Source organism: Pseudomonas sp. PIC25 (genome assembly GCF_002286785.1).
GTDB lineage: Bacteria > Pseudomonadota > Gammaproteobacteria > Pseudomonadales > Pseudomonadaceae > Pseudomonas_M.
On the sequence record NZ_MUJY01000179.1, the window covers coordinates 1 to 54565 of the forward strand.

The window sequence follows — 54565 nt, forward strand, 5'->3', positions numbered from 1 at the left end:
ATCGGTGAGGAAGCGGAGTTTACGAGTTGTAAATGAGCATTCCGAACCGATTTTTAACGACGCATCACCGAGCGCAGGCACTTTTCGTACAGAGCCTAATGCTGTCCATTACGGCGCACTGCGCCATGGGGGAGTCACCATGCTGGAAAAGCTGTTCCAACTCAAGGCGCACCACACCACCGTGCGTACCGAGGTCCTGGCCGGTATCACCACCTTCCTGACCATGGCCTACATTCTCTTCGTCAACCCCAACATGCTCGCCGAAACCGGCATGGACAAGGGCGCGGTATTCGTCGCCACCTGCCTGGCGGCGGCCATCGGTTCGGCGATCATGGGCCTGCTGGCCAACTACCCGATCGCCCTGGCGCCCGGCATGGGACTCAACGCCTTCTTCACCTACACAGTAGTCCTGACCATGGGCTATAGCTGGCAGACCGCCCTGGGCGCAGTGTTCCTCTCCGGCGCGATCTTCTTCCTGCTGTCGATCTTCAAGATCCGCGAGTGGATCATCAACAGCATCCCGCTGGCCCTGCGCTCCGGCATCGCCGCCGGCATCGGCCTGTTCCTGGCGATCATCGCCTTGAAGAACGCCGGCATCGTGGTCGATCACCCGGCCACCCTGGTCAGCCTCGGCAACCTCGCCGCCGGCGGCCCGCTGCTGGCCTGCCTGGGCTTCTTCCTGATCGCCGCACTGGCCTACCGCCGCATCACCGGCGCGGTGATGATCGGCATTCTGGTAGTCACCGGGTTGTCCATCGTGCTCGGCCTGTCCGGGCTCGACGGCGTGGTGTCGATGCCGCCGTCGCTGATGCCGACCCTGCTCCAGCTGGACCTGAAAGGCGCGCTGGACATCGGCCTGGTCAGCGTGATCTTCGCCTTCCTCTTCGTCGACCTGTTCGACACCTCCGGCACCCTGGTGGGCGTGGCGCAGAAAGCCGACCTGCTGGACAAGGACGGCAAGATGCCCAAGCTCGGCCGCGCCCTGCTCGCCGACAGCACCGCCACCATGGCTGGCGCCGCCCTGGGCACCTCGACCACCACCAGCTACATCGAATCCGCCGCCGGCATCAGCGCCGGGGGCCGCACCGGCCTGACCGCCTGCGTGGTGGCCCTGCTGTTCCTCCTCAGTCTGTTCTTCTCGCCGCTGGCCGGCGCCGTGCCGGCCTATGCCACCGCGCCGGCGCTGCTGTTCGTCGCCGTGCTGATGACGAGCAGCCTGGCGCAGATCGACTGGGACGACCTCACCGTGGCCGCGCCCGTGGTAGTCGCCGCCCTGGCCATGCCGCTGACCTTCTCCATCGCCAACGGCATCGCCTTCGGCTTCATCGCCTGGACCGGCATCAAGCTGCTCGCCGGGCGCTGGAAAGACCTGAACCCGGCGCTGGTGATCCTGTCCATCCTGTTCGTGATCAAGCTGGGCTTCTTCAGCGCCTGATCCCTTCCGCGCGCGGGCCACGTTGCCCGCGCGCCGTTTCGATGAGTGTTCCATGAGCCGTCCGCATTTCGACCCCGCCGCCTACCCCGCCCAGCTCGCCGACAAGACCACCCGCTTGCGCGACCTGTTGGCTCCCTTCGACGCCCCCGAGCCGGAAGTTTTCGACTCGCCGCGCGAGCATTACCGCCTGCGTGCCGAATTCCGTCTTTGGCGCGAAAGCGGCAGCGAGAAGCGCGACTACGCCATGTTCGAGCCGGGCGACAAGTTCACCCCGGTGCTGATCGATGACTTTCCCATCGCCAGCCGTCGCATCAACGAGCTGATGCCGCGTCTGAAGGCCGGCTGGCAGGCCAGCGCCGCGCTGTCGTTCAAGCTGTTCCAGGTGGAATTCCTCACCACCCTGGCCGGCGACGCGCTGATCACCCTCGCCTACCACCGCCCGCTGGACGCCGCCTGGCAAGCCGATGCCGAACGGCTGGCGGCCGAACTGGGCGTCAGCCTGGTCGGCCGCTCGCGCGGCCAGCGCATCGTGATCGGACGGGATTACGTGGAAGAGGAGCTGGATGTGGCCGGGCGTCGCTTCCGCTATCGCCAGCCCGAGGGCGCCTTCACCCAACCCAACGGCGCGGTGTGCCAGAAAATGCTCGGCTGGGCCTACGAGGTACTGGGCGAACGTAGCGACGATCTGCTGGAACTCTATTGCGGCAACGGTAACTTCACCCTGCCGCTAGCGACCCGAGTGCGCAAGGTACTGGCCACCGAGATCAGCAAGACCTCGGTGAACGCGGCCCTGGCCAACCTGGCCGACAATGCCGTGGATAACGTGACCCTGGTGCGCCTCTCCGCCGAGGAACTCACCGAGGCCCTGAACGAAGTGCGCCCGTTCCGCCGCCTCGCCGGCATCGACCTGAAGAGTTACGCCTTCGGCAGCGTCTTCGTCGATCCGCCGCGCGCCGGCATGGACCCGGACACCTGCGAGCTGACCCGCCGCTTCGAGCGCATCCTGTACATCTCCTGCAACCCGGAGACCCTGGCGCAGAACATCGCCCAACTGCACGACACCCACCGCGTCGTGCGCTGCGCGCTGTTCGACCAGTTCCCCTACACCCACCACATGGAAAGCGGCGTCCTGTTGGAACGCCGCTGAGCGGAGCGTTTTCTTCGCCGCACTAGCTGCGCGGCTCGCTCCAGTTATCCGTCAGACCGGGCCTGAGCTCGACTTCCGAGGTCTCGGCCAGGTCCGTCCGTGTCACGCGCTCCAACGGCAGCTCACGCACGTTGAACTGCGGCGTGGGCGGCTCGTCGAAGTCGCTGTCGAAGGCCGCGCCATCCAGCGTGTCGGCCGCCTCCCGCTCCGCCTCCGCGCGCCGCTGGCGGGCGAGCAGGTAGAGCGCCAGCAGCGCCAGGCCGGCCGCGGCCAGCTTGTAGACCAGCGAGGTCAGGTCGAAGCTCTGCAGGGCACCGCCATCCAGCCACAACGCCCCGAGGCGCGCCAGCGACAGCGAGAGCTGGATCAGCACCAGCAACACCAGCGCCGGGCTGGCCCGCTCCGGCCGACGCATGCTCCACAGCAGGAAGATCGCCAGGCCCAGTTGCAGGCCGCCGTAATACACACGCATGTTGCTCACCGAAACGGTTTCCATCAGCAACATGCCGTTCAGGTTGGCCATTTCGTAGGGCCAGAGCCAGTAGGCCAAACCGAAACCGCCCATGACCAGTGCCTGGATGGCCAGGACGATGCGGGCAAAGAACATTTCCATACTCTCCATGCGAACAGGCTTCGCTCGAGTGCAGGCCAAGAGCGCGAGCCCCGCGACGCGGCGGGGACGATCTAGCAGTGACCGCCAAAGTGCCATTTCGTTCGCTCGCCGGGGTGCGACGATGCGACCTTGGGTGGCCGCTCACATGGCGCTATGCTGGGCCCTCGTTTGACCGGAGGAATGCCCATGCGCCGTCTCGTTCTGCTCGCCGCCCTCTTCGCCGGCACCGCCCAGGCCGCCGAGCCCATCGCCATCGAAGTCTACCGTGCCGCTGGTTGCAGCTGCTGCGAGAAGTGGATCGATCATCTGGAAGCCAACGGCTTCAGCGTCACCGACCATGCCGACCAGGACATGAGCGCAGTGAAATCCCGCCTCGGCGTGCCGCACCGCCTGGCGTCGTGCCACACCGCCGTGATCGATGGCAAATTCGTCGAAGGCCACGTACCGGCCGCCGATATCCTCAAGCTGCGTCAGCGGCCGGACCTACTTGGCGCCGCCGTACCGGGCATGCCCACCGGCTCACCCGGCATGGAAATGGACGGTCGCCAGGATACCTACCAGGTGATCGGCGTCGCCCGGGATGGCAGTGAACCGGTTCTCGCCGAATACCCCTGAGAATCTGGCGTCCCCTACCACATCCGAACCCGAGCGAAACGCTCATTTACCGCTTCGAATACCTTTAGGATCGTCATGCACTACTGGCAAATGGATGTTTTCGCCGAGCGCCCGCTGACCGGCAACGGCCTCGCCGTGTTCGACGATGCCCGTGGCCTCTCCACCGCGACCATGCAGGCGCTGACCCAGGAGCTGCGCCAGTTCGAATCGCTGTTCCTGCTGCCCGGCGAAGTAGCCGGCGAGTACGCCGCACGCATCTTCACCGTCGAGGAGGAGCTGCCTTTCGCCGGCCACCCGATCCTCGGCGCCGCCGCCTTGCTGCACTACCTGCATGAGCCCGGTGACAACGGCCACTGGCGCCTGCGCCTCAGCATGAAGACCGTCGAGTTACGGACCCGCCGCCAGGGCCAGGGCTTCTACGCCGAGATGGACCAGGGCGAAGCCGAGTGGGGCGTGCGCCTGAGCGGGGAAGACGCGCGACTCTATGCCGAAGCCTTTTCCCTCGCAGCCGGCGATCTCGACGCCCGCTACCCCGTCTGTGTCGTCAGCACCGGATTGCCCTACCTGCTGCTGCCGGTGAACGGCGCCGCGCTGATCCGCGCCCGGCAGAATCGTGCTGACCTCGACCGCCTGCTCGCCGACATCGGCGCCGCCTTCGTCTACCTGCTCGATGTCGATGCCCTCGAAGGCCGGACCTGGGACCCGCTCGGCGTGGTCGAAGACGTCGCCACCGGCAGCGCGGCCGGGCCGGTGGCTGCCTATCTGGTGGAGCACAGGCGCTGCGTGCGCGACGAGCCTTTCGTGCTCAACCAGGGCCGGTTCGTCGGGCGACCGAGCCGGATCGACCTGCGTGTCGGCACGGACAATCGCGTCCGCGTCGGCGGCACCGTGCAACTGCTTTCCCGGGCCGAGCTGCTGGTGAATCCCAGCCTGCTCGCCTGACCCGTCACTTTTTCGAGGAATCCCCATGCGCTGGCAAAAAGCACGTCGCAGCGACAATCTGGTGGATGCCCGCGGCAGCGGCCGCGGCATGCGCGTCGGCGGCGGTCTGAGCCTCGGCGGCATCGCCGCGGTGGTGGTGATCAGCCTGCTGCTGGGCGAAAACCCGCTGGAGATTCTTGGCCAACTGGCCGGTCAGCAAGGCGCGACCGTCAGCAGCCAGAGCACCCGGCCAGCCGGCGACGACCCGCAGGTGGATTTCGTCCGCGCCATCCTCGGCGACACCGAAGACACCTGGGGCCAATTGTTCGCCACCAACGGCGGCCAATACCAGCAGCCCCGCCTGGTGCTGTTCGACGGCGGCGTGCAATCGGCCTGCGGCTTCGCCTCGTCGGCAGTCGGCCCGTTCTATTGTCCCGGCGACCGCCAGGTCTACCTGGACCTGGGGTTCTTCCGCGAACTGGAACAACGCTTCGCCGCCGCTGGCGATTTCGCCCAAGCCTACGTGATCGCCCATGAAGTAGGGCACCACGTGCAGACGCTGCTCGGCGTCTCCGCCAAGGTCAACGCGGCCCGCCAGCGCGGCGAAAACGTCGAGGGCGCCAACGGCCTGCTGGTCCGCCAGGAACTCCAGGCCGACTGTCTGGCCGGCGTCTGGGCCCACCATGCCCAGCGGCGCCTGGACTGGATGGAGCCTGGCGACCTGGAAGAAGCTCTCAACGCCGCCACCGCCATCGGCGACGACCGCCTGCAACAACAGGCGCGCGGCCGCGTGGTGCCCGACTCTTTTACCCACGGCACCTCGGAACAGCGCGTGCGCTGGTTCCGGACCGGCTTCGACAGCGGCGCGCCAGGGCGGTGCGATACCTTCAAGGCGGCGCGGCTTTAGGGCCAGCGTCATAGCGATCTTTCGACCAGGCAGCGACAATCCCTGTTCTTTCACGAAGCAGGGATCGCTCGATGACACTCACCCACGCCAAAGACCTCCGCAGCCGGATGACCGATGCGGAGCAGCGCCTCTGGCATTACCTGCGCGCCCACCGTTTCCTCGGGCTCAAGCTCCGACGGCAGAAACCGATGGGCCATTACATCGTCGACTTCGTTTGCCTGGGGCGGTTTCTCATCATCGAACTGGATGGTAGGCAGCACCAGTTGCAGGCGAGCGCGGATGCGGTTCGGGATCGGTATTTCCAGGAACGCGGCTTTCGCGTACTGCGCTTTGGGAACCATGAGGTGTTGGGCGATACCGAGGCGGTACTGGAACGGATTCGCCTGTGTGTGGAGGGTGGTTGGCAGCCCTGAAAGCCCCTCTCCCCAACCCTCTCCCATGAATGGGAGAGGGTTGGGGAGAGGGCCAAGTGGCCAAGCACCAACCCAAGGTTCAAAGCCCAACCAACATCCCCCTCAACACCCCACAATCCCGCGCAAACCCATCGCTCAGCTCCGGCCAGGGATTCTCCGGCAGATTCACCAGCACGCTGAAGGCCCCAGCCGCGCGGGCGCATTCGAGGTCGAAGCGGTAGTCGCCGACCATCACCAGCTCGCCGGGTGACACGCCCCAGCATTCGGCCAGATGCAGCAGGCCACCCGGATGCGGCTTCGGCGGGGCCTCGTCGCGGCCGAGGATGTCGGCGCTGGCGAAGCAGTCGCCGAGGCCGATGGCCTCCAGCGTCACCAGCGCCAGCTCATGGGCATTACGGGTCAGCACGCCGAGGCGGCAGCCCCGTTCGCACAGGGCACGCACCAGCTCAACGGCGCCCGGAGCCGGCTGGGCGGCGTAGGCCAGCTCGCGTTCGTGCTCCAGCAGCCAGGCGCGTTTCGCCGCTGCCTCCGCGGCCGGCAGGCCGGCGAGGTGGTGGAGGATGTCGTCCTCCGGCGGGATGTCCAGTGCCCGGCGGATGGCCGGGAAATCGTGCACGGCGATGGTCAGGGTGCCATCCATGTCGAAGACCCAGTGGCGGGCCTCGCTCAGCCTCATTTCCAGTCCTCGCGCAGACGGACCAGCCCCTCCTGGGCCACCGAAGCGACCAGTTGCCCGGCGCGGTTGTAAATGCTGCCGCGCGAGAAGCCACGGGCATTGCCGGCCCAGGGGCTGTCCATGGCGTAGAGCAGCCAATCGTCCATGCGCAGGTTGGCGTGGAACCACAGCGCATGGTCGAGACTGGCGACCTGCATGAACTTCTGCCACACGGAGACGCCGTGGGGCAGCATCGAGGTGGTCAGCAGGTTGAAGTCGGAAGCATAGGCGAGCAGATACTTGTGCAACTGCGGCTCGTCCGGCAGCGTGCCGTCGGCACGGAACCAGACGTACTTCACCGGCTCGCCCGGCTCCGGGGCGAAGGGATTGGCGACCGTCACCGGGCGGATCTCGATGGGCTTGTCGCTGATCGCCCGCTCACGCATGCGCTCCGGCAACTGGTCGGCAATCAAGCGCGCCAGCTCGGTTTCCGATTTCAGGTTCTCCGGCCCCGGAACGTCGGGCATGGCGGCCTGCTGGTGATGGAAGCCCTCTTCGTCGTACTGGAAGGAGGCGCTGCAGGTGAAGATCGGCTTGCCCTTCTGGATGGCCGTGACCCTGCGGGTGCTGAAGCTGCCGCCATCGCGCACCCGGTCGACCTGGTAGACCACCGGCAGGGTCGCGTCGCCGGGGCGCAGGAAGTAGCCGTGCAGGGAGTGTACGTGGCGCGCCTCCTCCACCGTCTGGCTGGCGGCGGAAACGCACTGGCCGAGCACCTGGCCGCCGAAGAGCTGGCGGAAGCCCAGGTCCTGGCTGACCCCGCGGAACAGGTTTTCCTCGATGGGTTCCAGGCTCAGCAGGGCGACCAGATCGTCCAGAACTTGACTCATTGACTTCTCCTCAGGCGGGCGGCAGGCGTAATTCAGGATAGGCCGGCGAGGTGCTCAGGCGCTCATCCCATACCGCTCGGCCTACTGTGAAATGGTAAAGGCTTTGCCAGCGGCTGTCGGCAAGCCCGAGCAGTTCGTGCACCGCTTCGTCGAAAAAGCAGCCGATACCGGTGCCGGAAAGCTCCGCTGCCTCGGCCTCCAGATACAAAAGCTGGCCAATCTGCCCACACTCCCAATACAGCTGCGGATAACGCCAGGCGCCAGCCTCCAGCGCCTCATCGAAGCGCGCCAGCATGGCCACGGCGAGACAGCCGTCGCTGGCGATGTCCTGGCCGCAGGAAAGGAACTCGGCCAGCCCACGGGCATCGCCTTCCAGCAGGCGGTAGAGTGGCAACGCATCGTCCGCCTGTTCCCAGAGGAAATCCTCGCGCAGCCCCTCGGCCAGTGTCTCCGGGCCCAGGCCGCTGCGGCTCAGCCAATAGAGACCGGGCACCAGGCCTTGAACGCGGTGGACGAACAACAGCAGGTCAACCTGCGCGGGTTCGCCGGTCACCGCGAACGGCACCGGCGAATGGTCCGGCAATAGCCGAGCCAGCCAGGCACGCAGCAGCGAGACGTCGATCCCGCCGCGCCCATCCATGGCTTGCGCGCTGCGGCGCCGGTGCAACAAGGGACGCAGCGGCAGGCCGGGATTGTCCGCCGAAGCGCAGCCGGGAGCCGTCCCCCAGCTCAACGGCGGCAAGGCTGGCGCGCGGCACAGTTGGTGGACACGGGCCAACTCGGGCCACTCACGATACTGGCGGGAAAGCCGGTTCGGACGGCCATCCAGCTCCAGCGTCGCCAACCCGGCCAGCAATGCCTGGGACAAGACGGGCTCGGTCGTCTGAGCCGGGCCGACCCAAAGCAGGCAGTCGATGTACTCGGCCTCGGCGAAGCCCTCGCGATCGAGGCCGAACGGTGCATCCAGCCCGGCCTCGGCCAGGCCGCGCAACAAGCGCACCTGCCAGCCCAGCGCGCTGGCGGCGATGGCCAAGGCCGCCAGGGCATGGCCAAGATCGTGCTGGCAGTAACGATAGGCACGCTCGCCGTACTTCCAGGCCTCGCGCCAGGGGATGCTGGCCAGCGCCAGCAGGCAGCCACCGGCCGGCAGCGCCGTATGCAACGTATCACTCAGGATAGAAGGCAACTCGGCACGCACTTCCAGGACATGTGCGTCGGCGGCGTAGTGCACCAGCAGGCCCTGCTCCTCCAGCGTACCCGGTGGCAGCATGAGATAGGCCTCGGTGGGATGCAGGTTGCCGGACGAGGGATTGACCCGCAGCGCCCAGCGGCTACCGCCCGCCTCCTTCCAGGCCGACAGCGCCAGGCTGTCGTAGAGCAATTGGGACAGACTGGCGTGGTTCAACGGCATCGGACTGCCCAAAGGGCCGGCGAACACCGCGTCGTAGGCCGGCGACTCCTCCAGCGGACGGTGCCACAGCTCGATCAGGCGCGCCCCGGCATAACGGCGAAACGGCGCCGGCTGGGTTGCCCAATCGAGACGGCCCGGCCCCGGCGCGAAACGCTCGGGCTGGTGCTTGCTCAGCGCATGGTAGGCGCGTACGGCATCGAGGTCGGTCATAGGTGACGCTCCTGCCATTCGTCCAGGCGCAGGCGGTACAACAAGTGACGGCGCAACGGATGGCCCTCCGCCAGTTTCGGGTGATCGAAGTCATCGGCCGGATCGCGGCGCATGCCGATGGCCTGCATGACCCGCTGCGAACGCCGGTTGCTCAATGCGGTGAAGGAAACGATCTCGGCGAATCCGAGCCGCTCGAACCCCGCCGCCAGCGCAGCAAGCGCCGCTTCGCGAGCAAAACCCTGCCTCCACTGGTCGCGGGCCAGTCGCCAACCGATCTCGACGGCCGGGGTGAAGTGCGCGTCGAAACCGGTCCAGCCGAGCCCGGTGAATCCGATCAGTCGGCCATCGTCCTTGCGCTCCAGTGCCCAGAGCCCGAAGCCATGGGCCGCGAAGTGATCGCGGATACGCCGCAGCATGGCCGCCGTTTCGTCACGGTCGAGGGGCGCCGGGAAATGGCGCATCACCTCCGGGTCGGCGCTGATCGCCGCCAGCGCGTCGAGGTCCTCGTCGCACCAGGTACGAAACCACAAGCGCGGTGTTTCCAAAGTCAGGATGTCAGCCATGGATGCCTCATGAACAGGGGCCTGGGTTACTCTTGCCTGCGCATCGTCCCCAGCCGGATCGCATTATGCCGCTACCCCTCGTCTATCACGACGACTACAGCCCGCCGTTCCCGGCCGGGCATCGTTTTCCGATGGAGAAGTTCCGCCTGCTGCGCGACCACTTGGTGGATACGGCTTTGACCCGCGACGAGGCGCTGTTGCGTCCGGAACTTTGCCCGGTGGAGATCCTCGCCCTGGCCCACGACCCGGTCTACATCGAGCGCTATTGCAGCGGCGCCCTCGGCCGCGAGGAATTACGCCGCCTCGGCCTGCCGTGGTCACCGGAACTGGCGCGGCGCACCGTGCGTGCGGTGGGCGGCTCGTTGCTGGCAGCCGAACAGGCCCTGCAACACGGACTGGCCTGCCATCTGGCCGGCGGCACCCACCATGCCCATTACGATCACCCGGCCGGCTTCTGCATTTTCAACGATCTGGCGGTGATCGCCCGCTATCTGCTGGAAAGCGGCCGGGCCGGACGCGTGTTGATCTTCGATTGCGACGTGCACCAGGGCGACGGCACCGCCCGCATCCTTGCCGACATACCGGATGCCGTCACCGTATCGCTGCACTGCGAGCAGAACTTCCCGGCGCGCAAGGCCGACAGCGACTGGGATATTGGCCTGCCGCGCGGTATGGGCGATGCGGACTACCTGAAGGTGGTCGACGAGGCGCTGAACTACCTGCTGCCGCTCTACCAGCCGGATATCGTGCTCTATGACGCCGGTGTCGACGTGCACCGGGACGATGCCCTGGGCTACCTCGCCCTCACCGACACCGGCCTTGCGGCACGCGACCGCGCCGTGCTCGATCATTGCCTCGGACGGGACATTCCGGTGGTGGGGGTGATCGGCGGCGGCTACGACACCGACCGTGCCGCCCTGGCCCGACGCCACGGCATTCTTCATCACTGCGCCGATCAGGTCTGGCGGGCCCGGGGGCTCTAGCCTACCCGGCCGCTCGTCGGCCAGCAGGCGACGCTAGCAGCGAACGGAAGTCAAAAACCGCCAACATCGTCGAATACGCAGCGACCTACCCCTCATCGGCAAACAGGAACCGTTCGAAGCGGCTCCGAGTCAGAGTCAATGAAGGCGCTCGAATGGTCGGCTTGGCCGACACGCCCTTAACCTGACTGAGCAGCATGGCTGCGGTGGGAGGAAGAGATGACATTCCGCTGTCTTGTTTCCGACTGCCTGTGGAGTGACGGAACACCATGCAGGCTGGGCAATGAAGATGTTCTCGAGCAGCACTGTCTGCGCTGCGGGGCCTTGCGCTACGTACAACTGGCCTGCCCCCTGGCCTGACGCTCACGCAGTACGCGTGCCTCTTCGCCGAAGAAGAGGCACGCGCGGCGATCACTGAATCTTGCCGGCCCCGGCATTCGCCAGCACATCGGAAATCACCGCCGACGCCTGCAGCTTGTTGACCGTGTAAGGCGGCGTCCAGCCGATGGCAGTGTTCCAGCTGCAGCTCAGCGGCGCGCCGTTCAGCAGGGAACCGTTGTCGCGGAAGACCTTACCCTTGAAATCCTTGGCGATATCGATGCAGCTCTTCACGCCCTGGATATCGAAGACGTTCGCCTCGGACAGGATCTTCGACTCGTAACCCACGCCCTGCGCATAGCTGAAGCGGTAGTACTGATAGCTGCGGCTGGCCGTATGGTAGTTGTTGTAGGTGTGAACCTGGCCGAAACGCACGCGGGGACCGCGCTCGCTGTAGTCCTGGAACAGGGTGTTGTGGATGGTGACCTTCAGCTTGCCAGCGTCGGTACTCGACGCGCTGTCGCTGGAACCGATCAGGATGTTCTTCTCGTGCTGCTTGAACACTGAATAGGAAACAGTGATGTAATTCGCCCCCTTGTTGATATCCAGCGCACCATCATGATGCTGGATCAGTTGGCCGTTGGCGGAGCCCGCCTGATCGTCGGTGCGCCGACCGTCGGTGAAGGTCATGTGGTCGAGCCAGACATTGCTGGCGCCGCTGATGGTGACGCCATCGATTTCCGAGTTCCACTTGCCGGACGAACCGTCGTTCGGGTCCCACACGGGAACCGGGTCCCAGGGGTTTTCGATGGTCAGGTTGCGCATGATCACGTTGTTGGCGCGGATCATGAAAAAGCCGTCGCGGATCTCCGCGTTGGTTCCCACGCCAACGATGGTCGTCTTGGCCGGGACATCCAGGCGAGCACGGGTCTTCATCTCGGCGGTGGTCGTGTAGGGCTTGCCTTCGCTGACATCGATGACCCCGGAAATCCGGATGATGCGACCGCCGCTACCTGCCGAGGCCTTCAAAGCCGTGCGCAATTGCGCAGCGGTGCTGACGGTGTAGACATCCGCCGTCGCAGCAGCGGAGCCACCCTGGGTACCACCGTTCTGAGTGGCCCAACCGGTCTTGGCAGCTTCGCGGGCTATATCCGCCGCCTGGGCTCCCATGGCCCCACAAGCCAGCATCACCCCCACCGCAATCGCATGCATTCTGTTCATTGACTACTCCCTGATCGACATGAAATCAGACCCAGCGGCCTGGTCGAGCGAGGTTTCTCCCTAGGGGCGGTATTTTTCAATGGCTGTACGGAACCTTGTTCAACTCTGCGGCACATCGCACATCAACTATTCATACGGCTGCTCATCTTCCCTGCGAAGCGCTACCGAAACGTCGATAGCGCCCGGCCGACGCCGGAGCGGCTGCCGGTACGGACCGAAATCACCATGGGAAACCGGGACCCGCATCCATTGTCCGACAACGGCGCCAAGAGCACGGCCCAGGCAGAGCGGAGCAGCCCAGTGGCCGCCCCGCCCTCGCTCAGACGAACGTGGCGCCGCGCGTGTTGACGTACAACGCATAGAGCGAGTGGCTGCTCGCCATGAACAGCCGGTTGCCCTGGCGGCCACCGAAACACAAGTTGGCGCAACGCTCGGGCAAGCGGATATGGCCGATCGCCTTGCCTTGCGGGCTGAACACCTTCACGCCATCGAGATCGTCCGGTTTGGCTGCCTTCGCGTCGCTGGTACCCCAGCCGCACCAGAGATTGCCGTCCTCGTCGCACTTGATTCCGTCCAGCGCCCCGTGATCGTCGGCCTCGATATGCTTGCGCCGGTCGCCCAAGGTGCCGTCGTCCTTCACTTCATAGGCCCAGACCAGACGGTTCGGCTTGGCTCGCCCCTCGACCACGTAGAGCACTTTCTCGTCGGGTGAAAAGCACAGGCCGTTCGGGCCGGAGATGCCTTCGATGACGCGGGTCACCGTGCCGCGCTCGCCGTCGATCCGGTACACCGCGTCCGGCATCTCCGGCGTGATCTTGTGGCCTTCATAGAAGTTGGCGGTCTGAAACGGCGGGTCGCTGAACCAGATCGACCCGTCACGCTTCACCGCGAGGTCATTGGGCGAGTTGAAGCGTTTTCCCTCGAAGTTGTCGGCGAGCACCGTGACGCTGCCGTCATGCTCGGTGCGCGTAACCCGCCGCCCCTGGTCGTTGGTGGTCGAGCCTTCGCAGACGATCAGCCGTCCCTGGCGGTCCCGGGCCAGACCGTTCGAATGATTCGCCGGCGCGCGATAGACGTCGAACGTCCCACTGATCTCGTCCCAGCGCATGATGCGATTCTCCGGGATGTCGCTCACCAACAGGTAGCGCCCGTCGCCCACCCAGACCGGCCCCTCGGCCCAGCGCATGCCGGTGGCTAGGCGCTCCACGCTGGCGTTGAACAGGCGGTACTGGGCGAAGCTGTCGTCGAGCACTTCGACCAGGCTGTCCGGATAGCGTTGGGTCAGGGGCTCGGCATCGGCCAATCGCGGCAGGCCCAACGCGGCGCCTGCGCTAAGGAGCAGGGAATGGCGCAGGAAGCGCCTGCGGCCGGTTTCCGGTTGGTTGTCATCGAGCGTTTCCAATTGAGTCATAGGATGACCCCTTTTTTGAGTGAGAAGGCGAACGCTCTGCACGGCCATGCAACATCGCGAGCTTTCGCCAATGCCACATAGCGGGACGAGCGCTTCAGGGGAGTGTCAGAAATCGGCTTGACCCATGATGGAATCAGCCATCCACCGGGAATCCGCTGATGTGAGAGAAATGGGAAGAATGGCAAGCATCCCTTCGCAAAAAGGCATGTAGGCACAGCGGCATGGCGAGAATCCTATTGTTATTGTTGCCAATGTCATATGACGACTGATGAGTATCGACAAGATCCGAGGCTTGTCAATTCATAGGACACACCACCCTGCCCAGGCACTGGCGTGCCGCGACCGTCGCGACCACAGCCCCTATAATGCGCGTCACGTTCACCACACCAGGCTGCGCCAATGACCGATACCTCCGCTCTGCAGATCGCCATCATCGGTGGAGGCCCGGCCGGGCTGATGGCGGCGGAAGTGCTCAGCCAGGCGGGCCTGCCGGTGGCCCTCTACGACGCCATGCCGTCGGTGGGCCGCAAGTTCCTCCTTGCCGGTGTCGGCGGCATGAACATCACCCACTCGGAAGCCGCCGAGACATTCCTCTCCCGCTACGGGGAGCGTCGCGACGCCATCGCCCCGCTGCTCACCGACTTCGACGCCGGCGCGTTGCGCGAATGGATTCATTGCCTGGGCATCGAGACCTTCGTCGGCAGTTCCGGACGCGTCTTTCCTCGCGACATGAAGGCCGCGCCGTTGCTGCGCGCCTGGCTCAAGCGCTTGCGCGAGGCCGGTGTCGTCCTTCACACGCGCCACCGCTGGCTGGGCTGGGACGACAACGGCGACCTGCGCCTGGCCACGCCAAACGGCGAGCGGAGCGTGCGGGCCGACGCCGTGCTGCTCGCTCTCGGCGGCGGCAGCTGGGCGCGACTGGGTTCGGATGGCGCCTGGGTGCCACTGCTGGAAGAGCGAGGCGTCGCCATCGCCCCGCTGCAACCGTCCAACTGCGGCTTCGAGGTCGCCGGTTGGAGCCCACTGTTCCGCGACAAGTTCGCCGGGGCGCCGCTCAAGCACGTGGCAATACGCCTGGATGACGAGGAGCCGCGGCAAGGCGAATTCGTAATCACCGCCGCCGGCGTCGAAGGCAGCCTGATCTATGCGCTGTCGGCACGGATTCGCCAGAGAATCGCCGAGACGGGCAGCACAACCCTTCATCTCGATCTGCTGCCCCGGCACAGCCCGGACAAGATCGCAGCCGCCCTCGCCCGACCACGCGGATCGCGCTCCATGGCCAAGCACCTGCACAGCCAGCTCGGCATCGATGGTGTGAAGGCCGGGCTGTTGCGCGAACTGACGCCCGCCGAGACCTTCACCGACAACACCCGCCTCGCCGCCGCTATCAAGGCGCTACCCTTACGCTTGGTGCGCCCGCGCCCGCTGGACGAGGCCATCAGCAGCGCCGGCGGCGTACCCTTCGAGGCACTTGACTCGAATTTGATGCTGAGAGCCCTGCCCGGTGTGTTCTGCGCCGGCGAAATGCTGGACTGGGAAGCCCCCACCGGCGGCTACCTGCTCACCGCCTGCTTCGCCAGCGGCCGCGCAGCCGGCCTGGGCATGCTCGACTGGCTGCGCGAAAGGCGGTGACCGGCCTGTGAGGCGAATTCATTCGCGAATGTCTGGCAGCCCACTTTGCGGATGAGTCCGCTCCCACAATGACACCCACGCCGGCCCCGCTTTCGTAGGAGCCAACTCTGCTGGCGAAGCTCGGAATAGCCCCACTCGCTCGGCCTACGGCCTTCGCCATACGTGTTCGGAACGGCCCTTCCAGGCCGACGGTCTATGCTTTCACAGAGCCGGCACGCGTCGGCGCCTTCTGTCCAGCCACGGGATGCCCTCGATCGTGATTCCCCTCCTGGTCTGCGATGACTCCGCAATGGCGCGCAAGCAGTTGATTCGCGCCCTACCGGCGGATTGGCCGGTGTCCATCACCCAGGCCACCCAGGGCGAGGAAGCGTTGCAGGCGATCCGCCAGGGACTCGGCCAGGTGGTGTTGCTCGACCTGACCATGCCGGTGATGGATGGCTACGAAGTGCTCGCCCACCTGCGCGACGAAGGGCTGGAGGCCAAGGTCGTGGTGGTCTCCGGCGACGTGCAGGAGGAGGCCGTTCGCCGGGTACGTGATCTCGGCGCCCTGGCCTTCCTGAAAAAGCCAGCAGACCCGGATGACCTGCGCCGCACCCTGACCGGCCTCGGTCTGCTCGTCCCTTCCACCGCAAAGAGCCCGCAGACACCGCCCCGAGCGGAACCGGTACTGACGGTGAACTTCCGCGACGCCCTGCGCGAGGTCAGCAACATCGCCATGGGCCGCGCCGCTGCCCTGTTGGCGCGGGTGCTCGGGGTATTCGTGCAACTGCCGATCCCCAACGTGAACATCTTCGAGGTCAGCGAACTGCACATGGCCCTGACCGATGCCCAGCGCGGCGAACGGCTCAGCGCGGTGTGCCAGGGCTTCATCGGCGATGCCATCGCCGGCGAAGCGCTGCTGCTCTTCCACGACTCCGAGGTGGCCGACATGGCGCGCCTGCTCGGCGTGCAGCCGAAGGACGAGCGCGACACCTCGGAAATGCTCTTGGACCTGGCCAGCCTGCTGATCGGCGCCTGCCTGACCGGCATCGCCGAGCAGATCGACGTGCGCTTCTCCCAGGGCCACCCGCAACTGCTCGGCCAGCACGCCTCCATCGAGCGGCTGATCCACCTCAACCGCACGCGCTGGAAGAAGACCCTGGCGGTGGAAATCAGCTACAGCCTGGAAGGTCACAGCATCCACTTCGACCTGCTGTTGCTGTTCACCGAGGATTCGCTGGCGCGCCTCACCGACAAGATCAACTACCTGATGGGCTGACCATGGCTGCGCAGATCGACATCGATGAAGTCCACTGGCTGCTCGACATCGTCCAGTGCCTGGACGTCGGCGTGATCGTGCTGGACCGCCAGTACCGGATCGAAGTGTGGAACAGCTTCATGGAAAACCACTCGGGCATGGGGCCGAGCCAGGTCTACGGCAAGACGCTGTTCGAGCTGTTCGGCGAAGTGGACGAAGCCTGGTTCCGGCGCAAGGCGGACAGCGTTCTGCAACTCGGCACCCGCGCCTTCAGTCTGTGGGAACAGCACCCCTACCTGCTGCACTTCAAGAACTACCAGCCGATCACCGGCCACGAAGACTTCATGTACCAGAACGTCACCTTCCTCCCCCTGGTGGGTGCCAAGGGGGAGGTCGAGCATCTGTGCGTGGTGATTTACGACGTCACCGCCGTGGCGATCCTGAAGAAGCAACTGGCCGCGCGCGGCGGCCAGTGAATGCGGTTCGGGGCCCGCTCAGCGAATCTGGGTGAACGCCAGCTTGACCCCAAGGCCGATCAGCACCGCCCCCATCATCCGATCGAACCAGTGTCCCAGGCAGGCGAAGCCGGCGCGTACCCGCTGCTGGCTGAACAGCCAGGCGACCATGCAGAACCACAGCGCCGTCGCGCCGGCCAGGTAGACGCCATAGCCGCCCTGGATCGCCAGCGGCGTGTGCGGATCGATCACCACGGTGAACAGCGAGAGGAAGAACAGCGTGGCTTTGGGATTCAGGCCGTTGGTCACGAAACCGGTGACGAACGCGCCGCGGAACGAACGGACCGCCTCACCCGCTTGCAACTCGGCGGCAGCGGGATCGGCCGGACGGGCGCGCAGGGCCTTGATGCCGATATACAGCAGGTAGGCCGCGGCGACCCACTTCAAGGCGTTGAACAACACGATGGACTGGGAAACGATCAGCCCGATCCCCAGCAGCGAATAGGCGACATGGACGAAGATGCCAGTACCGACACCCAGGGCGGTCCAGACACCGGCGCGGCGGCCATGGGCGACGCTCTCGCGCACGACGATGGCAAAGTCCGGCCCAGGGCTGGCCACCGCAAGAAGATGGATCAAAGCGACGGTGAGAAATTCCGTCCAGTACATGAAGAACTCTCCAAGAGGGGTCTGTTAGGCTCGCTACCTTAATACTCCTGACCGCGAAAAAGGTACAGCCGATGCACGACAGCCGCCGCGCCGTTTTCCTCGATCACGCCTCCCTCGATCTCGGCGATCTCGACCTCACCCCGCTCCGCGAGGTCTTCGACGAACTGGTGCTGCACCCGGGCAGCACGCCCGACGAAGTCGTCGAGCGCCTGCAAGGCGCCCAGGCGGCCATCAGCAACAAGGTGCCGCTGAATGCCGAAACCCTGGCCGCCTGCCCGGAACTGAAGCTGATCCTGGTTGCCGCCACCGGCACCAACAACATCGATCTCGTCGCCGCCAGCGAGCGGGGCATCGTGGTCAGCAACTGCCAGGGCTACGGCACCCCCTCGGTGGCCCAGCACACGTTGATGCTGCTTCTCGCCCTGGCGACCCGCCTGCCCGATTACCAGACGGCCGTGCGTGCCGGACGCTGGCAACAGGCCGCGCAGTTCTGCCTGCTCGACTTTCCCATCGTCGAATTGGAGGGCAAGACCCTCGGCCTGCTCGGTCACGGCGAACTCGGTGGCGCGGTGGCCCGGCTGGCCGAAGCCTTCGGCATGCACGTGCTGCTCGGCCAGTTGCCCGGCCGGCCGCCCCGGAAAGACCGTCTGCCGCTGGACGAATTACTGCCCCAAGTCGATGCCCTGACCCTGCACTGCCCACTGACCGAGCAGACCCGCGGCCTGATCGGCGCCGCCGAACTGGCGCTGATGAAACCCCATGCGTTTCTGATCAATACCGCCCGTGGCGGTCTGGTCGACGAGCAGGCACTGGCCGATGCCCTGCGCCGTGGCCATCTGGGCGGCGCTGCTACCGACGTGCTGACCCAGGAGCCGCCGAGGGACGGCAACCCCCTGCTCGCCGGAGATATCCCCCGCCTGATCGTCACCCCGCACAGCGCCTGGGGCAGCCGCGAGGCGCGGCAGCGCATCGTCGGCCAACTGACGGAGAACGCCACGGCCTATTTCGCCGGTGCGCCACGGCGCCTGGTCGGCTAAGCTTCGGCGTTTTTTCAGGCCAGGAGAGCCCATGGACCCGCGAAGCGAAGTATTGCTGCGCCAGCCGGAGTATTTCGGTGGCGACCTGCTGCTGGCCGGCCTGCCGGCCGACGACCTGCTCGGCCACCTGCCCGCCGCCCATGGCTGGAGCTGGCACGCCGGGGAACAGACGGCGCTGACCGCACGTTTCGCCGGACGCAGTCACTTCGGCGTGACGCCACCAGAAGGCGCGTTCGAACGCGCCGTGCTGTTCCTGCCGAAGTCTCGCGAACTGGCCGACTATCTGCTGGACAGCCTGGCCGCGCGCCTCGCCGGCCGCGAGCTGTTCCTGGTCGGAGAAAAGCGCGGCGGCATCGAGCGGGCGGCCAAGCGGCTGGCGGACTATGGCATCCCTTGCAAACTCGACAGCGCGCGGCATTGCCAGCTCTGGCAAGTCACCGTCGAGCGAGCACCGGACACGCCCGACCTGCATGGCCTCGCCCAACGCTACGAGCTGTCCCTGGCCGATGGCCCACTGAGCGTGATCAGCCTGCCCGGCGTGTTCAGCCATGGCCGCCTGGATCGCGGTACCGCGCTGCTGCTCGAACACCTGGATGGCTTGCCGAGCGGCCCGCTGCTGGATTTCGGCTGTGGCGCCGGCGTGCTGGGCGCGGTGCTGAAACGGCGTTATCCACAGAACCTCGTGACCCTGCTGGACGTGGATGCCTTCGCCGTCGCCAGCAGCCGCCTGACCCTCGCAGCCAATGGCCTGGATGCCGAAGTGATCGCTGGCGACGGTATCGATGCCGCACCGTCGGGCCTGGCCGCGATCCTCAGCAATCCGCCGTTCCACCAGGGCGTGCACACCGACTACCAGGCCACCGAACACCTGCTGCGCCAGGCGGTCCGGCATCTTACCCCCGGTGGCGAGCTGCGCCTGGTGGCCAACAGCTTCCTCAAGTATCCGCCGCTGATCGAGCAGCACCTGGGTCCCTGCCGGACCCTGGCCGAAGGCGGCGGCTTCCGTATCTACCTGGCCCTACGGCGCTGAACCCGACTGTCCGGACAATTTTGGCTTGCCCGTCGGGCAGCGCTTCGGCACAATGCGCCCCGTCCTAGGGGAGTAGTCTCCCGCGGGTGCATCGACCGTGAATGCCCCCGCCCGGCAGCCGTCAACACACTTGGTCCACAGACCATGGCGGCTGCGACCCAAGGTCCGCGCAGTCGGGCCGGCGGTTTGACAAGACCTATGACACGTTCACCTGACCCGGGGCGGGCAGGTAGTACGTGTCATAGAGAAAAGTCGACCCGCCCCTTAGGAAGCCTGATGGAAGCCCTGTTCGTCCCCACCCTGATCGTTGCCCTGGCCGAAATCGGCGACAAGACGCAACTGCTCGCCCTGCTGCTCGCCGCGCGCTTCCGCCGTCCCTGGCCCATCATCTGGGGAATCGTCGTCGCCACCCTGGCCAATCATTTCGCCGCCGGCGCGGTGGGCGCCTGGGTCGCGAGCTTCTTCTCCGCCGCCATACTCAGCGCGATTCTCGCCGGCTGCTTCGCCGCGGTGGCGATCTGGACCCTGATCCCGGACAAGCTGGACGACGACGAGGACTCCAGTCTGAAGCGCTACGGCCCCTTCCTCACCACCTTGATCGCCTTCTTCCTCGCCGAGATGGGCGACAAGACCCAGGTCGCCACGGTAATGCTGGCCGCCCAATACCCGCATTTCATCCTGGTGGTCCTCGGCACCACGCTGGGTATGCTGATCGCCAACGTGCCGGTGGTACTGGCCGGCAACTTCGCCGCCGAGCGCCTGCCGCTGACGCTGATCCGTCGCCTGGCCGCCGCAGCCTTCGCCGCCCTGGCCCTTTATGCGGGCTATCAAGCGCTTTCGCTGGGTGGGCTGATCTGACAGACATACTGGCATTTCGGCCAATGTCGCGTCCCGGCCGGCTGCTAAAGTGCGCAAGACGTTGCGCACTTTGCGCGCCAGAAAGGAGTAGTAGGCGATGTCACTGGAAGACAGGAAGAAGCTCGTCCTTCACCATATCGATCTGTCCTGGAACAAGGGCCGCCTGGCCCTGGCCGAGCAATTGCACAGCAAGGACTTTCTCTACAAAAGCGCCTTCATCGGCAACCCGCTGGGCAGCAATGACTACGCCAAGATGGTCCAGGACATCCGCAGCGCCATGCCGGATCTGGAAGTCGTGGTCGAGGAATGCATCGCCGAGGGCTACAAGGTGGTCACCTGGAGCACCCTGATCGGCACCATCGAGAAGCCCGCCCTGGGCTACCCGCCGAGCGACAAGGTGCTGAGCATTTCCGCCATGGCGTTCTGGACGCTGACCCCGGCCAACGAAATCCAGGAAATCTGCACCATGTTCGACATGGAGAGCTTCCGCGCGCAGCTTGGCCTGGAGAACAGGCGGTTCGCCGAGATCGCCCTACCCTAACAGAACCTGTTTACGATCTCGCGGGCCAGAGCCATGCAAGGCCTCGGCGGCCCCCCGAAAACAGGCCGGGCCGGTTTTCAACGCAGCAGGGCCGACGCGCAGCAGATCGTAAACAGGCCCTCAGAGGTAGCCGTTCTCGCGAAACCAACCGATCGCCCGGTCGAGGGTCACGTCGAGCGGGATGCGTGCTTCGAAACCAAGCTCCTCGCGAGCCTTGCTGCCGTCGAGGAACTGCCCGCCGGCCATGACCGCGATGGCGGTGTCGTTCAACTGCGGCTCGCGCCCGGTCAGCCGGTAGCGCAGCCGCCCCAGCGCGGCGATGCCTTTGGCCAAGGCCAGGGGCATCGGTTTCGGCGCCGGCACGCCCAGCTTCGCCGCGATCCGCGCGGTCAACTCACCCACCTCGATGTTTTGCCCGGTGAGCAGGTAGCGCTCGCCAACCCGTCCCTTTTCCAGCGCCAGCAGCAGGCCACGACCGGCATCGGCGGCATCGATCAGGTTGCGCCGGCCCGGTACGTAGTAGCGCATGGTGCCGTCACCGATGGCGGTGATGAGGCGACCGGTGCTCGGGCCGATATCGAACGCGCCGAGGGTCATGCCGGGAATGCCGATCACCACCGGCAGACCGTTGCGCGCCTGTTCACGGGCCTGCTCGTCGAGCGCCCACTTGCACAGGAGGTAAGGGTTGCACCAGCGCGGCATGCCTTCGTAGAACAACCCCTCATGTCCGGGTAGTCCTTCGGGATGACGCGGCAAGGCGATGGAGGCACCGACATAAAGGATGCGCGGCACCTGCGCACTGAGGCAGGCGGCGTAGAAATGGTTGGTCTGGTCGAGCGCGCTCGCCACCTCCTCCTGCCAGCGGCGCGGCCTGCGCGGGTACTGGCCGGCACAGAAGATCGCCCCGTCGAGCCCTTCCAGGGCCCGGCTCAGGGCCGGGTGATCGAGCAGTTCGGCAGCCCGGCATTCCGGCTCGAGGTATTCGAGGCGCTCGATGCGCGAGGCGGAACGATGCACCACCACCAGCTCGTGACCGGCGTCGCGCACCGCACGCGACACATGGTGGCCGAGCAGGCCGGTGGCTCCGATAACGGCGATTTTCACAGGAGCTCCTTGCGCCAGATGAAAAGGCCGCGTCGAGGGTTCGACGGGGCAGTCAAGCAGCCCGGTGGCCGCTGTCCATTCCACAGCGGCACCCGGGGGGTCGCACGATCAGCGGCCCTTGGCTTGCTCGTAGAGCGGCATCACCTTGGGAATCGCGGCCTGCAGGGAGGCGATCCGCGAACTGGACGACGGGTGGGTGCTCATGAACTCCGGTGGCGCGCCATTGCTGGCCTTGGCCATCTTCTGCCAGAGGCTGATCGCGGCGTTCGGGTTGTAGCCGGCGCGGGCGGCCAGCTCGAGGCCGATCAGGTCCGCCTCGTTCTCGTTGCCGCGGCTGTTCGGCAGGGTCAGGCTGTATTGCACCACGGTGTCGGCCAGCGCCAGGCTGTCCTGGCCGAGGCCGAGCAGCGCACCAGCGCCCTGCTTGGCCATCTCGATGCCGTAGGCCTTGGACATCGCCTCGCGGCTGTGCTCGCGCAGGGCGTGGGCGATCTCGTGGCCCATGACCGCGGCGATCTCGTCGTCGGTCAGTTGCAGTTTCTCGATCAGGCCGCTGTAGAAGATGATCTTGCCGCCGGGGCCGCAACTGGCGTTCAGCTCGGGGCTCTTGATCAGCGCGACCTGCCACTGCCATTGCGCGGCATCCGGGCGGAACAGCGGCGCCTTGGCGATCAGCCGCTGGGCGATGCCGTTCAGGCGCTTCGCATTGGCGCTGCTCTGGTCCAGCACGCCCTTGCTCGACGCTTCGCTCAGCGTCTGCTGGTAGGACTGCGCGTACATCTGATTGACCTCTTGGGTCGACAGCATGCTGAACATGTATTGCTTGCGCTCGACACCCACCGCGGTGCCGCTGGTGGTGTTCACGGCTTGGCATCCTGCCAGCAGCAAGGCCGTCGTCAGGCCGGCGATACGAAACAAATTGGCCATTTCGGTTCTCCATTAAATGAGGCCCGTATGCTAGGCCGAGCCCTGTCGGCGGGCAATAACGCGCCTTGTGGAATACCGGGCCGACCGCGTTATTGAGACAAGCGTCGTCCTCTTCCCATTGCGCTTTTCCGTCGAGGAAGAGGCAAAGGCGACAGTCCGCCCGGGCAGCAAATGTGAAACGGTTCTAAGTTTTCCCATAGCCTGCCGATACCCAAGGGTGGGCGACCTCTTTGCCTGGAGCTTCTATGAAATTCAAGTCGATCCAGTTTTCCATCGCGGCGCTGGCTGGTGTCAGCGTCCTCGCTGTCGTGGCCGCGCTGGTGCTGTATTCGCTGCTGTCCGGCGCGCGGACCCAGGCGCTGGTGGAGGAGCGGACCCGCGACCTGCTGGAGAAGTTGATCAATGAGCGACTGGTCACCCTGACCCAGGCACAGGCCAGCCAGATTCAGCGCGAGCTGGAAATGCCGCTGCTGGTCACCGCCGGACTGGCACGGGTCAATGCCATGCTCGGCAAGCGCGACACCGCCGGCAACCCACTGCTGAGCATGAGCCGGGAAGAGCTGTCCAACCTGGTCAGGGAGACCACCGCGGGCAATCCCAAGCTGCTCGGCAGTTACATCGGCTGGGAACCCAACGCCTTCGACAACGACGACGCCAGCCATGCCGGAATCAAGGAAAACGGCTACGACGGCAGCGGCCGTTTCCTGCCCTGGTGGTTCCGCAACGCCGACGGCAGCCTGGGGGTGGACGCCATCGGCTACATGGAAAGCCAGACCCTGCTGCCCACCGGCGTGCGCGAAGGCGAGTACTACCTGTGCCCGAAGGAACGCAAGAAGTCCTGCGTGATCGACCCGGCGCCTTACGACGTCGGCGGCAAGATGGTCATGCTGGCCTCCTTCACCACGCCGATCCTGGTCGATGGCGAATTCCGCGGCATCGCCGGTGCCGACCTCGCACTCGACTTCATCCAGGACCTGCTGAACCAGGCGGATCGCCAGCTCTATAACGGAGCCGGCGAGATGGCGCTGATCGCCTCCAACGACCGCCTGGTTGCCTACACCCGCGACGCCAAACTGCTCGGCGAACCGGTCTCCAAGGTGCTCGACGCCAACGAACTGGGCAACCTGAAGCACCTGAGCCCCGGCCAGCCGCTCTACGATATCGACGAGGACCACGGCCACATCGAGCTGTTCCTGCCCTTCGAGATCGCCGACACCGGCGCCCGCTGGACGCTCATGTTGCAACTGCCGATTGAAGCGGTGATGAGCGAGCTGAACCAATTGCAGGGCGAGCTGAGTGCCCAGCACGACGCCAATGTCCTGGGCATGGCCCTGGTCGGCCTGCTGATCGCCGTGATCGGCCTCCTGGCGATCTGGTTCGTCGGCTACGGAATCGCCCGGCCACTGCGGCAGATGGTGGTCATGCTGGACGACATCGCCCAGGGCGAAGGCGACCTGACCCGCCGCCTGGAAGTCGATCGCGCCGACGAACTCGGGCAGATCGCCAAGGGCTTCAACACCTTCCTCGCCAAGCTGCAGACGATGATCGGTCAGGTCGTCACCTCGGTGCAGAAAGTCAGCGATTCCTCGGAGTACACCGCCGACATCGCCATCCGCACCAACCAGGGTGTGCAGAAGCAGTTGGCCGAAATCGAGCTGGTCGCCACCGCCGTGCATGAAATGACCGCCACTGCCCAGGATGTGGCGCGCAACGCCACTCACGCGGCGGAAGCGGCCAACCATGCCGACCAGGCGGCCAACGAGGGCAAACGCATCGTGCAGAGCACCTCCGAGGCGATCACCGCCCTGGCCAACGAGATCGGCCGCGCCGTCGGTGTGGTGCAGAGCCTGGCCAAGGACAGCGAGAACATCAACGCCATCCTGGTGACCATCCGCAGCATCGCCGAGCAGACCAACCTGCTCGCCCTCAACGCCGCCATCGAGGCGGCACGGGCCGGCGAGCAGGGACGCGGCTTCGCCGTGGTCGCCGACGAGGTGCGCAACCTGGCGCAGAAGACCCAGCAGGCCACCGAAGAAATCCAGACCATGATCCAGCAGTTGCAGAACGGCACCCGCGACGTGGTCAGCGTGATGGAAAACAGCCAAGCGCGCACCGACGACAGCGTGCAGCAGGCCGCCGAGGCAGCGCAGGCACTGGCGTCGATCACTGAAGCGGTTTCGGTGATCAACGACATGAACACCCAGATCGCCAGCGCAGCCGAGGAGCAAAGCGCAGTCGCCGAGGACATCAACCGCAACGTCACCACCATCGGCCAGGTGGCCCAGGAAGTCGCCGGCGGCGCCGACGAATCCAGCCAGGCCAGCGCCGAACTGACCAAACTGGCCGAGCAACAGCGCCGGTTGATCAATCAGTTCAGGGTATGAGGGGTGAGGGGCGATTCGTGAGTAGAGCTCACTCCGAATCTCCGCGCGGGAGCGAAACCCGTTCATCGTAGGAACCAGCTCTGCTGGCGAAACTTTTTATGTGCCTCCATTCGCGAGCAGAGCTCGCTCCTACACAGGCAATGCTGACTTGTAGGGGCGAATTCATTCGCCCAACACCCCCGCCTCACGCCGGGGTCAGGCACTCCGGCGCATCGAGCTTCGGGTCGTTGACCAAGTTGGCCAGGACACGCTCGCGTAGAACCGGTTGAGGGGAAGCCAGCAGCTCCAGGACACGCGGCAACGGCGTGTCCACCGCCAACCAATCCTGCTGCGCCTGCTCGTCGAGGATCAACGGACGACGCTGGTTGGCCGCCGCCTGGGTCACCAGGGCGACGCTCAAGTAGTTGTGCCCCACCACCGGATAGACTTCCCAGATCGCGGCGAAATGCAGAACCGATGCCTCCCCCGTCAACCAGTACGGGCGCTTGCGAGCACTACCGCGCCATTCATAGAAACCGTTGGCCGGCAGCAGGCAGCGCCGTTGGCGGAACGGCTCGCGAAACATCGGCTGGTCGGCCAGGGTCTCCGCCCGCGCCTGCGCCGGGGTGCGCGACAGATCGGTCAACCAGGCCGGCGTCAGCCCCCAGCGCGCCAGCGCCGCCTGCCGCTCGCCCTCCACCTCGCGCAGCATCAGCACCTGGGCGCCCGGTGCCAGATTCCAGTGCGGCTGCTGATCCGACGGGAAACCGGGCAACGCCGCCAGCGATGGCGACCAGCGGAACAGGGCATAACGACCACACATGGATTCGGACTCGCGAAGGGATTAAAGACAGGCAGCGCAACGCGGTGCTCTCAGCAGAGCAGCACGCCCGGAACATGCTCCGGCTCCTCGCCGGGCAACGGCAGGGCCGCATTGTACGCAGCGATGAGTTGGCGCGCGCGGTCGGCATCGGAGTCTTCCACCAGCAGCCCGAGCAGACCGCTGAGCGGTAGTTCGCCCACCGCACCGAGCAGGTGGCGACCCGCCAGGTGCGCCTCGATACCCTCGCTGGCGAGCATGCCCTGCAGCAATTCGGCTTCCAGCAAGTCCACCGGCTCGTAGATGCGCTGCATCAGTCGTCCTCCCGCCGCACGTCCAGGCTCCAGTCCACGCCGTCGCTGCGCAAGTCGAACAGGATCGGCCGGCAGCAGACCGGACAATCCTCGATGTACGTCTGGTCGCCACCGGACAGATCGAGCACGGCCTCGGCCGGCTCGCCGCAATAGGGGCACTGGTACTGCTGGGTCTCCAGCATCGCGGTCTCCATGTGACTTGTAGGTATAATCGCCGGTCTATGTGTGGGCCGCCGGCCCGAACCTACCGCAGCCGTTCCAACAACAAGAGAGCATGATGGGCGAATTCGAAGCCATCCGACCCTACGCCGACGCCGAAGTGCCCGCCGTTCTGGCGCGCCTGTTCGCCGACAAGACTTTTCTCGACGTACTCATGCGCTTCCGCTTTCCGCGCATGGCCGGTGCGTTCGGCTGGGCCCTCAAACCTCTTATAGCCCATCGGCTGCGCCAGGAGTTCGCCGGCATCGACTCGGTCAGCGCCCTGCAGGACAAGATCGAACCCTACGTCGACCGCACCATCGAGCGAGCCACCGACGGGGTCACCTATTCCGGCCTCGACCAGCTCAAACCCGGCAACGCCTACCTGTTTCTCGCCAACCACCGCGACATCGTGATGGACCCGGCCTTCGTCAACTACGCCGTCTACCACGCCGGCCTGCCGACCCCGCGCATCGCCATCGGCGACAACCTGCTGCAACGCCCCTTCGTCAGCGACCTGATGCGCCTGAACAAGAGCTTCATCGTGCACCGCTCGCTGAGCGGACGGCGGGAGAAGCTCGCGGCCTACCAGTTGCTCTCCGCCTACATCAACCACTCGATCCGGGTGGACGGCCAGTCGATTTGGATCGCCCAGGCCGAAGGCCGCGCCAAGGATGGGGACGATCGCACCGATTCGGCGATCCTCAAGATGTTCCACATGAGCCGCAAGGACGAGCCCTTCGAGCAGGTCATCGGCGAGCTGAAGCTGACACCGGTCTCGATCAGCTACGAATACGACCCCTGCGACCAAGCCAAGGCCCGCGAGCTGTACATCCGCGCCACCACCGGCCGCTACGAGAAGGCGCCGGGCGAGGATGACGCCAGCATCGCCCTGGGCATCACCGGCTACAAGGGACGTGTCCACGTCGCCTTCGGCGCCCCGGTGAGCGGCGGCTTCGAGGATGCCAAGCTGCTGGCGGCGGAAATGGACCGGCAGATCCTCGGCTCGTACCGGCTGTTCCCGGTGCACTATCTGGCATATGAAATGTGGAGCGAGCGCGACCCGGCGCTGAACGTCCCGGTCGCCACGGAGCTGTTCCCCGCCGCCGAACTGGAGCGCGCCCGCGCCGAGTGGGAAAGACGCCTCGCCGCCTGCCCCGGCGTGCAGCAACCCTATCTGGTGCTGCAATACGCCAATCCGGTGCGCAATCAGTATCGGGTCAAGGCCGGTCTGCCGCTCTGAGCAGCGGCCTCGTCCGGTTCAGACGCGCGTGCTGAACCAGGACACGGCCAGCGCCAGCGACAGGCAGACATAGCCGAAACGATTGAAGAACTGGTTGAGCCGGCGGGTCGGCTCATCCATCGCCGGCGCGTCCCCCTCCAACGTTTCCAGTTCGCTTTCAGCCACCAGCCGCGCCATCGCGCGCTGCTCGCGCAGCCGGGTAGCAATCAGCAGCCAACCGCCAGCCAGGCCGAACAGCAATGCCAGGGTATTGATCGATTGTTGGGGATAGGCGACGACCAGCGACCACAACGCCTGCAACGACATCGGTAAGCTCCGCATCGGATTGGCGCAGGCGCCCGGCCTGCGCACCATTAAGAGGAAAAATCCGGCCCTCTCAGGCGTGCGCTGCGGAAAATCGGCCGCTCGTCGCGGCGCGGCCGCCGGATTGACCGGCCAGCCCTGCGGTTTTTCGCCTCGAAAAAGGCCGTCCGTCGCCTTTCATGCCATCGGAAAGAACCCGGACAGCCCGAAATACAGCGGCGAAGTGTACTGAAACCGGGGCCTTATACGTTTCGTTTCCGACGAACGCAGCCGTCTATCTCGAAACTGTCTGACAATCGTCATATCCCTGGCCTAAGGTTTGAATCCTCCCCCGTACGCCAACCGCCGCTTCTGGCTTGCGGAGGAGCGTATTCACACTGTCCACGGAGGAACCGTCATGTTGCACGCACAACCCCTCGACCGCGATTACCTGATCGACTCACTGGATGAAGTGGAAGAGCTGATCGACGGCCTGTCTTTCAACGTGCATGACCATCATTGGCTGGTCTATTGCGCACTCGGCGGTCATGAGCATTACGACCTGCCGGACATCGACCAGCACACCGGCTTCAGTTTGCCGGAGCTTTACGCCGAAGCGGCCTAACGACGCGCAGGGATGATGCGCAGAAAAAAGCCCGGCACGCCGGGCTTTTCCATTTCCGGGCGGTTACTGCGCCAGAATCTGGCCGATGGTCGGATCCTTGAACAGACGGGTCAGCGCATCGCTGAGCACGTCGCTGACCAGCTTGGTGTTGGTCTCCTGGTTCGGCGCCATGCCGAAGCGCTGGTCCAGGGAGGCGCCATAACGGCCGCTGTAGCGGCGGGTGCTGTTCTGCACATCGGCCCGGAAGGTGGCACCGATCTTCGCCTCGGTGACGTACAGGCCTTCCTTCGGCGACTGGTACTTCAACTCGGCCAGGGTGACGGTCAGTTGCGGCGCATTGTAGGCGTTCGGCGACGGCGTGAAGCCGAGCAGACGGACAGCCGCCTCGGCCTGGGCCTGCAACTGGGGCAGGATGTTCTGGGCAGGCACGTTGATGACACTGGTTTCCGGATACAGGCCGCCACGGGTACCGAGAGTCGGCGACGGGCGCCCATCGACTACCCGCACCACCACCGGCTGGCCCTGGCCGACCGGCGTCAATGCGGAGGTAAGTTTCGGTTGCGGGCTGAGTTGTTGCGGGCTGTGGGCACAACCGACGAGGGTCAGGCTGGCAGCGGCGATCAGGCCGAGCAACAGACGATGCAGCATGCTCAAATCTCCAGTTTCGGACGAATGGCCGGCAGTATAGCGACGGCCGCGCTGCGCTAACAGCGCTCCGCGCCGGCCTCTCATTGCCAGGTTGGACTGGGCGGCGTACCGGGCGGTTCCTGTCATGCCCCTGTCACGCACACAAGCCACACTGCCCCGGTCCCCAGGAGGTCTCGCCCATGTTATGGCTCTGGTCACTGTTCGCTCCGCGCGGTAAACGCCGTTGCTTCGCCCTGCTCGACGCCCACGGCCTCTGCTGCGGCTTCCACGAGTCGCGCGTGGCTCCGCAAGGCGCGGGCTGGGTGGAGGTCAGCGAATGCCGTCTCGCCTGGCTGCAGCGCCCGCTGCCCGCCGAAGCCCGTATCCCCCAGGTCTCTTCCCAGTCGACGCGACGCCAGCCGTTGCCGGCCTGACCGACTGGCGAAGAAAAGTCACGCCGGGAGATCATTTTCCGAAATTCATCGTTATAATCGCCCCCCGATTATAAGGACGCCTCCTGATCGGGCCTCGCAGCGCCGCCGGACAATCTGGCCGGCCATTTTCGCACGCCCCAGAGAGTCGCCCCATCGTGCTGCCACCCGGCCAGCCGCCTGTTTCCGCCCCGTAGCGCAGAACACTTTGCACGGATGCAGCGTGTCGCCCACGCTGGTGGAGCGGCGCGCGCGTGTCAGACGACCTTTTTCGAGGTTCGCGTCTCCAAAAGAGCGTGAAATGACGGTTTTTCACAACTTCAAAAGAGTGTGGCGAGCAATGGCGCAAGACGATTACGAAGCAGTGGATGTGTTGCTGGTAGGTGCCGGCATCATGAGCGCGACACTGGCAGTGCTTCTCAAGGAGCTCGAGCCAGGCATCAAGCTGGAAGTCGTTGAACTGATGGAGTCCGGTGCCGTCGAGAGTTCCAACCCTTGGAACAACGCCGGCACCGGCCATGCCGGTCTCTGCGAGCTGAACTATACGCCGGAGGCCGCGGACGGCTCGATCGACGTCAAGAAGGCGATCACCATCAATGCCCAGTTCGAGGAGTCCAAACAGTTCTGGGCCTACCTGGTCAACAAGGGCACCTTCGGTTCGCCGAGGACCTTCATCAATCCGATTCCGCACCTGAGCTTCGTGCGCGGCCATGATGGCATCGCCTACCTGAAGAAGCGTTTCGCGGCCCTCACCCAGCATCACGCGTTCGCCGAGATGGAATACTCGGAAGACCGCGCGACCCTGGCCGAGTGGATGCCGCTGATGATGCCGGGCCGCCCGGCCGACGAACCGGTCGCCGCCACCCGCGTGATGGGCGGTACCGACGTCAACTTCGGCGCCCTGACCAACCAGTTGCTGACTTACCTGCAGGGCCAGGCCGACACCCAGGTCAAGTGCAACCAGAAGGTGGTCGGCCTCAAGCGCGCCGCGGACGGCTGGCACGTCACCATCAAGAACCTGAAGACCGGCGGGCAGCGCGAAGTGACTGCCAAGTTCGTCTTCCTCGGCGCCGGCGGCGGCGCGCTGCCGCTGCTGCAGATGTCCGGCATTCCGGAAGGCAAGGGCTTCGGCGGCTTCCCGGTCAGTGGCCAGTGGCTGCGTTGCGACAACCCGGAAGTGGTCAAACAGCACCAGGCCAAGGTCTACAGCCAGGCCGAGGTCGGCTCCCCGCCGATGTCCGTCCCGCACCTGGACACCCGCGTGGTGGACGGCAAGAAGTCCCTGCTGTTCGGGCCTTATGCCGGTTTCTCCACCAAGTTCCTGCGCCACGGCTCGTTCCTCGACCTGCCGCTGTCGATCCGCCCGAGCAACATCGGCCCGATGCTGGCGGTCGCCCGCGACAACATGGACCTGACCCGCTACCTGATCGGCGAGGTGCTGCAGTCCGACGAGAAGCGCCTGCAGACCCTGCGCAACTTCTACCCGGAAGCCAAGGCCGAAGACTGGCGCCTGGAAGTGGCCGGGCAGCGCGTGCAGATCATCAAGAAGGACCCGAAGCGTGGCGGCATCCTGCAGTTCGGCACAGAGCTGGTGGCGGCCGAGGACGGCTCCATCGCCGCCCTGCTCGGTGCTTCGCCGGGCGCGTCGGTGACCGTCTCGATCATGCTCGACCTGCTCGAGCGCTGCTTCCGCGACAAGGTCGGCACGGCCAACTGGAACAGCAAGCTAAAGGAAATCTTCCCGGCCCGTCTCAAGCAACTGACCACCGACGCCGACCTGTACCGCAAGGTCCAGGCCCAGTCGGACGAGCGCCTGCAACTGACCGAGGAGCAGAGCGTGGTGCGGTCGCCGGAAGTCTCCCGAGGCTGATCGGCCCCCATAAAAAACCGCCCATCGGGCGGTTTTTTATTCATGGTCACTCAGGACAGTTGATCATCCAGGACACCCCGAAGCGATCGACCAGCATGCCGAAGGACTTGGCCCAGAAGGTCTTCTGCAATGGCATGCTGACCTGCCCGCCCTCGGCCAGGGCGCCGAAGAACCGCTCGGCCTGCTCCGGGCTTTCCACCGCGAGCGCCAGGCTGATGCCTTGGAACACGGCCTTGTCCGTGCTCATTCCGTCCGAAGCCATGATCTGGCTGTCGCCAATCCGCAGGTTGGAATGCATGACCCCTTCCGGGTTGACGCCCTCGCAACCTTCCTGGGAAGGCGCCTCCTTGAAGCGCATGAGAAACTCGATCCGCGCCCCGAGCGCCTGGCAATAGAACTCCAGGGCCTCCTCGCAACGCCCGTTGAAAACCAGATAGGGTTCGACTTGCATGCTCGTCTCCTTGGCAACTGAAAACACGGAGACAGTCTAGAAAAGAATGAGCCCGCGCAAGGCGGGCTCTTCGATGCTTTGCGACTCAGCGGGTCGCCGCTCGAACCACTTCGATATAAGGCTCGGCATTGCGCTGGTCGCGGACCAGGGCAACGAAGTCTTCGCCCTTGGCGTTCTTCGCGCCGAGGTCGTATCCCGCCTCGACGAAGAAGCCGACGAACCGCTCGAAGTCATCGATACGCAGACCGCGGTAGGCCTTGATCAGCTTGTGCAGGGAAGGTGGCGTATCGTCGGCCGGCTCCACCGTCAGGAACAGCTTCACCTGGTCGTCGCTGATTTCCTCGCCGATCACCTGCTTCTTGTCTTTGCGCATCGCTCTCTCCAACGGTTCAGGGCCACTCTTGAACGGGCCGGCAGTGTAACGCCGCTCCCCCAAGTGCTCAACGCACATGCAGGAACTGCGATGCGCGTGGGAAGACCACGTGGATCAATGTCCCCACGTGATGCGAGGGCTTATACTCGCCGAGCAGTCATCGGGAGCCATCATGTCGCTATCCATACCTCCGCTGTTCGCCGCCTGGCGCCAAGTCCTGCGCGGTGGTTACACCTTCAAGCATCTGCGTGGAGACCTGGCCGCCGGCCTGACCGTCGGCATCATTGCGATTCCCCTGGCCATGGCCCTGGCGATCGCCGTCGGCGTGGCGCCGCAACACGGCCTCTATACCGTGCTGATCGCCGCCCCGCTGATCGCCCTGACCGGCGGCTCGCGCTTCAATATCTCCGGCCCCACCGCCGCCTTCGTCGTCATCCTGCTGCCGATCACCCAGCAGTACGGAATCGGCGGATTGCTGCTGTGTACCCTGTTGGCCGGCCTGATCCTGATCGCCCTCGGCCTGGGGCGGGCCGGGCGCCTGATCGAGTTCGTGCCCTACCCCGTGACCCTCGGTTTCACTGCCGGTATCGGTATCGTCATCGCCACCCTGCAGGTCAAGGATCTGCTCGGCCTGACCCTGGCCGGCCATCCGCAGCATTACCTCGAGCAGGTCGGCGCCATCGGCCGCGCATTGCCCGGTGCACAGCTCGGCGACGCGCTGGTCGGGGCGGCCTGCCTGGCCGTGCTGGTCCTCTGGCCGCGTTGGGTACCGAAGATTCCCGGTCACCTGATCGCCCTGGCGGTGGGCGCGCTGCTCGGCCTCGCCCTGGAATACCTCGGACTGCCGGTGGCGACCCTGGGCGAACGCTTCAGCTACGAGCTGGACGGCGTGACCCACCCGGGCATTCCGCCATTCCTGCCCAGCCTCGCCCTGCCCTGGAGCCTGCCCGGTCCGGATGGCGCGCCGCTGCAACTGTCCTTCGAGCTGATCCGTCAATTGCTCGCGCCGGCCTTCGCCATCGCCATGCTCGGCGCCATCGAATCGTTGCTTTGCGCGGTGGTCACCGACGGCATGACCGGCAGCAAGCACGACCCGAATGCCGAGCTGCTCGGCCAGGGCCTCGGCAACCTGGTAGCGCCGTTCTTCGGCGGCATCACCGCCACCGCCGCCATCGCCCGCAGCGCCGCCAACGTGCGCGCCGGAGCGCATTCGCCGCTGGCGGCGATCATCCATGCCGGCGTGGTGCTGCTGGCCATGCTGCTGCTCGCGCCGCTGTTCAGCTACCTGCCGATGGCCGCGCTGGCCGCCCTGTTGCTGCTGGTGGCCTGGAACATGAGCGAGGCCAAGCATGTGATCCATACGCTACGCATCGCGCCGCGCAGCGACGTGCTGGTGCTGCTGACCTGCCTGATCCTGACGGTGCTGTTCGACATGGTGCTGGCGGTCGGCGTCGGCCTGCTGCTGGCGGCGGGCCTGTTCATCAAGCGGATGAGCGATCTCACCGACACCGCGCCGCTACCGCGCCATTTCCACCAGGCGCTGGCCGACCTGCCGGACCACGTGCTGGTCTATGCGATCCGCGGGCCGCTGTTCTTCGGCGCGGCGGAAAAGGCCCTCAGTGTGCTGCGCCGATTCAGCGCCGGCGTAAAAGTGGTGATCGTCGACATAAGTGCAGTGCCCATGCTCGACATGACTGCCCTGGCGGCACTGGACAACGTGCTGCGCGACTACCGCCGGCAGGGCATCGCCCTGGTGCTGGTCGGCACTACGCCACGGGTGCGGCTGAAACTGCGACGCGCCGGAGTACACCAGGCCGACCATCAGTTGGCCTATGTGCGCGACCTGCCGCAAGCGCGGGAAAAGGCGCTGCGCTGGCTGGAAAACGAAAACGCCCCGGCGATAGCCGAGGCGTCCTGAATATCCGACGAACCGTGCGGCGCTGACTTACAAGCCCTTCACCGCATAAATACCGGCCGCATTGCGCCAGTAGCCCTTGTAGTCCATGCCGTAGCCGAAGATGTAACGGTCGATGCACGGCAGGCCGACGTAGTTGGCCTTGAGGTCCGGGCGGGCCTTGCGGTCGTGGGTCTTGTCGATCAGCACGGCAGTGTGTACATGGGCGGCACCGGCGTGGCGGCAGAAGTCGATGATCGCGGCCAGGGTATGCCCTTCGTCGAGAATGTCGTCGATGATCAGCACGTCGCGGTCGATGAAGGAAATTTCCGGCTTGGCCTTCCAGAACAACTCGCCACCGCTGGTTTCGTTGCGGTAGCGGGTCGCGTGCAGGTAGGACAGCTCGAGCGGGAAGTTCAGTTTCGGCAGCAGCTTGCCGGCGAAGATCAAGCCGCCGTTCATGACGCAAAACACCACCGGATTGCGCTCGGCCAGTTCGCCGTTGATCGATTCGGCGATGCGGGAGATGGCGGCCTCCACTTCGGCTTCGGTGTACAGGCAATCGGCTTCCGCCATCACTTGGCGGATATGCGCGAGATCGGCGGACATGGCGTTTCCCCTAGGTTGGCTGAATAAAAAGGCGCAACGGTACTCATCTGCTGCCCGTGGGGCAAGCCCCGTCGGACAAGCGATACGGCATCCGCCGCGCGAGGCCTGCCACGTTCTTTTTCTGACCGATCGTTCAGACCCCGTCGTGCTTGCGGAACGGATTCAAGGATAGCCGGCGTGGACGGCGATGACGGCAAAATCCGTTGCGTTTGCGGCGTCATGCCGCATGTTCCCTTCTTCCGGATTTTCCATCCGGCCCCCGGACCTGCCATTATTCGCCTATTCGAACGGACCTGGCGCAACACCCGGGCCCGCATTCGTCCAGCCCTCCCACCTTGCCGTCGCCGGAGACCCTTCGCATGCCCATCCGTGAGATTCGCCACCCCCTGATCCGCCACAAGCTCGGCCTGATGCGCCGGGCCGACATCAGCACCAAGAATTTCCGCGAACTGGCCCAGGAAGTGGGCGCCCTGCTCACCTACGAGGCGACCCAGGACCTGCCCCTGGAAAGCTACGAGATCGCCGGCTGGTGCGGCAACGTGACGGCGGAGAAGATCGCCGGCAAGAAGATCACCGTGGTACCGATCCTGCGCGCCGGTATCGGCATGCTCGACGGCGTGCTCAGCCTGATCCCCAGCGCCAAGGTCAGCGTGGTTGGCCTGGCGCGCAACGAGGAAACCCTCGAAGCACAGAGCTACCTGGAAAAACTGGTACCGGAGATCGACCAGCGCCTGGCCATGATCGTCGACCCGATGCTCGCCACCGGCGGCTCCATGGTCGCCACCATCGACATGCTGAAGAAGGCCGGCTGCAAGGAAATCCGCGCCCTGGTCCTGGTGGCGGCGCCGGAAGGCATCAAGACGGTCAACGATGCCCATCCCGACGTGCAGATTTACACCGCCTCCATCGATCAGCGGCTGAACGAGCACGGCTACATCATTCCCGGCCTTGGCGATGCCGGCGACAAGATTTTCGGCACCAAGCAGAAGGACACCTGATCCATGCGGGACCCCATGCATGAACCCGTCTGGCGCCAGGCCCTGGCCGGCTCGCAGATGCTTTTCGTGGCCTTCGGCGCCCTGGTGCTGATGCCGCTGATCACCGGGATGGACCCTAACGTCGCGCTGTTCACCGCCGGCCTCGGCACCCTGATCTTCCAATGGGTGACCAAGGGCCAAGTGCCGGTGTTCCTCGCCTCGTCGTTCGCCTTCATCGCGCCGATCCTCGCTGCCAAGACCGACTTCGGCCTGCCGGCGACCCTCGGCGGGCTGGTCGCTGCCGGCTTCGTCTACATGCTGCTGGCCGCGGCGGTGAAGCTCAAGGGCACCGGTTTCATCGACCGCCTGCTGCCGCCGGTGGTGATCGGCCCGGTGATCATGTCCATCGGACTCGGACTGGCCCCGGTCGCCGCCAACATGGCGATGGGCAAGGCCGGCGACGCCAGCGCGCAACTGGTGCCGTACGATACGGCACTGATGATTTCCCTGCCGGCGCTGCTCACCACCCTGCTGGTGGCAGTCCTCGGCCGCGGCATCTTCCGCCTGGTACCGATATTGGCCGGTGTCGCGGTCGGCTACGGTCTGTCGATCGCCCTCGGCGTGGTGGATTTCGCCGCCGTCAATGCCGCCCCCTGGCTGGCGGTGCCGAACTTCGTCGCTCCCGAACTCCATTGGGGCGCCATCCTGTTCATGCTGCCGGTGGCCATCGCCCCGGCCATCGAGCACATCGGCGATGTGCTGGCCATTGGCACGGTGACCGGCAAGAACTACCTGAAAAAACCCGGCCTGCACCGCACCCTGCTCGGCGACGGCCTGGCCACCTCCGCCGCCGGCCTGTTCGGCGGGCCGCCGAACACCACCTACTCGGAAGTGACCGGCGCGGTGATGCTGACCCGCAACTTCAACCCCAAGGTGATGATGTGGGCGGCGGCGATTGCCATCGTCCTAGCCTTCATCGGCAAGTTCGGCGCCGCGCTGCAGAGCATCCCGGTACCGGTGATGGGCGGCATCCTCTGCCTGCTGTTCGGCTCCATCGCGGTGGTCGGGCTGAATACCCTGATCCGTCACCAGATCGACCTCTCCGAGGCGCGCAACCTGGTGATCGTCGCCGTGACCCTGGTGTTCGGCATCGGCGGCATGGTGATCGGCGCCGGCGAAGTCAGCCTCAAGGGCATCTCGCTCTGCGGCGTCATCGCCATCCTCCTCAATCTGCTGCTCCCCGGCGGTGCCGGCTGGCGCAGCAAGGCCCTCAGCGAAGAGGCCTGAGCCCCCGTCCCGCCTCATGCCGAGGCGGGACTTTCCCCTCGCAGCGCCTCGGCCTTGGGCGCCGTACTCCACCGCTGCAAACGCTCGATGCTCTCACGATACGGCTTCAGCCCCTTGCTCAGCAGCAGGATCGATCCGCACACCGCCAGACTCGTAACGATCAGCAGCGAATAGCGCAGGGCGTGGTCGTCGGCGAATACATAGTCGGTCACCAGCGCCACTGCCGTCGGGCCGATGCCGAGGCCAACCAGGGTGATGACGAACAGATAGATCGCCGAGGCCTGACCGCGCATTGCGTTGGGCATGATCTCCTGGATCGCCGCCGGCGCCACACCGAACGGCATTGACAGGCAGAACACCGTAGGCGCCATCAGCAACACCGCCCAGAGGGCTTCGTCCATCAAGGGGAACAACAGCACGCAAGGCAGCGCCGCGACCGCCGCATAGAGCCCGACGCGCATGTTGGCGTCGCGCCGGCCGTGGCGTGCCATCCAGTCCGCCAGCCGGCCGCCGAAGACGATGCCGAGGCAACCGAACACCGCGACGATGCTGCCGTAGACGATACCCACCTGCCCCGCGTCCCAGCCGTAGGTACGGATGAAGAAGGTCGGCACCCAGGCGGCGCTGCCGTAGCCGGCGAACGATAGCCCGGCGAAGCCCAGGTTATGACAGAGCACCGTGCGCCGATTGCTGCGAATGTAGCGTCCCACTTCGGCCAGAGGCACGGCGACGCCCGCCCCCACGCCGCGCCGGGCCGGTTCCCGCACCGCCAGCAGCAACAGGGTGAACAGCACGCCGGCGGCACCGAGGATGAGGAAGATCAGTTGCCACGGCCGCACTTCGCCGAGCAGCGGCAGCATCACGTCGCCCTGGGCCGAGGCGAAGCGGATCACCAGCCCGCCCAGCAGGAAGGCGATGCCCGAGCCCAGGTACACCCCCATGGAATACACGCTGATGGCGGTAGCGCGGCGCTCGGCCGGGAAGCTGTCCGCGATCAGCGAATAGGCCGCCGGCGACAACGCCGCCTCGCCGACACCCACGCCGATTCGGCAGAACAGGAATTGCAAATAGGACCGGGCCATGCCGCAGGCAGCGGTGGCCGCGCTCCAGAACAACACGCCCAGCGCGATCAGGCCACGCCGGCTGCGCGTGTCGGCCAGGCGCCCTAGAGGAATGCCGCAGACGGTGTAGAACAGGGCGAAGGACAGGCCCATCAGCAGGCTCATCTGGGTATCGCTGATGACCAGGTCGCGGCGGATGGGGGCGACCAGCAAGTTGAGAATCTGCCGGTCGATGAACGACAGCACGTAAGCCACCATCAGGATGGTGACGGTGATCCAGGCACGAGCGCTGGAGGGGTAGCCATTATTGTTGTTGTGCACTGGCATCTCCTCGGCGCCGCCAGCGCGGCGCGCGACGGGTGGGAAGAAAGGCCAGCTTAGGTCGGGATGGACAGGGTGAATACCTGAGAAGCCGTGTTATCAACGAGGCGAATGCGCAAGCAGCCGCCCCACTGATGACTCGCGGGTCACAGTAAGCGTGGGGCCCGCAGGCAGAGCTGGGCCAGGGCAGCACCCCAGGCCGGGTGATCGTTCAGGCACGGCACCAGCACCAGTTCCTCGCCCCCCGCCGCGACGAACTGCTCGCGTCCGCGCTGGCCGATCTCCTCCAGCGTCTCGATACAGTCGGCGACAAAGGCCGGGCACATCACCAGCAGCTTCTTCACCCCACTGGCGGCCAGCTCGTCGAGACGCGCCTCGGTATAGGGCTCGATCCACTTGGCGCGGCCCAGGCGCGACTGGAACGACACCGACCACTGTTCAGGCCGCAGCCCCATGCGCGCGGCGAAGCCCTCGGCCGTACGCAGGCACTGGGCGCGGTAGCAGGTGGCGAGCACCTCGGCCGGCGCATTGCGGCAGCAGTCGGCCTGCTTCAGGCAATGCCGGCCGCTGGGGTCGGCCTTGTGCAGATGGCGCTCGGGCAGTCCGTGAAAGCTCAGCAGCAGATGGTCGAACCCCTGGGCCAGGTGCGGCTGGGCGCTGGCCACCAGGGCATCGAGGTATTCCGGTTGGTCGTAGAACGGCTGCAGCACCGAGAGATCGAACGCCAGGCGATGCGCCGCGATGACCCGGCGAGCCTCTTCAATGACCGTGGTGGTAGTGCTGTCGGCGAACTGCGGATAGAGCGGTGCCAGCGTCACCTGCCGGATGCCTTGGCGCGCCAACTTGAGCAGCACGCTCTCGATGGACGGCTCGCCGTAGCGCATGGCCAGCTCCACCGGCCCCAACTGCCACTGCTGCGTCATCGTGGCCTGCAGGCGGCGGCTGAGCACGATCAGCGGCGAGCCTTCATCCCACCAGATCGACGCATAGGCATGGGCCGAGGCGGCGGGGCGCTTGATCAGGATCAGCGATACCAGCAGCCGACGCAGCGGCCAGGGCAGATCGACGACGTAGGGGTCCATCAGGAACTGGTCCAGGTAACGGCGCACATCGTCCACCTCGGTGGAGGCCGGCGAACCCAGGTTGACCAGTAACAGCGCGTGATCGGTCATGCGGAATCCTAATCAGTGGCGGCCGAGAAGATCCTCGAGGGCCGCATCCAGAGAGGTGAATCGAAACGAAAAGCCGGCTTCCAGCAAACGCGCCGGTTCGGCGTGCTGGCCGCCCAGCAGCAATCCGGAGAGCTCCCCCAGCCCCACTCGCAACAACGGCGCAGAAACCGGCAGCACCGCCGGCCGATGCAACACGCGGCCGAGTGCGCGGGCGAACTCGGCATTCCTGACCGGCTGCGGCGCGCAGGCATTATAAGGACCGCGTGCCTCCTCCCGCTGCAAGAGAAAATCGATCAGGGTGATTTGATCCTGCAGATGGACCCAGGACATCCATTGCCGGCCGTTGCCGATCGGCCCTCCGAGGCCGAGGCGGAATGGCAGCAGCAGGCGCTTGAGAAAACCGCCGTCGGCGGCCAGCACCAGCCCGGTACGCACCAGCGCCACCCGGATACCCAGCGCCTCGGCACGTAGCGCGGCTTCTTCCCAAGCCCCGCAGAGCTGGGCGGCGAAATCTTCCCGGACCGGCGGCGAGACTTCCGTCAGGCGGTGCTCGCCCGCATCGCCGTACCAGCCCACAGCCGAACCGGATATCAAAGTGCGCGGTTTCTGCTCGCGCGTTTCCAGCCAGGCCAGCAGGCGTTCGGTGAGCGTCACCCGGCTCGCCCAGAGCAGCTTCTTGCGCTTGCCGGTCCAGGGTCGATCGGCGATGGGCGCACCCGCCAGGTTGATCACCGCGTCCAGTGGCGCGTCCCCGTATTCCTCCAGCGTGCCGATTCCCCGCACCGCTTCACCGCAGCGACGCGGGACAAACTCTGGCGTCCGGCTCCAAACCACCAGGCGATGCCCCTGTCCAATCCAGTAACGACAGAGTCCGCGTCCAATCAGACCCGTACCGCCGGTCAGCAATATGTGCATGGCATCTTCCTCCCCATGGCGCAAAACCGTGATCTGGCCCTAGTCTGAAAACAGCAGGTGGCTATGTGCTGCACAACGGCTCGTCCGCCACCTGTCAGCAAGGGATGCGATAGGACCCGAGACTCACCTGTACAACGCTCAGCCATGCGTATAGGTTTTTGTCGAAGGCGCAGTCTAAAGTCATAGGTATGAGGTAGACCATGAGCGCACCCATCGCCATTATCGGCACCGGCATCGCCGGGCTTTCCGCCGCCCAGACCCTGCATGCGGCAGGGCAGCAGGTCCGGCTGTTCGAAAAAAGTCGCGGCAGCGGCGGCCGCATGAGCAGCAAGCGCAGCGACGCCGGCTCCATCGACCTGGGTGCCCAATACTTCACCGCCCGCGACCGCCGCTTCGCCGAGGTGGTCCAGCAATGGCGCAGCCGCGGCTGGGTCGCCGAGTGGACACCGAACCTGTACAATTACAGCGACGGCCAGTTCAGCCCCTCGCCGGACGAACAGATTCGCTGGGTCGGCACCCCGCGCATGAGCGCTATCGCCCGTGCCATGCTCGGCGCCCTGCCGGTCAACTTCTCCTGCCGCATCACCGAAGTCTTTCGCGGCGAACAGCACTGGAACCTGCAAGACGCCGAAGGCCAGAGCCATGGGCCGTTCAGCCACGTGGTGGTCGCCACCCCGGCGCCACAGGCCAGCGCCCTCCTGGCCGCCGCGCCCAAGCTGGCGAGCACCGCGGCCAGCGTGGTCATGGAGCCGACCTGGGCGGTCGCCCTGGCCTTCGAGACCCCACTTGATACCCCGTTGGAAGGCTGCTTCGTGCAGGAAGGACCATTCGACTGGCTGGCCCGCAACCGCAGCAAGCCGGGGCGCGACAACCAGTTGGACACCTGGGTCCTGCACGCGACCAGCGCCTGGAGCAAGCAGCACCTGGACATGGCCAAGGAAAGCGTGATCGAGCACCTGCATGGCGCCTTCGCCGAGATGATCGGCTGCGCCGTCCCCGCACCGGCCCTCAGCCTTTCCCATCGCTGGCTCTACGCGCGACCGGCGGAAGCCCACCAATGGGGCGCCCTGGCCGATGCCGACCTGGGGCTCTACGTGTGTGGCGACTGGTGCCTCTCCGGACGGGTCGAAGGCGCCTGGCTGAGCGGTAACGAGGCCGCCCGCCGCCTGCTCGAACATTTGCAGTAATTCCCCCTCCTCGCTGTCGTCGCCCTGACGACAGCCCCCTCTTCCTCCGACACGAACCGGGCCATGCCAGACATGCCCGGTGGACGCATTCGTCGCCCAAACAATTCTTATACAATTCTATTGATTTGTACAATTTACTGTCTAATTATTAGAAAACGAAAACGAGGACGACGCCATGACCGGCACCACCGCGAAACCCAGACTCGGCATCAGCGCCTGCCTGCTCGGCGATGAGGTGCGCTACAACGGCGGGCACAAGGAGTCGCGCCTGTGCAGCCGGACCCTTGCCGAGTACTTCGACTTCGTTCCGCTGTGCCCGGAAGTGGCAATCGGCCTGGGCGTCCCCCGTGAACCCATACGCCTGGTCGGCGATCCGCTATCGCCACGAGCGGTCGGAACCGTGGAACGGCAGCGCGACGTTACCGAGGCGCTTGCCGACTACGGCTCTCGCATGGCCGCCGGGCACGATGACCTGTGCGGTTACATCTTCATGCAGAAATCGCCCTCCTGCGGACTCGAGCGCGTCAAGGTCTATCAGGACAACGGCCACCCCACCGAGGGCGGCGGACGAGGCATTTATGCCCAGGCGTTCTGCGCAGCCCGGCCGGACCTGCCGGTAGAAGAGATCGGCCGGCTGAATGACCCGGTCCTGCGGGAAAACTTCCTCACCCGCGTATTCGCCTATGCCGAATGGCAGCGGCTGCGGGCCGACGGCCTGACCCGCAAAGCCATCCTCGACTACCACGCCCGCTACAAATACCTGCTGATGGCCGCAAACCCGCAGCAATACAAGGCGCTCGGCCGCCTGCTCGGCGACATCGGCCAATACCACCCGGAGGAACTCGGTCCGCGCTATTTCCGCGACCTGATGGCGGCGCTGCAACGCTGCGCCACCCGCCGCACCCACAGCAACGTGCTGCAGCACCTCAGCGGTTATCTGCGACAGCGCATCGATCATGACGAGAAAGCGGAAATCCAGCAGCTCATCGAGCAGTACCGCAAGGGCGTGGTGCCCTTGGTGGTCCCGCTGACCCTGCTCAAGCATCACTTCCGCCGTCACCCGGACGACTACGTGGCCCGCCAGGCCTACCTGCAGCCACACCCGGAAGACCTCAGCCTGCGCAATGCGATCTGACCTGCCATGCCTCAACTGATCTGGTTCCGAACCGACCTGAGAACTCGGGACAACACCGCCCTCGCCGCCGCCATGGCGGCGGGACCGACCATCGCCCTGTTCCTGCTCAGCCCCGGCCAGTGGCGCCTGCACGACGACGCCGACTGCAAGGTGGATTTCTGGCTACGCAACCTGGCCGAACTGAGCCGCTCCCTGGCCCGCCTGAACGTACCGCTGCTGGTACGCGAGATCGATCGCTGGGACGACGCGCCACAGTTGCTGGAGCGTCTCTGTCTCGAACAGGGCATCGAGTGCGTCAGGGTCAATGAAGAGTACGGGGTCAATGAACAGCGCCGCGACGAAGCCGTCGCCGCCACGCTGCAAGCACGCGGCATCGCCTTTCGCAGCCACCTGGACCAGCTGCTCTTCGCCCCGGGCAGCGTGCTGACCCAGGCCGGCCATTACTTCCAAGTGTTCGGACAATTCCGCAAGGTCTGCCATGCACGCTTGCGGGTCTCTCTACCGGATCGCGTCCCGCTGCCCCTGGCTCAGACCCCACTGCCCTTGACGAGCGATGCAATACCGACCCGGGTTGCCGGCTTCGCCCAACCCTCGGCCAGCCTTCGTGATCTTTGGCCGGCCGGCGAGGACGTCGCTCACGAGCGGCTGCGGTGCTTCGTCGACGAATCCATCGTCGATTACCACGACACCCGCGACCTGCCCGCGATCCCGGGCACCAGCCGACTATCGCCCTATCTGGCCGCCGGCGTGCTGTCGCCTCGGCAATGCCTGCACGCCGCCCTCTCGGCCAATCGCGGCGAGTTCGATGGCGGCAATCCCGGCGTCGTCAGTTGGATCAACGAGCTGCTTTGGCGCGAGTTCTACAAGCACATCCTCGTCGGCTTCCCGCGGGTGTCCAAGCACCGCGCCTTCCGCCCAGTCACCGAGTTGCTGCAGTGGCGTCGCGATGATCTGGACTTGGAAGCCTGGCAACAAGGCCAGACCGGCATCCCCATCGTCGACGCCGCCATGCGTCAGTTGCTCGCCACCGGCTGGATGCACAACCGCCTGCGCATGATCAGCGCCATGTTCCTGACCAAGAACCTGTTGATCGACTGGCGAGAAGGCGAGCGCTGGTTCATGCGCCACCTGATCGACGGCGATCTCGCCGCCAACAACGGCGGCTGGCAGTGGAGCGCCTCCACCGGCACCGATGCCGCGCCCTACTTCCGCCTGTTCAACCCGATCAACCAGTCACGCAATTTCGACCCCGAAGGCCGCTTCCTGCGTCACTGGCTGCCGGAGCTGTCCGGCCTGGGCAACCGCGACATCCACGACCCGGCGTCCCACGGCGGACTCTTCCCCCTGGCCGACTATCCACGGCCGATCGTCGACTTGGCCCGTAGTCGCGAGCGCGCCCTGGCCGCCTTCAAGGCACTGGAGGGGCTGCATGCCGGATGACCGAACCAACCGGCCCCAGCATCAGGCAGAGGGAATTTCATTCACACTATTGCGAGGGGACTTGCTGGAGCGCACCATCGGCACCGCTCAACTACTCGGACGACTCGATGCGCAAACCGCTGATCAATGCCGCCCTTTTCCTGCTCGCCTGGTTCGCCTGTGTCCTGGGCGGCACCGGTCCCTGGCTGCTGGTGGCCGTGGCGGTGCTACTGGCGCATCTGTTCTGGACCAGTTCCTGGGCCGAGGAAGGCAAGCTGGTGGTCAGCGTCTTTCTTGCCGGTAGCGCACTGGACAGTTTTCTTCTGCAGTTGGGCGTGTTCCATTTCGGCGACGAGCGCCAATTGATCCCGCTATGGCTCGCGCTGCTCTGGGCCCTGCTTGGCACCACTCTGAATCACAGCCTGGCCTGGACGGCGAAACCCTGGTGGCGTGCCAGTCTGCTCGGTGCGGTGGCCGGGCCGCTGTCCTACCTTGGTGCCACCGAACTGGCCGATATGCACCTGTCTTACGGCCTCTTGCCGACCCTGGTCGGCCTCTCCCTGCTCTGGGCACTGGTCCTGCCGTTGCTGCACGGCTTCGCCGGGCTCTACCGACAGCAGTACCGCAGCAGCCGAATGCGGGGCTGAAAAAAACCGGGCCAAGGCCCGGTTTCTTTTTTACGGCGGTGGACTCGTCAGAAGGACATCCGATAGTGCAGGGTGTATGCCTCGACACCGTCGTTCGGCTGCTTGAGGCCAGCGTTGGAGTAGTGCATGGCGCGCAGGCCGATCTCTTGGCCGGAGAAGCGCAGGCCCACGCCGAGGCGGTCTTCGAACTGGAACGAGGAGCCCAGGTCGCGATCCTCGAACTCCGTGTTCTCGAAGGCGGCAACACCGATACCGGCCTCGATGTAGGGCTTCACCGTTTCACCGGCAAACTCATAGACGAATACCGGCGAGAAGGACAGGCTATGGTTGCTCGACGCTTCGTCGCCATCCCAGTAGGTGTAAGCGGCGTCCCAGTAGCCGGTCAGCCGGCCCACATCGCTCTGGAACCAGCTACGCTCGAAATCGAACTGAGCGCCCAGGCGGTAGACCATGGTGGATTCGCTGGACTGTCCAACGGCGAAGGTAACATCCGCTGCCTGCGCCGAAGCCAGCGCACCCAGGGACATCGCAGCAGCCGCGGTCAACGAGAACAGCTTCTTCATGGAAACATCCTTTTTCTGAAGGTTTGAAGGAAATCGCATATTTAAACGCGATTATAGAAGCCTTTGCCTTAAGTAAAAGCAGTGTAAATTTGTGACCGCTCACTCAGGAAAAGATTGCACGTCCGTGCTTTTACCCCACAGCACTGGAAGCACCCTCTCCATCTGCCCCGATTCCCCGCTGGTCCAGAAGCGGGCCGGTTGAGCGTTACGGCCAAGCAATCCGCGCTCGCTGAGCAAGCGCTCCAAGTGTCGTGCCACCGCCGCGCCGGTATCGATCAGGCTCACCGACGCCGGCACCAGCTCGTGCAGCAGCGGCTTGAGGAAGGGGTAATGGGTGCAGCCGAGGATCAGCGTGTCGCAGCCTTCGGCCAACAGCGGCTCGACATACCCTCGCAGCAACTCACGCGTGCCCTCCGCCCGCAGCTCGCCCGCCTCGATGCACTCCACCAACCCCGGACAGGGCTGGGTAATCACCCGCACGTCGCTTGCGAAGCGATCGAGCAGCGCGGCGAAGCGCGCGCTCTTCAAGGTGCCGGTGGTGGCGAGAACGCCGACCACGCCGCTGCGGGTCGCTTCCGCCGCCGGTTTCACCGCCGGCTCCATGGCGACGATGGGGACATCCGGATAGCGCTCGCGCAGCTCCGCCGCCGCAGCAGCAGTGGCGGTGTTGCAGGCCAGCACCAACGCCTTGGCGCCCTGCCCGAGCAGGAAGCCGGCGATGGTCGCGCACCGTTCGCGGATGTATTCCGGGCTCTTCTCGCCGTAGGGCACATGCCCGCTGTCGGCCACATAGAGCAGGGACTCGTTGGGCAGGCGCTCACGGATTTCACCCAGCACGGAAAGGCCGCCGACGCCCGAATCGAAGACACCGATGGGCGCGTCACTCGCCATGCGCGCCTCCGCACACGGTGCAGGCCGGGTCGCGCTTGACCCGTAGTTCACGGAAACGGCCGCCCGACGCATCCACCAGCAACAGACGCCCGATCAGCGGCTCGCCGAAACCGGCCAGCAGCTTCAGCGCCTCCAGCGCCTGCAGGCTGCCCACCAACCCCACCAACGGACCAACCACCCCCGCCTCGCTGCAGGTCAGCTCGGCTTCGCTGCCGTGGCCGTAGAGGCAGTGGTAGCAAGGGCTCTCCGGACGACGCGGATCGAACACCGACAACTGGCCTTCCAGGCGGATCGCCGCACCGCTGACCAGGGGCTTTCCGGCGGCAACGCAGGCGGCGTTGACCGCCTCGCGGGTGGAGAAGTTGTCCGAGCAATCCAGCACCAGATCCACCGCCGCCACGGCCGCCGCCAGGCTGTCTTCATCCAGTGCCACGCGGTGCGGTACCAACGCCACCTCCGGGTTGATCGCCGCCAGCCGCGCCATCGCCGAATCCACCTTGGGCTGGCCAATGGACGGGGTGTCGTGCATCACCTGGCGTTGCAGGTTGGTCAAGTCCACCGTGTCGAAGTCCGCCAGGTGCAGCTCGCCGACACCCGCCGCAGCCAGATAGAGCGCTACCGGCGAGCCCAGGCCGCCGAGACCGACGACCAATGCCCGGCTGTTCTTCAGGCGCAGCTGGCCATCCACATCGATCTGTTTCAGCAGAATCTGCCGGCTGTAACGCAGCAGTTCCTGATCGCTCAGCATGTCGTCGCTCATGGGAAACTCCCCAGGCTGATCCGTTCATGGCCGCCAAGATCGCGACGGCTCTCCACCTTGATGAAGCCTCGCGCGGCGAACAGGTCGCGCACGGCCGCCGCCTGGTCGAAGCCATGCTCCAGCAGCAGCCAACCACCCGCCTCGAGATAGGCCGGCGCCTGCTCGATAATGGCGCGGATATCGTCCAGCCCATCCGCCCCCGCCACCAAGGCGCTGGCCGGTTCGAAACGAACGTCGCCCTCGCCGAGGTGGCGGTCGTCCGCCGCGATATAAGGCGGGTTGGCCAGGATCATCCGGAAGCGTTCGCCGGCCAGGGCGGAAAACCAGTGGCTTTCGCAGAATCGCGCGTTGCCCCGCTTCAGGCGAACCCGGTTGCGCTCGGCCAGCGCCACCGCTTCCGGCACCCGGTCGACGCCGACCAGCGTCCAGCCCGGTCGCTCGCTGGCCAAGGCCAGGGCGATGGCGCCGGTTCCAGTGCCGAGATCGAGCACCCGTGCCGGCCCGGCCGGGAGCAGTTCCAGCGCGGTTTCCACCAGCAGCTCGGTATCGGCGCGCGGGATCAGGGTGTGTGGCGCCACCTCCAGATCGAGACTCCAGAACCCCTGGCGGCCGAGAATATAGGCCACCGGCTCGCCGCTGCGGCGGCGTTCGATCAACGCGCCGAATCGCTGCGCTTGTTCATCGATCACCGCTTGTTCAGGCCAGGTCCGCAGGTAGCTGCGCGACTTGCCCAACACGTGGGCCAGCAACAACTCCGCGTCCAGCCGTGCGGTGGGCGAGTCGGGCAGCGTGGCGCCATCGAGAAGGGTCTGAATGCTGGGCATGGAATCTCTCTCGCAGACGGGGTCAGACTGACCCCGCCGTACTCTTGAAGCCTATAGCTTGCAGCTTGCCGCTCTGGATTCAATCTCCCAGCGCCGCCAACTGGTCGGCCTGGTATTCGCTCAACAACGGCTCGATCACCGACTCCACGCCACCGGCCATGACCTCGTCCAGCGCATAGAGGGTCAGGTTGATGCGGTGATCGGTCACCCGCCCCTGGGGGAAGTTGTAGGTACGGATACGCTCGGAGCGGTCGCCGGAGCCCACCAGCAGCTTGCGCGTCTCGGAGATTTCCTTGTGCGCCGCGGCATCCTGCTGGTCCTGCAGCTTGGCCGCCAGCCAGGCCATGGCCTTGGCGCGGTTCTTGTGCTGCGAGCGTTCCTCCTGGCATTCGACGACGATGCCGGTGGGCAAGTGGGTGATGCGGATCGCCGAGTCGGTCTTGTTCACGTGCTGACCGCCCGCCCCGGAGGAACGGTAGGTATCGACACGCAGGTCCGCCGGGTTGATCTCGATGGCCGCCTGCTCGTCCGGCTCGGGCAGCACCGCCACCGTACAGGCGGAGGTGTGGATGCGCCCCTGCGACTCGGTCTCCGGGACCCGCTGCACGCGGTGCGCACCGGACTCGAACTTGAGCTTGGCGTAGACGTTGTCGCCTTCCACGCGGGAAATGATTTCCTTGTAGCCGCCGTGCTCGCCCGGATTCTCCGAGAGAATCTCGACGCGCCAGCCCTGGCGCTCGGCATAGCGCGAATACATGCGGAACAGGTCGCCGGAGAAGATCGCCGCCTCGTCGCCGCCGGTACCGGCGCGGATTTCCAGGAACACGTTGCGACCGTCGTTGGGATCCTTCGGCAGCAGCATGCGTTGCAGGCGGTTTTCCAGTTCGACCAGTTGCCCCTTGGCTTGGGCCACTTCCTCGGCAGCCATCTCGCGCAGGTCCGGGTCGCTGTCCTTGAGCAGCGCCTGGGCGCCCTCCAGGTCGGCCTGGACCTTGCGGAACTCACGGTAAGCCTGGACCACCGGCTCGACCTCGGCGTACTCCTTGGAATACGCGCGGAACTTGCCCTGGTCGCTGATCACCTCGGCGTCGCCGAGCAGCGCGGTGAGTTCTTCGTAGCGGTCGTGGAGGATGTCCAGCTTGTTCAGCAAAGAAGCTTTCATCACGGTTTCTTGTCCGGCGCCCCGTCGAGGGCAAAGAGTTCCTGGGCCATGGTCAAGGCGTCGATACGGCCTTCGGCGGAGAGTTTCTTCAATTGCACGCTCGGTGCATGCAGCAGCTTGTTGGTCAACCCACGGGCCAGGGCGGCCATCACCTCGGCAGGATCGGCACCGTTGCCGAGCAGGCGCAGCGCCTTGCCCAGCTCCTCGTCGCGCACCCGCTCGGCCTGCTGCCGGTAGGCCTTGAGCACATCCACAGCGGCCAGCTCGCGCAGGCGCAGCATGAAATCGTCCGCACCGACGGCGACTAGCTCCTCGGCGGCCTGGGCAGCCCCCTGGCGGCTCTTGAGGTTTTCCGCGATGACCTCGTGCAGGTCATCGACGCTATAGAGGTAGACGTCATCCAGCTCGCCGACCTCGGGTTCGATATCGCGCGGCACGGCGATGTCGACCATGAAGATCGGCTTGTGCTTACGCAGCTTGAGCGCCCGCTCCACCGCCCCCTTGCCGAGGATCGGCAACTGGCTGGCGGTCGAGCTGATGACGATGTCGCTGTTGGCCAGTTCCTGGGGAATATCGGCGAGCAGGATGGCATGGGCACCGAACTGCTCGGCCAGCGAGCTGGCCCGTTCCAGGGTGCGGTTGGCGACGACGATGCGCTTGACACCTTGCTCGTGCAGGTGGCGCGCCACCAGGGTGATCGTCTCGCCGGCGCCGATCAGCAGCGCCTGGCTGCGGTGCAGGTCACTGAAGATCTGCTTGGCCAGGCTCACCGCGGCGAAGGCCACGGACACCGGGTTCTCGCCGATGGCGGTATCGGTCCGCACCTGCTTGGCGGTACTGAAGGTGGCCTGGAACAGGCGGCCGAGCAGCGGGCCGACGGTGCCGGCCTCGCGGGCCACCGCGTAGGCGGACTTCATCTGGCCGAGAATCTGCGGCTCGCCCAGCACCATGGAGTCCAGCCCGGAGGCGACGCGCATCATGTGGCGCACGGCGGAATCGTCCTGGTGCACATAGGCACAGGCGCGCAAATCGTCGAGGCTCAGTTGGTGATAGTTGGCCAGCCAGGCAAGCACGGCGTCCACTTCCAACTGCTCCTGCTCGAGGTACAGCTCGCTGCGGTTGCAAGTGGAAAGGATCGCCGCCTCACGGCTCGGCGTAACCCGGCAGAGTTGCTGCAGGGCTTCAACCAACTGCTCCGGCGTGAACGCCACGCGCTCACGGACGTCCACCGAGGCGGTCTTGTGGTTGATACCAAGGGCGAGGAAGGCCATGCGGAATCGCTGATCGGAAACGGGAAGCGCGCAATTGTCCTACTTCGTCTGGGCGAGAACAACCATTGCGCTCTATTGTCCCAATAGGCAGGTTTCGCCCGAACGCGGATCGGCCTTGCCCCATGGGCTTGCCGGACGGCTTGTGTCATGATGCTCCGACCGCAGGTTAGTCGCCCTTCCTTATCTATGAATAAATCCGTTGCGTTGCTGACCGCCCTCCTCTTTCTCGGCGGCTGTCAGACTTTGTTCCCTTCCGACACCGACGGCACGCCGCCCGTGGAGGACGCCAGCCCGGCGCCCGAGGAAAGCAAGCCGCAGGTCTATGGCTCGTTCAGTCGCGAGACCCTGTTCGCCCTGCTCACCGCCGAGCTGGCCGGCCAACGCAACCGCTTCGACATCGCCCTCGGCAACTACGTGCAGCAGGCCAACGCGACCCAGGACCCGGGCGTCGCCGAACGGGCCTTCCGTATCGCCGAATACCTCGGCGCCGAGCAGGCGGCCCTGGATACCGCGCTGATCTGGGCGAAAAATGCGCCGGACAACGTCGACGCCCAGCGCGCCGCCGCCATCCAGTTGGCGCGGGGCGGCCGCTACGACGAATCCATGATCTACATGGAGAAGGTCCTACAGAAGCAGGGCGACACCCACTTCGACTTCCTCGCCCTGTCCGCCGCGGAAACCGATCCGGATACCCGCGCCGGCCTGCTGCAGAGCTTTGATCGCCTGCTGGAAAAATCCCCGGACAACGGCCAGTTGCTGTTCGGCAAGGCGCTCCTCCTGCAACAGGACGGCCGCTCCGAAGAAGCTCTGGAGCTTTTGGAAGACCAACCGGCGAGCCAGCGCGAAATTGCGCCGCTGCTGCTGCGCGCCCGCCTGCTGCAAAGCCTCAAGCGTGGCGACGAAGCCATTCCGCTGCTGGAAAAAGGCATCAAGCAACACCCGGACGACAAGCGCCTGCGCCTGACCTACGCCCGCCTGCTGGTCGAGCAGGACCGTCTCGACGACGCCAAGGGCGAGTTCTCCTCCCTGGTCCAGCAATTTCCCGACGATGACGACCTGCGCTTCTCCCTCGCCCTCGTCTGCCTGGAGGCCAAGGCCTGGGACGAGGCGGCGGTCTACCTCGAAGAACTGGTGGAGCGGCAGAGCTATGTAGACGCCGCGCACTTCAACCTCGGCCGCGTCTACGAAGAACGCAAGGACCCGGAAAGCGCCCTGATCGAATACGGCCTGGTCGGCCCCGGCAACGATTTCCTGCCCGCGCAATTGCGCCAGACCGAAATCCTGCTCGACAGCGGCCGCACCGACGAGGCCTCCGCCCGCCTCGCCAAGGCGCGCGAAACCCAGCCGGACTACGCCATCCAGCTCTACCTGATGGAAGCCGAAGCCTTCAGCAACCGCCAGCAGACCGACCGAGCCTGGAACGTGATCCAGCAAGGCCTGGAACAATTCCCCGAAGACCTCAACCTGCTCTACACCCGTGCCATGCTCGCCGAGAAGCGCAACGATCTGGCGCAACTGGAAAAGGACCTGCGCTTCGTCATCGAACGCGAGCCGGACAATGCCATGGCCCTCAACGCCCTGGGCTACACCCTCGCCGACCGCACCACCCGCTACGAAGAAGCACGCACGCTGATCGAACAGGCGCACCAGTTGAACCCGGAAGACCCCGCCATTCTCGACAGCCTCGGCTGGGTGAATTTCCGCCTGGGCAACAACGCCGAGGCGGAACGTCTGCTGCGCCAGGCCATCCAACGTTTCCCGGACCATGAAGTGGCCGCGCACCTGGGCGAAGTCCTCTGGGTCAGCGGCAAACAGCGCGAGGCGCGGCAGGTCTGGGCCAAAGCTCTGAAAGATCAACCCGACAGCCCGATCCTGCGCAGCACGCTGCTGCGCCTGACCGGCTCGGAGACGCTCTGACGCCATGCTTTTCCGTTCCCTCATCGCCCTTGGCCTGATCGCCCTGCTCAGCGGCTGTGCCGGCCTGACGTCCCGCGAATCCCTGCAAGGCCAGGGCAACCCTGCCCTGTGGAAAGCGCACAAGGAACAAATTGCCCAGCTCGATGCCTGGCAGATCAGCGGCAAGGTCGGCATCCGCGCACCGCGCGACGCCTCCGGCAAATCCGCCAGCGGCAGCGGCACCCTGTTCTGGCTGCAACGCCAGGACTACTACGACATCCGCCTCTCCGGCCCCCTCGGCCGTGGCGCCGCCCGCCTGACCGGGCGGCCCGGCGAAATCGTCCTGGAGGTCGCCAACCAGGGCCGCTACCAGGCGGAGTCGCCGGAAGCCTTGCTGGAAGAACAACTGGGCTGGAAGCTGCCCGTCTCCCACCTGCTCTGGTGGGTACGCGGCCTGCCGGCTCCGAAGTCCCGGAGCCAACTGACCCTCGACAGCGAAAGCCACCTGCAACGCCTCGAACAGGACGGCTGGGAGGTCGACTACCAGCGCTACGCCGAGCAGAACGGCTACACCCTGCCGGAGCGCCTCAAGCTGCGCGGGCACGACCTGGAAATCACCCTGGTGGTGAAGGACTGGCAACCGCGCCAGCTCGGCCAGTGACATGACCCCACAGCTAACCCTGCCGGCCCCGGCCAAGCTCAACCTGATGTTGCACATCCTCGGCCGCCGGGCCGATGGCTACCACGAACTGCAAACGCTTTTTCAATTCCTCGACCATGGCGACGAACTCAGCTTCGCCGTGCGCGAGGACGGCGAAATCCGTCTGCACACTGACATTCCCGGCGTGCCCCACGACAGCAACCTTATCGTCCGCGCCGCCCGCCAACTGCAACGCGAGAGCGGCTGCCCGCTGGGCGCCGACATCTGGCTGGAGAAACGCCTGCCCATGGGCGGCGGCATCGGCGGCGGCAGCTCGGACGCGGCCACCACCCTGCTCGCCCTCGACCGGCTCTGGCAGCTCGGCTGGAACCAGGACCGCCTGGCCGCCCTTGGCCTGTCGCTGGGCGCGGACGTCCCGGTGTTCGTACGAGGGCACGCGGCCTTCGCCGAAGGCGTGGGGGAAAAACTCGTCCCGGTGGAGCCGGAAGAGCCCTGGTATCTCGTGGCCGTTCCGCAAGTCTCTGTCAGCACAGCAGAAATTTTCTGCGACCCGGAGTTGACACGGGATACTCCGGCCATTACAGTGCGCACCGTTCTCGAGCGGGGCGGTCGAAATGACTGTCAGCCGGTGGTCGAGAAGCGTTACCCAGATGTTCGTAACGCTTTGATCTTGCTAAACAAATTCGTTTCAGCTAGATTAACCGGCACTGGTGGTTGCGTGTTTGGGGCCTTCCCTAACAAAGCCGAAGCTGATAAAGTCGCGGCCCAACTTCCGGTCTCCCTGCCAGCTTTTGTAGCCAAGGGAAGCAACGTTTCGATGTTGCACCGAAAGTTACAGGAACTGTCCTGAGAAGGATGCACAGCGCATCCATAGCGTGATACAGGGGCGTCGCCAAGCGGTAAGGCAGCAGGTTTTGATCCTGCCATGCGTTGGTTCGAATCCAGCCGCCCCTGCCATTTCTTATTTCATCAGGTCCACCTCAGCCGGCAGGTACTGCGCGTGTCCAAGATGATGGTCTTCACGGGGAACGCAAACCCCGATCTGGCCCGGCGTGTCGTGCGTCAGCTGCATATCCCCCTCGGCGACGCCTCCGTTGGCAAATTCTCCGACGGCGA

The 54565-nt window shown here is 65.5% G+C and carries 58 protein-coding genes, 1 tRNA gene, 1 pseudogene and 1 riboswitch (1 of these 61 cut by a window edge); of the genes and pseudogenes, 33 read left to right on the forward strand and 27 right to left on the reverse strand.

From position 1 onward, the window contains the following. Positions 1-139: 139 nt before the first annotated feature. Both BZL41_RS23300 and trmA read left to right on the forward strand, forming a co-directional pair. Positions 140-1435 carry an NCS2 family permease gene (locus BZL41_RS23300; RefSeq protein WP_095601460.1) on the forward strand — a complete coding sequence of 432 codons (1296 nt, stop codon included), beginning with the start codon at positions 140-142 and terminating at the stop codon, positions 1433-1435. A 52-nt stretch (positions 1436-1487) separates the two neighbouring features. Continuing rightward, entirely contained in the window at positions 1488-2582 is a 1095-nt protein-coding gene (gene trmA, locus BZL41_RS23305) for a tRNA (uridine(54)-C5)-methyltransferase TrmA (RefSeq protein ID WP_095601461.1), read from the forward strand. Positions 2583-2604: 22 nt separating this feature from the next. Here trmA and BZL41_RS23310 read toward each other — a convergent pair whose 3' ends face one another. After that, entirely contained in the window at positions 2605-3189 is a 585-nt protein-coding gene (locus tag BZL41_RS23310; RefSeq protein ID WP_095601530.1) for a DUF4345 domain-containing protein, read from the reverse strand. 192 nt (positions 3190-3381) lie between these two features. Here BZL41_RS23310 and BZL41_RS23315 point away from each other — a divergent pair, with 192 nt between their 5' ends. From BZL41_RS23315 to BZL41_RS23330, 4 genes are all read left to right on the forward strand, one after another. Further along, positions 3382-3810 carry a DUF411 domain-containing protein gene (locus tag BZL41_RS23315; protein ID WP_095601462.1) on the forward strand — a complete coding sequence of 143 codons (429 nt, stop codon included), beginning with the start codon at positions 3382-3384 and terminating at the stop codon, positions 3808-3810. 69 nt (positions 3811-3879) lie between these two features. Then, positions 3880-4752, forward strand: a complete 873-nt coding sequence (locus BZL41_RS23320) for a PhzF family phenazine biosynthesis protein (protein WP_256578235.1) — start codon at positions 3880-3882, stop codon at positions 4750-4752. 25 nt (positions 4753-4777) lie between these two features. Beyond that, positions 4778-5638, forward strand: a complete 861-nt coding sequence (locus BZL41_RS23325) for a neutral zinc metallopeptidase (RefSeq protein ID WP_095601464.1) — start codon at positions 4778-4780, stop codon at positions 5636-5638. A 71-nt stretch (positions 5639-5709) separates the two neighbouring features. Next, the gene (locus BZL41_RS23330) at positions 5710-6051 is read left to right on the forward strand and encodes an endonuclease domain-containing protein (protein ID WP_095601465.1); all 342 of its coding nucleotides are present in this window, start codon (positions 5710-5712) and stop codon (positions 6049-6051) included. 79 nt (positions 6052-6130) lie between these two features. On the opposite strand, the gene BZL41_RS23335 is transcribed toward BZL41_RS23330, so the two are convergent. Genes BZL41_RS23335 through BZL41_RS23350 form a run of 4 tightly spaced genes read right to left on the reverse strand, consistent with a single transcriptional unit; the run spans position 6131 to position 9780 of the window. Next, complete coding sequence (locus BZL41_RS23335) at positions 6131-6727, reverse strand: HAD family hydrolase (RefSeq protein WP_095601466.1); 597 nt, start codon at positions 6725-6727, stop codon at positions 6131-6133. After that, the gene (gene tesB, locus BZL41_RS23340; RefSeq protein WP_095601467.1) at positions 6724-7596 is read right to left on the reverse strand and encodes an acyl-CoA thioesterase II; all 873 of its coding nucleotides are present in this window, start codon (positions 7594-7596) and stop codon (positions 6724-6726) included. Before tesB ends, BZL41_RS23335 begins: the two co-directional genes overlap by 4 nt. Positions 7597-7606: 10 nt before the next feature. Continuing rightward, positions 7607-9217: a nitroreductase family protein gene (locus tag BZL41_RS23345; RefSeq protein ID WP_095601468.1), complete on the reverse strand. Its 1611-nt coding sequence runs from the start codon at positions 9215-9217 to the stop codon at positions 7607-7609. Continuing rightward, positions 9214-9780: a GNAT family N-acetyltransferase gene (locus BZL41_RS23350; RefSeq protein ID WP_095601469.1), complete on the reverse strand. Its 567-nt coding sequence runs from the start codon at positions 9778-9780 to the stop codon at positions 9214-9216. Before BZL41_RS23350 ends, BZL41_RS23345 begins: the two co-directional genes overlap by 4 nt. A 65-nt stretch (positions 9781-9845) precedes the next feature. On the opposite strand from BZL41_RS23350, the gene BZL41_RS23355 reads away from it, so the two are divergent. After that, the gene (locus BZL41_RS23355) at positions 9846-10763 is read left to right on the forward strand and encodes a histone deacetylase (protein ID WP_095601470.1); all 918 of its coding nucleotides are present in this window, start codon (positions 9846-9848) and stop codon (positions 10761-10763) included. 216 nt (positions 10764-10979) lie between these two features. Continuing rightward, on the forward strand, positions 10980-11120 hold the full coding sequence (locus tag BZL41_RS29300; protein WP_143518150.1) for a PSPA7_2676 family Cys-rich small protein: 141 nt from the start codon (positions 10980-10982) through the stop codon (positions 11118-11120). A 51-nt stretch (positions 11121-11171) separates the two neighbouring features. Here the strand turns inward: BZL41_RS29300 and BZL41_RS23360 are convergent, their stop codons facing one another. Then, the gene (locus tag BZL41_RS23360) at positions 11172-12290 is read right to left on the reverse strand and encodes a polysaccharide lyase family 1 protein (RefSeq protein ID WP_095601471.1); all 1119 of its coding nucleotides are present in this window, start codon (positions 12288-12290) and stop codon (positions 11172-11174) included. A 328-nt stretch (positions 12291-12618) separates the two neighbouring features. Continuing rightward, positions 12619-13710, reverse strand: a complete 1092-nt coding sequence (locus BZL41_RS23365; protein ID WP_095601472.1) for an SMP-30/gluconolactonase/LRE family protein — start codon at positions 13708-13710, stop codon at positions 12619-12621. Between the two features lie 399 nt (positions 13711-14109). Between BZL41_RS23365 and BZL41_RS23370 the strand changes: the two genes are divergently transcribed. The 3 genes from BZL41_RS23370 to BZL41_RS23380 all read left to right on the forward strand — a co-directional run bounded on the left by BZL41_RS23370 (position 14110) and on the right by BZL41_RS23380 (position 17055). Then, a complete protein-coding gene (locus tag BZL41_RS23370) occupies positions 14110-15342 on the forward strand; it encodes a TIGR03862 family flavoprotein (RefSeq protein ID WP_095601473.1) in 1233 nt (410 codons plus the stop codon). A gap of 256 nt (positions 15343-15598) precedes the next feature. Next, positions 15599-16600, forward strand: a complete 1002-nt coding sequence (locus BZL41_RS23375; RefSeq protein WP_095601531.1) for a response regulator — start codon at positions 15599-15601, stop codon at positions 16598-16600. A 2-nt stretch (positions 16601-16602) separates the two neighbouring features. Beyond that, positions 16603-17055 (forward strand): PAS domain-containing protein, encoded by a 453-nt coding sequence (locus tag BZL41_RS23380; protein WP_095601474.1) that lies wholly within the window; start codon positions 16603-16605, stop codon positions 17053-17055. An 18-nt stretch (positions 17056-17073) separates the two neighbouring features. On the opposite strand, the gene BZL41_RS23385 is transcribed toward BZL41_RS23380, so the two are convergent. Then, positions 17074-17703 carry a LysE family translocator gene (locus BZL41_RS23385; RefSeq protein ID WP_095601475.1) on the reverse strand — a complete coding sequence of 210 codons (630 nt, stop codon included), beginning with the start codon at positions 17701-17703 and terminating at the stop codon, positions 17074-17076. Between the two features lie 71 nt (positions 17704-17774). On the opposite strand from BZL41_RS23385, the gene BZL41_RS23390 reads away from it, so the two are divergent. From BZL41_RS23390 to BZL41_RS23405, 4 genes are all read left to right on the forward strand, one after another. After that, positions 17775-18740 (forward strand): 2-hydroxyacid dehydrogenase, encoded by a 966-nt coding sequence (locus tag BZL41_RS23390; protein ID WP_095601476.1) that lies wholly within the window; start codon positions 17775-17777, stop codon positions 18738-18740. 31 nt (positions 18741-18771) lie between these two features. Further along, the gene (locus BZL41_RS23395) at positions 18772-19770 is read left to right on the forward strand and encodes a class I SAM-dependent methyltransferase (RefSeq protein ID WP_095601477.1); all 999 of its coding nucleotides are present in this window, start codon (positions 18772-18774) and stop codon (positions 19768-19770) included. A gap of 55 nt (positions 19771-19825) precedes the next feature. After that, positions 19826-19970: riboswitch (yybP-ykoY riboswitch) on the forward strand. 76 nt (positions 19971-20046) lie between these two features. After that, positions 20047-20628 carry a TMEM165/GDT1 family protein gene (locus BZL41_RS23400; RefSeq protein WP_168191062.1) on the forward strand — a complete coding sequence of 194 codons (582 nt, stop codon included), beginning with the start codon at positions 20047-20049 and terminating at the stop codon, positions 20626-20628. Between the two features lie 97 nt (positions 20629-20725). Continuing rightward, on the forward strand, positions 20726-21169 hold the full coding sequence (locus tag BZL41_RS23405) for a ketosteroid isomerase-related protein (RefSeq protein WP_095601478.1): 444 nt from the start codon (positions 20726-20728) through the stop codon (positions 21167-21169). A gap of 120 nt (positions 21170-21289) precedes the next feature. Here the strand turns inward: BZL41_RS23405 and BZL41_RS23410 are convergent, their stop codons facing one another. Both BZL41_RS23410 and BZL41_RS23415 read right to left on the reverse strand, forming a co-directional pair. After that, positions 21290-22273 (reverse strand): NAD-dependent epimerase/dehydratase family protein, encoded by a 984-nt coding sequence (locus tag BZL41_RS23410; RefSeq protein WP_095601479.1) that lies wholly within the window; start codon positions 22271-22273, stop codon positions 21290-21292. A 108-nt stretch (positions 22274-22381) separates the two neighbouring features. After that, positions 22382-23200, reverse strand: a complete 819-nt coding sequence (locus BZL41_RS23415; protein ID WP_084335479.1) for a M48 family metallopeptidase — start codon at positions 23198-23200, stop codon at positions 22382-22384. A gap of 1325 nt (positions 23201-24525) precedes the next feature. On the opposite strand from BZL41_RS23415, the pseudogene BZL41_RS29545 reads away from it, so the two are divergent. Together BZL41_RS29545 and BZL41_RS29550 are read left to right on the forward strand one after the other, a co-directional pair. Then, positions 24526-24726, forward strand: a pseudogene (locus BZL41_RS29545) (HAMP domain-containing protein); the annotation flags it as partial. Between the two features lie 15 nt (positions 24727-24741). After that, positions 24742-25584 carry a methyl-accepting chemotaxis protein gene (locus BZL41_RS29550; RefSeq protein ID WP_371916565.1) on the forward strand — a complete coding sequence of 281 codons (843 nt, stop codon included), beginning with the start codon at positions 24742-24744 and terminating at the stop codon, positions 25582-25584. Between the two features lie 184 nt (positions 25585-25768). Here BZL41_RS29550 and BZL41_RS23425 read toward each other — a convergent pair whose 3' ends face one another. The 3 genes from BZL41_RS23425 to BZL41_RS23435 are packed head-to-tail and all read right to left on the reverse strand — an operon-like array spanning position 25769 to position 26879. Continuing rightward, positions 25769-26386 carry an SOS response-associated peptidase gene (locus BZL41_RS23425; RefSeq protein WP_095601481.1) on the reverse strand — a complete coding sequence of 206 codons (618 nt, stop codon included), beginning with the start codon at positions 26384-26386 and terminating at the stop codon, positions 25769-25771. A 50-nt stretch (positions 26387-26436) separates the two neighbouring features. Next, on the reverse strand, positions 26437-26697 hold the full coding sequence (locus tag BZL41_RS23430; protein WP_095601482.1) for a putative signal transducing protein: 261 nt from the start codon (positions 26695-26697) through the stop codon (positions 26437-26439). Next, positions 26697-26879 carry a CPXCG motif-containing cysteine-rich protein gene (locus BZL41_RS23435; protein ID WP_095601483.1) on the reverse strand — a complete coding sequence of 61 codons (183 nt, stop codon included), beginning with the start codon at positions 26877-26879 and terminating at the stop codon, positions 26697-26699. Before BZL41_RS23435 ends, BZL41_RS23430 begins: the two co-directional genes overlap by 1 nt. A 92-nt stretch (positions 26880-26971) precedes the next feature. Between BZL41_RS23435 and BZL41_RS23440 the strand changes: the two genes are divergently transcribed. Next, positions 26972-28138: a 1-acyl-sn-glycerol-3-phosphate acyltransferase gene (locus BZL41_RS23440; RefSeq protein WP_168191063.1), complete on the forward strand. Its 1167-nt coding sequence runs from the start codon at positions 26972-26974 to the stop codon at positions 28136-28138. An 18-nt stretch (positions 28139-28156) separates the two neighbouring features. On the opposite strand, the gene BZL41_RS23445 is transcribed toward BZL41_RS23440, so the two are convergent. Continuing rightward, the gene (locus BZL41_RS23445; protein WP_095601485.1) at positions 28157-28444 is read right to left on the reverse strand and encodes a hypothetical protein; all 288 of its coding nucleotides are present in this window, start codon (positions 28442-28444) and stop codon (positions 28157-28159) included. A gap of 394 nt (positions 28445-28838) precedes the next feature. On the opposite strand from BZL41_RS23445, the gene BZL41_RS23450 reads away from it, so the two are divergent. Continuing rightward, entirely contained in the window at positions 28839-29045 is a 207-nt protein-coding gene (locus BZL41_RS23450; RefSeq protein WP_084335472.1) for a hypothetical protein, read from the forward strand. A gap of 63 nt (positions 29046-29108) precedes the next feature. Here BZL41_RS23450 and BZL41_RS23455 read toward each other — a convergent pair whose 3' ends face one another. Next, positions 29109-29693: a YajG family lipoprotein gene (locus tag BZL41_RS23455; protein ID WP_095601486.1), complete on the reverse strand. Its 585-nt coding sequence runs from the start codon at positions 29691-29693 to the stop codon at positions 29109-29111. Positions 29694-29872: 179 nt separating this feature from the next. On the opposite strand from BZL41_RS23455, the gene BZL41_RS23460 reads away from it, so the two are divergent. Both BZL41_RS23460 and mqo read left to right on the forward strand, forming a co-directional pair. Then, complete coding sequence (locus tag BZL41_RS23460) at positions 29873-30106, forward strand: hypothetical protein (RefSeq protein WP_095601487.1); 234 nt, start codon at positions 29873-29875, stop codon at positions 30104-30106. Between the two features lie 337 nt (positions 30107-30443). After that, entirely contained in the window at positions 30444-31973 is a 1530-nt protein-coding gene (gene mqo, locus BZL41_RS23465) for a malate dehydrogenase (quinone) (RefSeq protein WP_095601488.1), read from the forward strand. Positions 31974-32019: 46 nt separating this feature from the next. Here the strand turns inward: mqo and BZL41_RS23470 are convergent, their stop codons facing one another. Continuing rightward, complete coding sequence (locus BZL41_RS23470; protein WP_095601489.1) at positions 32020-32424, reverse strand: VOC family protein; 405 nt, start codon at positions 32422-32424, stop codon at positions 32020-32022. Between the two features lie 85 nt (positions 32425-32509). Continuing rightward, a complete protein-coding gene (locus tag BZL41_RS23475; protein ID WP_095601490.1) occupies positions 32510-32797 on the reverse strand; it encodes a PA4642 family protein in 288 nt (95 codons plus the stop codon). Positions 32798-32969: 172 nt separating this feature from the next. On the opposite strand from BZL41_RS23475, the gene dauA reads away from it, so the two are divergent. After that, entirely contained in the window at positions 32970-34715 is a 1746-nt protein-coding gene (gene dauA, locus BZL41_RS23480) for a C4-dicarboxylic acid transporter DauA (RefSeq protein ID WP_095601491.1), read from the forward strand. A 27-nt stretch (positions 34716-34742) separates the two neighbouring features. Here the strand turns inward: dauA and BZL41_RS23485 are convergent, their stop codons facing one another. Continuing rightward, complete coding sequence (locus BZL41_RS23485; RefSeq protein WP_095601492.1) at positions 34743-35300, reverse strand: hypoxanthine-guanine phosphoribosyltransferase; 558 nt, start codon at positions 35298-35300, stop codon at positions 34743-34745. A 359-nt stretch (positions 35301-35659) separates the two neighbouring features. Between BZL41_RS23485 and upp the strand changes: the two genes are divergently transcribed. Beyond that, positions 35660-36298, forward strand: a complete 639-nt coding sequence (gene upp / locus BZL41_RS23490) for a uracil phosphoribosyltransferase (RefSeq protein WP_095601493.1) — start codon at positions 35660-35662, stop codon at positions 36296-36298. Positions 36299-36301: 3 nt separating this feature from the next. Further along, complete coding sequence (locus BZL41_RS23495; protein ID WP_095601494.1) at positions 36302-37564, forward strand: uracil-xanthine permease family protein; 1263 nt, start codon at positions 36302-36304, stop codon at positions 37562-37564. Positions 37565-37578: 14 nt separating this feature from the next. On the opposite strand, the gene BZL41_RS23500 is transcribed toward BZL41_RS23495, so the two are convergent. The 3 genes from BZL41_RS23500 to BZL41_RS23510 form a co-directional block, all read right to left on the reverse strand. After that, complete coding sequence (locus BZL41_RS23500; protein WP_095601495.1) at positions 37579-38946, reverse strand: MFS transporter; 1368 nt, start codon at positions 38944-38946, stop codon at positions 37579-37581. Positions 38947-39092: 146 nt separating this feature from the next. Next, positions 39093-40118 carry a ferrochelatase gene (gene hemH, locus BZL41_RS23505; protein ID WP_095601496.1) on the reverse strand — a complete coding sequence of 342 codons (1026 nt, stop codon included), beginning with the start codon at positions 40116-40118 and terminating at the stop codon, positions 39093-39095. A gap of 12 nt (positions 40119-40130) precedes the next feature. After that, entirely contained in the window at positions 40131-41033 is a 903-nt protein-coding gene (locus tag BZL41_RS23510) for a TIGR01777 family oxidoreductase (RefSeq protein WP_095601497.1), read from the reverse strand. Positions 41034-41233: 200 nt separating this feature from the next. Here BZL41_RS23510 and BZL41_RS23515 point away from each other — a divergent pair, with 200 nt between their 5' ends. The 4 genes from BZL41_RS23515 to BZL41_RS23530 all read left to right on the forward strand — a co-directional run bounded on the left by BZL41_RS23515 (position 41234) and on the right by BZL41_RS23530 (position 45421). After that, on the forward strand, positions 41234-42220 hold the full coding sequence (locus BZL41_RS23515; protein ID WP_095601498.1) for an NAD(P)/FAD-dependent oxidoreductase: 987 nt from the start codon (positions 41234-41236) through the stop codon (positions 42218-42220). Between the two features lie 175 nt (positions 42221-42395). Then, on the forward strand, positions 42396-43355 hold the full coding sequence (locus BZL41_RS23520) for a 2-thiouracil desulfurase family protein (protein ID WP_095601499.1): 960 nt from the start codon (positions 42396-42398) through the stop codon (positions 43353-43355). Between the two features lie 6 nt (positions 43356-43361). Beyond that, positions 43362-44795, forward strand: a complete 1434-nt coding sequence (gene phrB / locus BZL41_RS23525) for a deoxyribodipyrimidine photo-lyase (RefSeq protein ID WP_095601500.1) — start codon at positions 43362-43364, stop codon at positions 44793-44795. Positions 44796-44902: 107 nt separating this feature from the next. Then, entirely contained in the window at positions 44903-45421 is a 519-nt protein-coding gene (locus BZL41_RS23530; protein ID WP_095601501.1) for a DUF2878 domain-containing protein, read from the forward strand. 47 nt (positions 45422-45468) lie between these two features. Here BZL41_RS23530 and BZL41_RS23535 read toward each other — a convergent pair whose 3' ends face one another. From BZL41_RS23535 to hemA, 6 genes are all read right to left on the reverse strand, one after another. After that, positions 45469-45984 (reverse strand): acyloxyacyl hydrolase, encoded by a 516-nt coding sequence (locus BZL41_RS23535; protein WP_095601502.1) that lies wholly within the window; start codon positions 45982-45984, stop codon positions 45469-45471. 99 nt (positions 45985-46083) lie between these two features. Continuing rightward, positions 46084-46875, reverse strand: coding sequence for a glutamate racemase (murI, locus tag BZL41_RS23540; protein WP_095601503.1), 792 nt, complete (start codon positions 46873-46875; stop codon positions 46084-46086). Beyond that, entirely contained in the window at positions 46865-47623 is a 759-nt protein-coding gene (locus tag BZL41_RS23545; protein WP_095601533.1) for a molybdopterin-synthase adenylyltransferase MoeB, read from the reverse strand. The genes murI and BZL41_RS23545 overlap by 11 nt, the downstream gene beginning before the upstream one ends. Positions 47624-47631: 8 nt before the next feature. Beyond that, positions 47632-48459, reverse strand: coding sequence for a peptide chain release factor N(5)-glutamine methyltransferase (prmC, locus tag BZL41_RS23550; protein WP_095601504.1), 828 nt, complete (start codon positions 48457-48459; stop codon positions 47632-47634). A gap of 79 nt (positions 48460-48538) precedes the next feature. After that, positions 48539-49621 (reverse strand): peptide chain release factor 1, encoded by a 1083-nt coding sequence (prfA, locus tag BZL41_RS23555; RefSeq protein WP_095601505.1) that lies wholly within the window; start codon positions 49619-49621, stop codon positions 48539-48541. Next, the gene (gene hemA, locus BZL41_RS23560) at positions 49621-50892 is read right to left on the reverse strand and encodes a glutamyl-tRNA reductase (RefSeq protein ID WP_095601506.1); all 1272 of its coding nucleotides are present in this window, start codon (positions 50890-50892) and stop codon (positions 49621-49623) included. The genes prfA and hemA overlap by 1 nt, the downstream gene beginning before the upstream one ends. Before the next feature lie 186 nt (positions 50893-51078). Between hemA and BZL41_RS23565 the strand changes: the two genes are divergently transcribed. From BZL41_RS23565 to BZL41_RS23585, 5 genes are all read left to right on the forward strand, one after another. Next, positions 51079-52809, forward strand: coding sequence for a tetratricopeptide repeat protein (locus BZL41_RS23565; RefSeq protein ID WP_371916564.1), 1731 nt, complete (start codon positions 51079-51081; stop codon positions 52807-52809). Positions 52810-52813: 4 nt separating this feature from the next. After that, the gene (gene lolB / locus BZL41_RS23570) at positions 52814-53449 is read left to right on the forward strand and encodes a lipoprotein insertase outer membrane protein LolB (RefSeq protein ID WP_095601508.1); all 636 of its coding nucleotides are present in this window, start codon (positions 52814-52816) and stop codon (positions 53447-53449) included. 1 nt (position 53450) lies between these two features. Continuing rightward, positions 53451-54299, forward strand: a complete 849-nt coding sequence (ispE, locus tag BZL41_RS23575; RefSeq protein WP_095601509.1) for a 4-(cytidine 5'-diphospho)-2-C-methyl-D-erythritol kinase — start codon at positions 53451-53453, stop codon at positions 54297-54299. Between the two features lie 32 nt (positions 54300-54331). Next, positions 54332-54406, forward strand: a tRNA-Gln gene (locus BZL41_RS23580). A 43-nt stretch (positions 54407-54449) separates the two neighbouring features. Beyond that, positions 54450-54565 carry the start of a ribose-phosphate pyrophosphokinase gene (locus tag BZL41_RS23585; protein WP_084335555.1) on the forward strand. It continues 826 nt past the right edge of the window, so 116 of the gene's 942 nt are visible here — the first part of the coding sequence; its start codon is at positions 54450-54452; its stop codon lies beyond the right edge, outside the window.

Bases quoted from the DNA above. Each gene is read 5' to 3' on its own strand.
- BZL41_RS23300 (WP_095601460.1), top strand. From the start codon at position 140: ATGCTGGAAAAGCTGTTCCAACTCAAGGCGCACCACACCACCGTGCGT.
- trmA (WP_095601461.1), top strand. From the start codon at position 1,488: ATGAGCCGTCCGCATTTCGACCCCGCCGCCTACCCCGCCCAGCTCGCC.
- BZL41_RS23310 (WP_095601530.1), bottom strand. From the start codon at position 3,189: ATGTTCTTTGCCCGCATCGTCCTGGCCATCCAGGCACTGGTCATGGGC.
- BZL41_RS23315 (WP_095601462.1), top strand. From the start codon at position 3,382: ATGCGCCGTCTCGTTCTGCTCGCCGCCCTCTTCGCCGGCACCGCCCAG.
- BZL41_RS23325 (WP_095601464.1), top strand. From the start codon at position 4,778: ATGCGCTGGCAAAAAGCACGTCGCAGCGACAATCTGGTGGATGCCCGC.
- BZL41_RS23330 (WP_095601465.1), top strand. From the start codon at position 5,710: ATGACACTCACCCACGCCAAAGACCTCCGCAGCCGGATGACCGATGCG.
- BZL41_RS23335 (WP_095601466.1), bottom strand. From the start codon at position 6,727: ATGAGGCTGAGCGAGGCCCGCCACTGGGTCTTCGACATGGATGGCACC.
- tesB (WP_095601467.1), bottom strand. From the start codon at position 7,596: ATGAGTCAAGTTCTGGACGATCTGGTCGCCCTGCTGAGCCTGGAACCC.
- BZL41_RS23345 (WP_095601468.1), bottom strand. From the start codon at position 9,217: ATGACCGACCTCGATGCCGTACGCGCCTACCATGCGCTGAGCAAGCAC.
- BZL41_RS23350 (WP_095601469.1), bottom strand. From the start codon at position 9,780: ATGGCTGACATCCTGACTTTGGAAACACCGCGCTTGTGGTTTCGTACC.
- BZL41_RS23355 (WP_095601470.1), top strand. From the start codon at position 9,846: ATGCCGCTACCCCTCGTCTATCACGACGACTACAGCCCGCCGTTCCCG.
- BZL41_RS29300 (WP_143518150.1), top strand. From the start codon at position 10,980: ATGACATTCCGCTGTCTTGTTTCCGACTGCCTGTGGAGTGACGGAACA.
- BZL41_RS23360 (WP_095601471.1), bottom strand. From the start codon at position 12,290: ATGCATGCGATTGCGGTGGGGGTGATGCTGGCTTGTGGGGCCATGGGA.
- BZL41_RS23365 (WP_095601472.1), bottom strand. From the start codon at position 13,710: ATGACTCAATTGGAAACGCTCGATGACAACCAACCGGAAACCGGCCGC.
- BZL41_RS23370 (WP_095601473.1), top strand. From the start codon at position 14,110: ATGACCGATACCTCCGCTCTGCAGATCGCCATCATCGGTGGAGGCCCG.
- BZL41_RS23380 (WP_095601474.1), top strand. From the start codon at position 16,603: ATGGCTGCGCAGATCGACATCGATGAAGTCCACTGGCTGCTCGACATC.
- BZL41_RS23385 (WP_095601475.1), bottom strand. From the start codon at position 17,703: ATGTACTGGACGGAATTTCTCACCGTCGCTTTGATCCATCTTCTTGCG.
- BZL41_RS23390 (WP_095601476.1), top strand. From the start codon at position 17,775: ATGCACGACAGCCGCCGCGCCGTTTTCCTCGATCACGCCTCCCTCGAT.
- BZL41_RS23395 (WP_095601477.1), top strand. From the start codon at position 18,772: ATGGACCCGCGAAGCGAAGTATTGCTGCGCCAGCCGGAGTATTTCGGT.
- BZL41_RS23400 (WP_168191062.1), top strand. From the start codon at position 20,047: ATGGAAGCCCTGTTCGTCCCCACCCTGATCGTTGCCCTGGCCGAAATC.
- BZL41_RS23405 (WP_095601478.1), top strand. From the start codon at position 20,726: ATGTCACTGGAAGACAGGAAGAAGCTCGTCCTTCACCATATCGATCTG.
- BZL41_RS23415 (WP_084335479.1), bottom strand. From the start codon at position 23,200: ATGGCCAATTTGTTTCGTATCGCCGGCCTGACGACGGCCTTGCTGCTG.
- BZL41_RS29550 (WP_371916565.1), top strand. From the start codon at position 24,742: ATGATCGGTCAGGTCGTCACCTCGGTGCAGAAAGTCAGCGATTCCTCG.
- BZL41_RS23425 (WP_095601481.1), bottom strand. From the start codon at position 26,386: ATGTGTGGTCGTTATGCCCTGTTCCGCTGGTCGCCATCGCTGGCGGCG.
- BZL41_RS23430 (WP_095601482.1), bottom strand. From the start codon at position 26,697: ATGCAGCGCATCTACGAGCCGGTGGACTTGCTGGAAGCCGAATTGCTG.
- BZL41_RS23435 (WP_095601483.1), bottom strand. From the start codon at position 26,879: ATGCTGGAGACCCAGCAGTACCAGTGCCCCTATTGCGGCGAGCCGGCC.
- BZL41_RS23440 (WP_168191063.1), top strand. From the start codon at position 26,972: ATGATGGGCGAATTCGAAGCCATCCGACCCTACGCCGACGCCGAAGTG.
- BZL41_RS23445 (WP_095601485.1), bottom strand. From the start codon at position 28,444: ATGTCGTTGCAGGCGTTGTGGTCGCTGGTCGTCGCCTATCCCCAACAA.
- BZL41_RS23450 (WP_084335472.1), top strand. From the start codon at position 28,839: ATGTTGCACGCACAACCCCTCGACCGCGATTACCTGATCGACTCACTG.
- BZL41_RS23455 (WP_095601486.1), bottom strand. From the start codon at position 29,693: ATGCTGCATCGTCTGTTGCTCGGCCTGATCGCCGCTGCCAGCCTGACC.
- BZL41_RS23460 (WP_095601487.1), top strand. From the start codon at position 29,873: ATGTTATGGCTCTGGTCACTGTTCGCTCCGCGCGGTAAACGCCGTTGC.
- mqo (WP_095601488.1), top strand. From the start codon at position 30,444: ATGGCGCAAGACGATTACGAAGCAGTGGATGTGTTGCTGGTAGGTGCC.
- BZL41_RS23470 (WP_095601489.1), bottom strand. From the start codon at position 32,424: ATGCAAGTCGAACCCTATCTGGTTTTCAACGGGCGTTGCGAGGAGGCC.
- BZL41_RS23475 (WP_095601490.1), bottom strand. From the start codon at position 32,797: ATGCGCAAAGACAAGAAGCAGGTGATCGGCGAGGAAATCAGCGACGAC.
- dauA (WP_095601491.1), top strand. From the start codon at position 32,970: ATGTCGCTATCCATACCTCCGCTGTTCGCCGCCTGGCGCCAAGTCCTG.
- BZL41_RS23485 (WP_095601492.1), bottom strand. From the start codon at position 35,300: ATGTCCGCCGATCTCGCGCATATCCGCCAAGTGATGGCGGAAGCCGAT.
- upp (WP_095601493.1), top strand. From the start codon at position 35,660: ATGCCCATCCGTGAGATTCGCCACCCCCTGATCCGCCACAAGCTCGGC.
- BZL41_RS23495 (WP_095601494.1), top strand. From the start codon at position 36,302: ATGCGGGACCCCATGCATGAACCCGTCTGGCGCCAGGCCCTGGCCGGC.
- hemH (WP_095601496.1), bottom strand. From the start codon at position 40,118: ATGACCGATCACGCGCTGTTACTGGTCAACCTGGGTTCGCCGGCCTCC.
- BZL41_RS23510 (WP_095601497.1), bottom strand. From the start codon at position 41,033: ATGCACATATTGCTGACCGGCGGTACGGGTCTGATTGGACGCGGACTC.
- BZL41_RS23515 (WP_095601498.1), top strand. From the start codon at position 41,234: ATGAGCGCACCCATCGCCATTATCGGCACCGGCATCGCCGGGCTTTCC.
- BZL41_RS23520 (WP_095601499.1), top strand. From the start codon at position 42,396: ATGACCGGCACCACCGCGAAACCCAGACTCGGCATCAGCGCCTGCCTG.
- phrB (WP_095601500.1), top strand. From the start codon at position 43,362: ATGCCTCAACTGATCTGGTTCCGAACCGACCTGAGAACTCGGGACAAC.
- BZL41_RS23530 (WP_095601501.1), top strand. From the start codon at position 44,903: ATGCGCAAACCGCTGATCAATGCCGCCCTTTTCCTGCTCGCCTGGTTC.
- BZL41_RS23535 (WP_095601502.1), bottom strand. From the start codon at position 45,984: ATGAAGAAGCTGTTCTCGTTGACCGCGGCTGCTGCGATGTCCCTGGGT.
- murI (WP_095601503.1), bottom strand. From the start codon at position 46,875: ATGGCGAGTGACGCGCCCATCGGTGTCTTCGATTCGGGCGTCGGCGGC.
- BZL41_RS23545 (WP_095601533.1), bottom strand. From the start codon at position 47,623: ATGCTGAGCGATCAGGAACTGCTGCGTTACAGCCGGCAGATTCTGCTG.
- prmC (WP_095601504.1), bottom strand. From the start codon at position 48,459: ATGCCCAGCATTCAGACCCTTCTCGATGGCGCCACGCTGCCCGACTCG.
- prfA (WP_095601505.1), bottom strand. From the start codon at position 49,621: ATGAAAGCTTCTTTGCTGAACAAGCTGGACATCCTCCACGACCGCTAC.
- hemA (WP_095601506.1), bottom strand. From the start codon at position 50,892: ATGGCCTTCCTCGCCCTTGGTATCAACCACAAGACCGCCTCGGTGGAC.
- BZL41_RS23565 (WP_371916564.1), top strand. From the start codon at position 51,079: ATGAATAAATCCGTTGCGTTGCTGACCGCCCTCCTCTTTCTCGGCGGC.
- lolB (WP_095601508.1), top strand. From the start codon at position 52,814: ATGCTTTTCCGTTCCCTCATCGCCCTTGGCCTGATCGCCCTGCTCAGC.
- ispE (WP_095601509.1), top strand. From the start codon at position 53,451: ATGACCCCACAGCTAACCCTGCCGGCCCCGGCCAAGCTCAACCTGATG.